62 protein-coding genes (2 of these 62 only partly in view) are annotated in these 54979 nt (G+C 59.2%); 41 read left to right on the top strand and 21 right to left on the bottom strand.

The window, feature by feature from the left end:
- From TM5383_RS14170 to TM5383_RS14030, 30 genes are all read left to right on the top strand, one after another.
- Window positions 1–799, top strand: partial view of an acetyl/propionyl/methylcrotonyl-CoA carboxylase subunit alpha gene (locus TM5383_RS14170; protein WP_058319701.1) — the 3' end only. 1136 nt of this gene lie to the left of the window's left edge; 799 of the gene's 1935 nt are visible here — the last part of the coding sequence; its start codon lies off the left edge, out of view; its stop codon occupies window positions 797–799.
- A 129-nt stretch (window positions 800–928) separates the two neighbouring features.
- The gene (locus TM5383_RS14165; protein WP_058319700.1) at window positions 929–1603 is read left to right on the top strand and encodes a glutathione S-transferase family protein; all 675 of its coding nucleotides are present in this window, start codon (window positions 929–931) and stop codon (window positions 1601–1603) included.
- Window positions 1604–1609: 6 nt separating this feature from the next.
- Entirely contained in the window at window positions 1610–2275 is a 666-nt protein-coding gene (locus tag TM5383_RS14160) for a glutathione S-transferase family protein (RefSeq protein WP_058319699.1), read from the top strand.
- Window positions 2268–3152, top strand: coding sequence for a hydroxymethylglutaryl-CoA lyase (locus TM5383_RS14155; protein WP_058319698.1), 885 nt, complete (start codon window positions 2268–2270; stop codon window positions 3150–3152). Before TM5383_RS14160 ends, TM5383_RS14155 begins: the two co-directional genes overlap by 8 nt.
- A gap of 22 nt (window positions 3153–3174) precedes the next feature.
- Window positions 3175–3969 (top strand): crotonase/enoyl-CoA hydratase family protein, encoded by a 795-nt coding sequence (locus TM5383_RS14150; protein WP_058319697.1) that lies wholly within the window; start codon window positions 3175–3177, stop codon window positions 3967–3969.
- A 133-nt stretch (window positions 3970–4102) separates the two neighbouring features.
- Window positions 4103–4288, top strand: coding sequence for a hypothetical protein (locus TM5383_RS17020; protein ID WP_231725167.1), 186 nt, complete (start codon window positions 4103–4105; stop codon window positions 4286–4288).
- An 82-nt stretch (window positions 4289–4370) separates the two neighbouring features.
- The gene (locus TM5383_RS14145; protein ID WP_058319696.1) at window positions 4371–4736 is read left to right on the top strand and encodes an NADH-quinone oxidoreductase subunit A; all 366 of its coding nucleotides are present in this window, start codon (window positions 4371–4373) and stop codon (window positions 4734–4736) included.
- Window positions 4736–5260 carry a NuoB/complex I 20 kDa subunit family protein gene (locus tag TM5383_RS14140; protein WP_058319865.1) on the top strand — a complete coding sequence of 175 codons (525 nt, stop codon included), beginning with the start codon at window positions 4736–4738 and terminating at the stop codon, window positions 5258–5260. The genes TM5383_RS14145 and TM5383_RS14140 overlap by 1 nt, the downstream gene beginning before the upstream one ends.
- A gap of 21 nt (window positions 5261–5281) precedes the next feature.
- Window positions 5282–5899 carry an NADH-quinone oxidoreductase subunit C gene (locus tag TM5383_RS14135; protein WP_058319695.1) on the top strand — a complete coding sequence of 206 codons (618 nt, stop codon included), beginning with the start codon at window positions 5282–5284 and terminating at the stop codon, window positions 5897–5899.
- The gene (locus tag TM5383_RS14130; protein WP_058319694.1) at window positions 5899–7113 is read left to right on the top strand and encodes an NADH-quinone oxidoreductase subunit D; all 1215 of its coding nucleotides are present in this window, start codon (window positions 5899–5901) and stop codon (window positions 7111–7113) included. Before TM5383_RS14135 ends, TM5383_RS14130 begins: the two co-directional genes overlap by 1 nt.
- Entirely contained in the window at window positions 7113–7391 is a 279-nt protein-coding gene (locus tag TM5383_RS14125) for a hypothetical protein (protein WP_058319693.1), read from the top strand. Before TM5383_RS14130 ends, TM5383_RS14125 begins: the two co-directional genes overlap by 1 nt.
- Entirely contained in the window at window positions 7391–8476 is a 1086-nt protein-coding gene (gene nuoE / locus TM5383_RS14120; protein ID WP_058319692.1) for an NADH-quinone oxidoreductase subunit NuoE, read from the top strand. Before TM5383_RS14125 ends, nuoE begins: the two co-directional genes overlap by 1 nt.
- Window positions 8477–8486: 10 nt before the next feature.
- Window positions 8487–8723, top strand: a complete 237-nt coding sequence (locus tag TM5383_RS14115; protein WP_058319691.1) for a DUF5337 domain-containing protein — start codon at window positions 8487–8489, stop codon at window positions 8721–8723.
- A gap of 4 nt (window positions 8724–8727) precedes the next feature.
- Complete coding sequence (nuoF, locus tag TM5383_RS14110; protein ID WP_058319690.1) at window positions 8728–10026, top strand: NADH-quinone oxidoreductase subunit NuoF; 1299 nt, start codon at window positions 8728–8730, stop codon at window positions 10024–10026.
- A gap of 6 nt (window positions 10027–10032) precedes the next feature.
- On the top strand, window positions 10033–10377 hold the full coding sequence (locus TM5383_RS14105; protein WP_058319689.1) for a hypothetical protein: 345 nt from the start codon (window positions 10033–10035) through the stop codon (window positions 10375–10377).
- A 130-nt stretch (window positions 10378–10507) separates the two neighbouring features.
- On the top strand, window positions 10508–10918 hold the full coding sequence (locus tag TM5383_RS14100) for a DUF5333 domain-containing protein (RefSeq protein ID WP_058319688.1): 411 nt from the start codon (window positions 10508–10510) through the stop codon (window positions 10916–10918).
- Window positions 10919–10924: 6 nt separating this feature from the next.
- Complete coding sequence (gene nuoG / locus TM5383_RS14095; protein WP_058319687.1) at window positions 10925–12943, top strand: NADH-quinone oxidoreductase subunit NuoG; 2019 nt, start codon at window positions 10925–10927, stop codon at window positions 12941–12943.
- Complete coding sequence (locus TM5383_RS14090) at window positions 12943–13344, top strand: YNQ4 family lipoprotein (RefSeq protein ID WP_143570231.1); 402 nt, start codon at window positions 12943–12945, stop codon at window positions 13342–13344. The genes nuoG and TM5383_RS14090 overlap by 1 nt, the downstream gene beginning before the upstream one ends.
- 7 nt (window positions 13345–13351) lie before the next feature.
- Window positions 13352–14389 carry an NADH-quinone oxidoreductase subunit NuoH gene (gene nuoH / locus TM5383_RS14085; RefSeq protein ID WP_058319686.1) on the top strand — a complete coding sequence of 346 codons (1038 nt, stop codon included), beginning with the start codon at window positions 13352–13354 and terminating at the stop codon, window positions 14387–14389.
- A 3-nt stretch (window positions 14390–14392) separates the two neighbouring features.
- Entirely contained in the window at window positions 14393–14887 is a 495-nt protein-coding gene (nuoI, locus tag TM5383_RS14080; protein ID WP_058319685.1) for an NADH-quinone oxidoreductase subunit NuoI, read from the top strand.
- 26 nt (window positions 14888–14913) lie between these two features.
- Window positions 14914–15330: a DUF4259 domain-containing protein gene (locus TM5383_RS14075; protein ID WP_058319684.1), complete on the top strand. Its 417-nt coding sequence runs from the start codon at window positions 14914–14916 to the stop codon at window positions 15328–15330.
- Window positions 15327–15749: a carboxymuconolactone decarboxylase family protein gene (locus TM5383_RS14070; RefSeq protein ID WP_058319683.1), complete on the top strand. Its 423-nt coding sequence runs from the start codon at window positions 15327–15329 to the stop codon at window positions 15747–15749. Before TM5383_RS14075 ends, TM5383_RS14070 begins: the two co-directional genes overlap by 4 nt.
- Window positions 15746–16354: an NADH-quinone oxidoreductase subunit J gene (locus TM5383_RS14065; protein WP_058319682.1), complete on the top strand. Its 609-nt coding sequence runs from the start codon at window positions 15746–15748 to the stop codon at window positions 16352–16354. Before TM5383_RS14070 ends, TM5383_RS14065 begins: the two co-directional genes overlap by 4 nt.
- A 154-nt stretch (window positions 16355–16508) precedes the next feature.
- Window positions 16509–16814, top strand: a complete 306-nt coding sequence (gene nuoK, locus TM5383_RS14060) for an NADH-quinone oxidoreductase subunit NuoK (RefSeq protein WP_058319681.1) — start codon at window positions 16509–16511, stop codon at window positions 16812–16814.
- Between the two features lie 5 nt (window positions 16815–16819).
- A complete protein-coding gene (nuoL, locus tag TM5383_RS14055; protein ID WP_058319680.1) occupies window positions 16820–19012 on the top strand; it encodes an NADH-quinone oxidoreductase subunit L in 2193 nt (730 codons plus the stop codon).
- Window positions 19012–20580 (top strand): NADH-quinone oxidoreductase subunit M, encoded by a 1569-nt coding sequence (locus tag TM5383_RS14050; protein WP_058319679.1) that lies wholly within the window; start codon window positions 19012–19014, stop codon window positions 20578–20580. The genes nuoL and TM5383_RS14050 overlap by 1 nt, the downstream gene beginning before the upstream one ends.
- A gap of 17 nt (window positions 20581–20597) precedes the next feature.
- On the top strand, window positions 20598–22046 hold the full coding sequence (gene nuoN / locus TM5383_RS14045; protein WP_058319678.1) for an NADH-quinone oxidoreductase subunit NuoN: 1449 nt from the start codon (window positions 20598–20600) through the stop codon (window positions 22044–22046).
- 131 nt (window positions 22047–22177) lie between these two features.
- Window positions 22178–22963, top strand: coding sequence for a biotin--[acetyl-CoA-carboxylase] ligase (locus TM5383_RS14040; protein WP_058319677.1), 786 nt, complete (start codon window positions 22178–22180; stop codon window positions 22961–22963).
- Between the two features lie 19 nt (window positions 22964–22982).
- On the top strand, window positions 22983–23762 hold the full coding sequence (locus TM5383_RS14035; RefSeq protein ID WP_058319676.1) for a type III pantothenate kinase: 780 nt from the start codon (window positions 22983–22985) through the stop codon (window positions 23760–23762).
- Window positions 23759–25429, top strand: coding sequence for a ribonuclease J (locus TM5383_RS14030; protein ID WP_058319675.1), 1671 nt, complete (start codon window positions 23759–23761; stop codon window positions 25427–25429). Before TM5383_RS14035 ends, TM5383_RS14030 begins: the two co-directional genes overlap by 4 nt.
- A 56-nt stretch (window positions 25430–25485) precedes the next feature.
- Here the strand turns inward: TM5383_RS14030 and TM5383_RS14025 are convergent, their stop codons facing one another.
- The 9 genes from TM5383_RS14025 to TM5383_RS13985 all read right to left on the bottom strand — a co-directional run bounded on the left by TM5383_RS14025 (window position 25486) and on the right by TM5383_RS13985 (window position 32736).
- A complete protein-coding gene (locus tag TM5383_RS14025; protein WP_058319674.1) occupies window positions 25486–25701 on the bottom strand; it encodes a hypothetical protein in 216 nt (71 codons plus the stop codon).
- 85 nt (window positions 25702–25786) lie between these two features.
- On the bottom strand, window positions 25787–26584 hold the full coding sequence (locus tag TM5383_RS14020; RefSeq protein WP_058319863.1) for an ATP-binding protein: 798 nt from the start codon (window positions 26582–26584) through the stop codon (window positions 25787–25789).
- Between the two features lie 60 nt (window positions 26585–26644).
- Window positions 26645–27562 (bottom strand): twin-arginine translocase subunit TatC, encoded by a 918-nt coding sequence (gene tatC / locus TM5383_RS14015; RefSeq protein ID WP_058319673.1) that lies wholly within the window; start codon window positions 27560–27562, stop codon window positions 26645–26647.
- A gap of 9 nt (window positions 27563–27571) precedes the next feature.
- A complete protein-coding gene (tatB, locus tag TM5383_RS14010) occupies window positions 27572–28018 on the bottom strand; it encodes a Sec-independent protein translocase protein TatB (protein WP_058319672.1) in 447 nt (148 codons plus the stop codon).
- Window positions 28019–28021: 3 nt separating this feature from the next.
- Window positions 28022–28234 carry a twin-arginine translocase TatA/TatE family subunit gene (locus TM5383_RS14005; protein ID WP_058319671.1) on the bottom strand — a complete coding sequence of 71 codons (213 nt, stop codon included), beginning with the start codon at window positions 28232–28234 and terminating at the stop codon, window positions 28022–28024.
- Window positions 28235–28420: 186 nt separating this feature from the next.
- Window positions 28421–29473 carry an ABC transporter ATP-binding protein gene (locus TM5383_RS14000; RefSeq protein WP_082645504.1) on the bottom strand — a complete coding sequence of 351 codons (1053 nt, stop codon included), beginning with the start codon at window positions 29471–29473 and terminating at the stop codon, window positions 28421–28423.
- Between the two features lie 185 nt (window positions 29474–29658).
- On the bottom strand, window positions 29659–30699 hold the full coding sequence (locus TM5383_RS13995; RefSeq protein WP_058319862.1) for a methyltransferase domain-containing protein: 1041 nt from the start codon (window positions 30697–30699) through the stop codon (window positions 29659–29661).
- A 134-nt stretch (window positions 30700–30833) separates the two neighbouring features.
- Window positions 30834–31952, bottom strand: coding sequence for a YhaZ family DNA alkylation repair protein (locus tag TM5383_RS13990; RefSeq protein ID WP_058319669.1), 1119 nt, complete (start codon window positions 31950–31952; stop codon window positions 30834–30836).
- Between the two features lie 4 nt (window positions 31953–31956).
- Entirely contained in the window at window positions 31957–32736 is a 780-nt protein-coding gene (locus TM5383_RS13985; protein WP_058319668.1) for an SDR family oxidoreductase, read from the bottom strand.
- A gap of 301 nt (window positions 32737–33037) precedes the next feature.
- On the opposite strand from TM5383_RS13985, the gene TM5383_RS13980 reads away from it, so the two are divergent.
- The 9 genes from TM5383_RS13980 (at window position 33038) to TM5383_RS17105 (ending at window position 43880) form a co-directional block, all read left to right on the top strand.
- Window positions 33038–34051 (top strand): Hint domain-containing protein, encoded by a 1014-nt coding sequence (locus TM5383_RS13980; protein ID WP_058319861.1) that lies wholly within the window; start codon window positions 33038–33040, stop codon window positions 34049–34051.
- Between the two features lie 57 nt (window positions 34052–34108).
- Window positions 34109–35716, top strand: coding sequence for a peptide chain release factor 3 (locus TM5383_RS13975; RefSeq protein WP_058319860.1), 1608 nt, complete (start codon window positions 34109–34111; stop codon window positions 35714–35716).
- Window positions 35717–35850: 134 nt separating this feature from the next.
- Window positions 35851–36303, top strand: coding sequence for a hypothetical protein (locus TM5383_RS13970; protein ID WP_076400047.1), 453 nt, complete (start codon window positions 35851–35853; stop codon window positions 36301–36303).
- A 111-nt stretch (window positions 36304–36414) separates the two neighbouring features.
- The gene (locus TM5383_RS13965; protein ID WP_058319667.1) at window positions 36415–37380 is read left to right on the top strand and encodes a glycosyltransferase family 8 protein; all 966 of its coding nucleotides are present in this window, start codon (window positions 36415–36417) and stop codon (window positions 37378–37380) included.
- Window positions 37381–37495: 115 nt separating this feature from the next.
- The gene (locus tag TM5383_RS13960; RefSeq protein ID WP_058319666.1) at window positions 37496–37972 is read left to right on the top strand and encodes a hypothetical protein; all 477 of its coding nucleotides are present in this window, start codon (window positions 37496–37498) and stop codon (window positions 37970–37972) included.
- Between the two features lie 39 nt (window positions 37973–38011).
- Window positions 38012–39802, top strand: coding sequence for a glycosyltransferase family 2 protein (locus TM5383_RS13955; protein WP_058319665.1), 1791 nt, complete (start codon window positions 38012–38014; stop codon window positions 39800–39802).
- Window positions 39799–40776, top strand: a complete 978-nt coding sequence (locus tag TM5383_RS13950) for a glycosyltransferase family 2 protein (protein ID WP_058319664.1) — start codon at window positions 39799–39801, stop codon at window positions 40774–40776. Before TM5383_RS13955 ends, TM5383_RS13950 begins: the two co-directional genes overlap by 4 nt.
- Before the next feature lie 213 nt (window positions 40777–40989).
- The gene (locus TM5383_RS13945) at window positions 40990–42498 is read left to right on the top strand and encodes a DEAD/DEAH box helicase (protein WP_058319663.1); all 1509 of its coding nucleotides are present in this window, start codon (window positions 40990–40992) and stop codon (window positions 42496–42498) included.
- Between the two features lie 140 nt (window positions 42499–42638).
- Entirely contained in the window at window positions 42639–43880 is a 1242-nt protein-coding gene (locus TM5383_RS17105) for a flavin monoamine oxidase family protein (protein ID WP_082645496.1), read from the top strand.
- A 9-nt stretch (window positions 43881–43889) separates the two neighbouring features.
- Here TM5383_RS17105 and TM5383_RS13935 read toward each other — a convergent pair whose 3' ends face one another.
- Entirely contained in the window at window positions 43890–44618 is a 729-nt protein-coding gene (locus TM5383_RS13935; RefSeq protein ID WP_058319661.1) for a helix-turn-helix transcriptional regulator, read from the bottom strand.
- Between the two features lie 97 nt (window positions 44619–44715).
- Here TM5383_RS13935 and TM5383_RS13930 point away from each other — a divergent pair, with 97 nt between their 5' ends.
- A complete protein-coding gene (locus TM5383_RS13930; RefSeq protein ID WP_058319660.1) occupies window positions 44716–45048 on the top strand; it encodes an antibiotic biosynthesis monooxygenase in 333 nt (110 codons plus the stop codon).
- 61 nt (window positions 45049–45109) lie between these two features.
- On the opposite strand, the gene TM5383_RS13925 is transcribed toward TM5383_RS13930, so the two are convergent.
- The 7 genes from TM5383_RS13925 to purF all read right to left on the bottom strand — a co-directional run bounded on the left by TM5383_RS13925 (window position 45110) and on the right by purF (window position 51396).
- Window positions 45110–46417: a LysM peptidoglycan-binding domain-containing protein gene (locus tag TM5383_RS13925; protein WP_306345461.1), complete on the bottom strand. Its 1308-nt coding sequence runs from the start codon at window positions 46415–46417 to the stop codon at window positions 45110–45112.
- A 136-nt stretch (window positions 46418–46553) separates the two neighbouring features.
- Window positions 46554–47210, bottom strand: a complete 657-nt coding sequence (locus TM5383_RS13920) for a protein-L-isoaspartate(D-aspartate) O-methyltransferase (protein WP_058319659.1) — start codon at window positions 47208–47210, stop codon at window positions 46554–46556.
- Window positions 47207–47998, bottom strand: a complete 792-nt coding sequence (gene surE / locus TM5383_RS13915; protein WP_058319857.1) for a 5'/3'-nucleotidase SurE — start codon at window positions 47996–47998, stop codon at window positions 47207–47209. The genes TM5383_RS13920 and surE overlap by 4 nt, the downstream gene beginning before the upstream one ends.
- 150 nt (window positions 47999–48148) lie before the next feature.
- Entirely contained in the window at window positions 48149–48796 is a 648-nt protein-coding gene (locus TM5383_RS13910; protein WP_058319658.1) for an SDR family NAD(P)-dependent oxidoreductase, read from the bottom strand.
- 46 nt (window positions 48797–48842) lie between these two features.
- Window positions 48843–49418 carry a DUF2199 domain-containing protein gene (locus tag TM5383_RS13905; RefSeq protein ID WP_058319657.1) on the bottom strand — a complete coding sequence of 192 codons (576 nt, stop codon included), beginning with the start codon at window positions 49416–49418 and terminating at the stop codon, window positions 48843–48845.
- Window positions 49419–49500: 82 nt separating this feature from the next.
- On the bottom strand, window positions 49501–49785 hold the full coding sequence (locus tag TM5383_RS13900) for a hypothetical protein (RefSeq protein WP_058319656.1): 285 nt from the start codon (window positions 49783–49785) through the stop codon (window positions 49501–49503).
- Window positions 49786–49941: 156 nt separating this feature from the next.
- On the bottom strand, window positions 49942–51396 hold the full coding sequence (gene purF, locus TM5383_RS13895) for an amidophosphoribosyltransferase (protein ID WP_058319655.1): 1455 nt from the start codon (window positions 51394–51396) through the stop codon (window positions 49942–49944).
- Between the two features lie 225 nt (window positions 51397–51621).
- On the opposite strand from purF, the gene TM5383_RS13890 reads away from it, so the two are divergent.
- Entirely contained in the window at window positions 51622–52233 is a 612-nt protein-coding gene (locus TM5383_RS13890) for a hypothetical protein (protein WP_058319654.1), read from the top strand.
- Window positions 52234–52305: 72 nt separating this feature from the next.
- On the opposite strand, the gene TM5383_RS13885 is transcribed toward TM5383_RS13890, so the two are convergent.
- The 4 genes in view from TM5383_RS13885 to TM5383_RS13870 are tightly spaced (at most 44 nt apart) and all read right to left on the bottom strand, a layout consistent with a single transcriptional unit that may run on beyond the window.
- Window positions 52306–52860 carry a CvpA family protein gene (locus tag TM5383_RS13885; protein ID WP_058319653.1) on the bottom strand — a complete coding sequence of 185 codons (555 nt, stop codon included), beginning with the start codon at window positions 52858–52860 and terminating at the stop codon, window positions 52306–52308.
- A gap of 39 nt (window positions 52861–52899) precedes the next feature.
- A complete protein-coding gene (gene radA, locus TM5383_RS13880; RefSeq protein WP_058319652.1) occupies window positions 52900–54267 on the bottom strand; it encodes a DNA repair protein RadA in 1368 nt (455 codons plus the stop codon).
- Window positions 54268–54311: 44 nt separating this feature from the next.
- Complete coding sequence (locus TM5383_RS13875) at window positions 54312–54758, bottom strand: paraquat-inducible protein A (protein WP_058319651.1); 447 nt, start codon at window positions 54756–54758, stop codon at window positions 54312–54314.
- A protein-coding gene (locus tag TM5383_RS13870) for a hypothetical protein (RefSeq protein WP_058319650.1) crosses the window boundary here: on the bottom strand, window positions 54758–54979 show its 3' portion. It continues 165 nt past the right edge of the window; only the last 222 of its 387 coding nucleotides appear in the window; its start codon lies off the right edge, out of view; its stop codon occupies window positions 54758–54760. The genes TM5383_RS13875 and TM5383_RS13870 overlap by 1 nt, the downstream gene beginning before the upstream one ends.

Here is a 54979-nt window from a genome sequence, read left to right as displayed (position 1 = left end):
CACCATCAGCCCGTGGTATGACCCGATGATTGCCAAGGTGATCGTGCATGGTCCCAGCCGCGCGGCGGCGCTGTCGCGTCTGTCGGCGGCACTGGATCAGACGCAGGTGGCAGGGACGGTGACGAACCTTGCCTTCCTTGGTGCGTTGGCTGCCGATCCGGCCTTTGCTGCGGGGGATGTGGACACCGGCCTGATCGCGCGGGAAATTGATGCGCTGGTCGCAGCCCCCGAGGCGACGCCCGTGCACAAGGCCGCCGCCGCGCAGGCCGCACTTGGGCTAGAGCAGGCGGCGTGGGACAGCGGCTTCACCCTCTGGGCGCCGCTGCATCAGTCGGTCACGTTGGGCGAGGGTGAGGCAACATTTACCGCAACGGTGGAAGTGCGCGGTCCTGATCTGCAACACTGGGATATCGAGGGCGCGCAGGTCATCTGCACCCGCGTGAACGGCCAATGGCTGGCCGCAGGCAAACGCCTGCCTGATGTGGCGCTGTCGGGGGACGCGATCACGGTCTTTGCAGGCTATGGCCTCAGCTTCACCCGAATTGATCCTTTGGATCAGGCCAGCGGTGCGGCAGGGGATGGCAATGTGATTGAAGCCCCGATGCCTGGTCTGGTCAAAGCGGTCTTTGCCCGCCAAGGCCAAGAGGTGAAAGAAGGCGACCGTCTGGCCATTCTGGAGGCGATGAAGATGGAACATTCCCTGCTGGCCGCCCGTGATGGCATCGTCGCCGAAGTGCTGGCCGCAGACGGTGATCAGGTCGAGGCAGGGGCCGCGCTGATCCGGTTGGAAGAAGCGTGAGAGCGCTGTGCAATGCGTAAGTGTTGTTAGAAATATGGTGCAGAGCGCCGTTCCGAGGGGCGGCGCAATCGCGCCGCGATTAGCGAAGTTACATTGCCGATTAGAAAACGCAGTAGAAGGACGGCTGATATGACCACATCCAAACCTACCCTGCACTCCATCGCTGGCAGTCGGTCGTTCCGTGTCCTGTGGTTGCTGTGTGAACTTGGCGTCGATGTGGATCTGGTGGACTATCAGATCACCGATGGATCGCTGCAACAGGACGGTTTCAAGGCACTGTCACCTGCGCGGCGGGTGCCTGCGCTGGAAATTGACGGCATCACATTGGTCGAAAGTGGCGCAATGGTGCAGTACCTGTGCGAAACCCGTGCAGACCATAGCCTTATGCCTGCAGTCGGGAATGAAGAGCGGGCGGAGTGGCTGCAATGGCTGCACTATGCAGAAACGCTGGGCACGGGCATTCAAAACCTCAACATGCAGCACCTGTTCCTACCTGATCCCGCCATGCGCTCCATCCCGGTGATGGGCATTGAAACCAAACGCCTCGCCATCGCGCTCAAGGCGTTGGAGGCGCGGCTGGCGGATGGGCGCGCGTATTTGCTGGCATCTGGGTTTTCGGCGGCGGATGTGATGATGGGCTTTACCGTCTGGGCGGCGGCGCATTACGTGGATTTCGCAGCCTTCCCCAACCTGACGGCCTATCAGGATCGTCTGGCGGCACGCGCGGCCTATCAGCAAGCACAGGCGCTAGAGGGGGTGCAGCAATTCTACACCCGCGATTTCTACGCGCTGCCTGAGGTTTAAACACAGATGAAAATCACCCTGCATCACGCCCATGAGGCCCGTTCAATGCGGGTGCTGTGGTTGCTGGAGGAATTAGGCCTGCCATATGAGCTGCAGGTCTATGACTTCTTTGACAAATCGCTGCGCTCTGACAGCTATCTGGCGCTGCACCCTGCGGGGCGGGTGCCGGCGGTGGAAATTGACGGGCAGGTGATGCTGGAAAGCGGGGCCATCGTCGAATATCTGGCTGAACGCTGCGCTGACATGGGCTTGGGCCGCGCGCCGCAAAGTGATGAGCGGATGGCCTACCTGGATCTGCTGCATTACGGCGAAACGCTGGGACAGCATCTGGCGAACCTGACCCAGGCGCATATCGTGCTTTATGAACCCTGGATGCGTTCACCGACGCAGATGGGGCTGGAAACCAAGCGTCTGGCCAAGGTGCTGGGCCGATTGGAACAGCTGCTCTCGGATGGGCGGGATTATCTGCTGGCATCTGGGTTTTCAGCGGCGGATGTGGCTGTGGGCTATGGGATCTGGCTGGCGCCGCGGTTTGTGCATTTGGATGCCTTGCCCCATGTCGCGGCGTATCGCGCGCGCCTGATCACACGCCCCGCCTTTGCCAAGGCGCTGCCGCCAGAGGGCGCGCGCCGCATTTACACACAAGCGTTTTATGAGGTCCCGAATGTCTGAAACTGTGCCAAACGCCGACCGGAACACTGTCGAGATTTTCGAAGTGGGCCCCCGCGACGGTTTGCAGAACGAAAAACGTCAGATCCCGACCGCAGAAAAGGTTGCTTTGGTGGATTGCCTTAGCCGCGCTGGGTTTCGTCGCATCGAAATCGCCAGTTTTGTCAGCCCCAAATGGGTGCCGCAGATGGCCGACAGTGCAGATGTGCTGGCCGGTATCACCCGCGCGCCCGGGGTGTCATATGCAGCCCTGACCCCAAACATGCGCGGTTTTGAGGGCGCGGTCGCGGCTGGTGCGGATGAGGTGGCGATTTTTGGATCTGCGTCTGAGGGGTTTTCGCGCGCCAATATCAACGCCTCTATTGCAGAGAGTATTGAGCGGTTTGTCCCCGTGGCCGAAGCGGCGCGCGCAGCCGGTATTCCGATGCGCGGCTACGTCAGCTGCGTGACTGATTGCCCCTACGATGGGGCCGTTGATCCGTCAGAGGTTGCCCGCGTCGCCGAAGCGCTGCTGGCATTGGGGTGCTATGAGATCTCTCTTGGCGATACAATTGGGCAGGCCACACCGGAGAAGATCACAGCCATGCTCAACGCTGTTTTGCAGGTTGTCCCCGCCAGTAAGCTGGCAGGCCATTATCACGATACATCAGGCCGTGCGTTGAGCAACATCGAGGCATCACTGGATCTGGGTGTACGTGTATTCGATGCAGCCGTCGGCGGTCTTGGCGGGTGTCCTTACGCGCCGGGGGCTGCAGGTAATGTCGCGACCGAGGCGGTGGCGCGGCGGCTGGCCGATCTTGGCTATAGTACAGGTCTTGATCTGGATGTGGTCGAACAAGCCGCTGAAATGGCGCGCCAGATGCGGATTGAAGCGGATTGAATAAGCGGGGAGGGGAAACAGTATGAGCGATTTTGAAACCATTGAGATTGAGCGCGACGCGCGCGGGGTGGCGACACTTTGGCTGGCGCGTGAAGCGAAACACAACGCGATGTCGGCGCAGATGATTGCCGAATTGCACGCGGCAGCCGATCAATTGGGCAGCGATGATAGCGTGCGGGTGGTGGTGCTGGCGGCGCGTGGGCCGTCGTTCTGTGCAGGCGGTGATCTGGGTTGGATGCGCCAGCAGTTTGAAGCTACGCCAGAGGTGCGCAAGGCCGAGGCGGGCACGCTGGCCCATATGCTGCAGGCGCTCAACACCCTGCCGAAACCGCTCATCGGGCGGGTGCAGGGCAATGCCTTTGGCGGTGGCGTTGGTCTGGCGTCTGTGTGCGATGTGGCGATTGGCGCCGATAGAGTGCTGATGGGGCTCACGGAAACGCGGCTGGGTTTGATCCCCGCAACGATCGGCCCCTATGTTTGCGCCCGTATGGGCGAGGCACGGGCGCGCCGTGTCTTTATGTCTGCCCGCCGTTTTGATGCGGCAGAGGCGGTGGATCTTGGTCTTTTGGCGCGGGCGGTTCCTGCGGAAGAGCTGGACGCCGCGATTGAGGCCGAGGTGGCACCCTACCTCGACTGCGCCCCCGGCGCGGTGGCGCGGGCCAAGGCATTGCTGCGCACGCTGGGGCCACAGATTGATGATGCGGTGATCAGCCACACCATCGACCAACTGGCCGAATGCTGGCAGGGAACAGAGGCGCCCGAAGGTATCGGTGCTTTCTTTGACAAGCGTAAACCCCGCTGGCAGTCGCAGGGGTAAAAACACGGCCAAGGTCAACGTAAAATAACGGTGAACAGCGGTGTTATAGCAGCCGGAATTGAGGTGATTTCGGCTGATTCCCATTTCTTAGGATTCGCGTCGGGAAACAGCATTGTTGCCTGTTAGCGCCACAATGAAACATTTCTGCGAAATACATGTTCCTCAAAAACTTGGCTTGTTGGAATTGATTTCGGGTGCCGTCGGTGCAGTTTGGGAAACTGACCCCTTTAAAACAAGGGTTGTGTGCATTGGTATACTGAATATCTGGCATGAAAAAACGACATTATTAACTGGGCTGAAAAAAACGGCACTCGGTTGACCCTGAGGGCCTCGCGGGAGTAAACCGTGCCAAAGATATAGCAGCCTACTGACTGCGCGGATCGCGCATGAAAGGAGCCACAGTGGAAGACATGCTGAGGGAATACCTTCCCATCCTCGTCTTTTTGGCCATCGCAATTGCTCTTGGCCTCGTTCTTATTCTTGCCGCCGTTGTTCTGGCCGTCCGCAATCCGGACCCGGAAAAGGTCTCTGCCTACGAGTGTGGTTTTAACGCCTTTGATGACGCGCGCATGAAATTCGACGTGCGTTTTTATCTGGTGTCGATCCTGTTCATCATCTTCGATCTGGAAATCGCCTTCCTGTTCCCCTGGGCCGTCGCGTTCAAGGACATCTCGATGGTCGGCTTCTGGTCGATGATGGTGTTCCTCGCTGTGCTGACCGCAGGCTTTGCGTATGAGTGGAAGAAAGGGGCCCTGGAATGGGAGTGATGACCGGACAGAACACCGCCGGGTTCGACCGTGAGGTTGCCACCCAGGAGCTGAACCGCGAGCTGCAGGACAAAGGGTTTCTGCTGACCACGGCTGAGGATCTGATCAACTGGGGCCGTACTGGTTCGCTGCACTGGATGACCTTTGGTCTGGCCTGCTGCGCGGTTGAGATGATGCACACCTCCATGCCGCGTTATGACGCTGAGCGTTTCGGGATCGCGCCGCGTGCCTCCCCGCGTCAGTCGGACGTGATGATCGTTGCGGGTACGCTGACCAACAAAATGGCACCCGCGCTGCGCAAGGTTTATGATCAGATGCCGGAACCGCGCTACGTGATCTCGATGGGGTCCTGCGCCAACGGCGGCGGCTATTACCACTACAGCTATTCGGTTGTGCGCGGCTGTGACCGCGTGGTGCCCGTGGACATCTACGTGCCCGGCTGCCCGCCCACCGCTGAGGCGCTGCTGTATGGTCTGATGCAGCTGCAACGCAAAATCCGCCGCACCGGCACCATCGCACGCTAAGGCGAGGGGAAGGATAAGAACATGAGTGACGCTCTGAAAGATCTGGCCGGCCACCTTGAGCTGAAGCGCCCCGATTGCGTGCTGAGCTGGGATATTGCTTACGGCGAACTGACCGTTGATGTGGCGCCAGCCAACATCGCGGGCTTTGTCGATTTCCTGAAGGCAGACCCGACCTGCAAGTTCTCCACCCTCGTGGATATCACCGCCGTGGACTACCCCGAGCGGGCGAAGCGTTTTGACGTCGTCTACCACTTCCTGTCGATGTATCAGAACCACCGCATCCGTCTGCGCGTGTCGATCCGCGAAGAAGATGTGGTGCCTTCGATCGTGTCGATCCACTCCTCGGCCAACTGGTTCGAGCGTGAGGTGTTTGACATGTTCGGCATCATCTTCTCCGGTCACCCGGACCTGCGCCGGATCCTGACCGACTACGGCTTCCGTGGCTACCCGCTGCGCAAGGACTTCCCGACCACCGGTTACACCGAAGTGCGCTACGACGAAGAGCTGAAGCGTGTGGTTTATGAACCGGTGAAGCTGGTTCAGGAATACCGCCAGTTTGACTTCATGAGCCCGTGGGAAGGTGCAAACTACATCCTGCCCGGTGACGAAAAAGGTTCCGAGAAAGGGGAGGCGAAATAATGGACGGCTCCAAAGGTTTCGACGACGCCCTGACCGGCGAACAGAAAATCCGTAACTTCAACATCAACTTCGGCCCGCAGCACCCTGCGGCGCACGGCGTGCTGCGTCTGGTTCTGGAACTGGACGGCGAAATTGTTGAGCGTTGCGACCCGCACATCGGCCTGTTGCACCGTGGCACCGAAAAGCTGATGGAAAGCCGCACCTACCTGCAGAACCTGCCGTATCTCGACCGTCTCGATTACGTGGCGCCGATGAACCAGGAACACGCATGGTGTCTGGCGATCGAAAAACTGACCGGTGTTGAGGTGCCCCGCCGCGCCCAGCTGATCCGCGTTTTGTTCTGCGAAATTGGCCGCGTGCTGAACCACCTGCTGAACGTGACCACGCAGGCGATGGACGTTGGCGCGCTGACCCCGCCGCTGTGGGGTTTTGAGGAGCGTGAGAAGCTGATGGTGTTCTATGAACGTGCCTGTGGCGCACGTCTGCACGCCAACTACTTCCGCCCCGGTGGTGTGCATCAGGATCTGACCGACAGCCTGATCGACGACATCGAAGAGTGGTGCATCGAATTTCCCGCCGTGCTGGACGACATCGACGGGCTGCTGACCGAAAACCGCATCTTTAAACAGCGTAACGCTGACATCGGTGTGGTGAACGAACAGGAAATCCTTGATTGGGGTTTCTCTGGCGTGATGGTGCGCGGATCTGGTCTGGCATGGGATCTGCGTCGTTCGCAGCCCTATGAATGCTATGACGAATTTGACTTCCAGATCCCCGTTGGCAAAAACGGCGACTGCTATGACCGTTACCTCTGCCGTATGGAGGAAATGCGGCAGTCCGTGTCGATCATCCGTCAGGCCATCGTGAAACTGCGCGAAACCCCGGGTGACGTGCTGGCCCGTGGCAAGCTGACCCCGCCGAAACGTGGGGATATGAAAACCTCGATGGAGGCGTTGATCCACCACTTCAAACTCTACACCGAAGGCTTCCATGTGCCCGAGGGTGAGGTTTACGCAGCGGTTGAGGCGCCCAAAGGTGAATTTGGCGTCTACATCAAATCTGATGGCAGCAACAAACCCTACCGCGCCAAACTGCGCGCGCCGGGTTTCCTGCACCTGCAGGCGATGGATCACGTCGCAACCGGCCACCAACTGGCCGACGTTGCCGCGATCATCGGCACCATGGACGTGGTGTTCGGGGAGATTGACCGCTGATGTTGAGGAAGGGCGTCACTCTCACCGCATTGATCCCGCTGCTGGCCGCCTGCGGCCTGCCGCAGGGGCTGAGCCAACAGGACGTCCTTGCTTATGAAACCGCTGTGGCCTCTGTGGGCTGCGTGATGCGGGTTGAATCCGACTATCTGCCGGTGGAGCTGCAAACAGGCTTCAGTCGCGAACAGGTGGTTGGGCTAACAGAATATGAACTCGCCAAGGGCAATGCTGTAAAGCTTGACGATGGCGGGGTGAAACTTACGACCGGAGCCTGTGCCTGATGCTACGCCGTCTCTATCATGACCAGCCAGAAAGCTTTGCTTTCACGCCTGAGAACCAGAAATGGGCTGAGGCACAGATCACCAAATACCCCGCAGGTCGGGCGCAGTCGGCGGTTATTCCGCTGTTGTGGCGTGCGCAGGAACAGGAAGGCTGGCTGTCGCGTCCGGCGATTGAATATGTCGCTGACATGCTGGGCATGGCCCACATCCGCGCGTTTGAGGTGGCATCCTTCTACTTCATGTTCCAGCTGACCCCGACCGGCTCCATCGCGCACGTACAGATCTGCGGCACTCTGTCGTGCATGATCTGCGGCGCAGAGGATCTCATCAAGGTCTGTCAGGACCAGATTGCAGAGAAGCCGTTCACCGTTTCTGAGGATGGCGCGTTCACCTGGGAAGAGGTGGAATGCCTCGGTGCCTGTTCGAACGCTCCGATGGTGCAGATCGGCAAAGACTACTACGAAGATCTGACCGCTGAGCGTTTTGCCGAAATTCTGGCAGAACTGCGTGCAGGCAAGGTGCCGGTTCCCGGTCCGCAGAACGGCCGCTTCTCCTCTGAACCGCTGTCCGGTCTGACCTCGCTGAAGGAATTTGACAGCGGCAAGACGAAATACAACGCATCCGCACAGCTGGCTGTGGATCTGGGCGAAACCGTCAAGCGTATCGACGGCACCGAAGTGCCGATCCTGACCCCGTGGATGAAGGGCAAGGATGCGTCGACCGTGGCCGCACCTGCAGGGGCCAAGGTTGCGGAGCCTGCACCGGTTGCCAAACCGGCTCACGCACAGGCGGCAGAGGCGAAAGCCGCGAACCCCAAAGCTGAAGCCGCTGCCGAGGTAGATGAGGCAGAGCCCGAGGTTCTGACCGCCGCCCGCGCCGAGGGTGCGGATGATCTGAAAAAGATCAGCGGTGTTGGCCCCAAGCTGGAGCAGACGCTGAACGAATTGGGCTTTTACCACTTCGACCAGATCGCCAAATGGACTGATGCCGAAATCCAATGGGTTGATAACCGCCTGAAATTCAAAGGCCGGATCACCCGCGACGATTGGATCGGTCAGGCGGCAGAGCTGGCCAAGAAGGACTGAGGGTAACACGTTGAGCGAACAAAAAGATGCAGAACTGGCACGTAAGGGTCGCGTCACCTCACTGGTGATCGCGGGTACGGCCGTGTTCTGGATCGTCGCGTCGTTTGTCGGCGGGCAATTGGAATTGCCGAACCGCACACGCGCTTTGTTCGATCTGATCGCCTTGGCGGGATTTATCTATGCCATCGTGATGATTTTCCAAATCTGGCGCTTGCGTCAAAGCAACGACCAGAACAGCAAAGGGTAACGGGATGCTGAAGGATCAAGACCGTATCTTTACAAACCTCTACGGGATGCACGAACGCACCCTGGCCGGCGCCAAGGCGCGTGGCCATTGGGATGGCACCGCAGGCATCATCCAGAAGGGGCGCGATTGGATCGTGGATCAGATGAAAGCATCGGGTCTGCGCGGTCGTGGCGGCGCGGGTTTCCCGACTGGTCTGAAATGGTCCTTCATGCCGAAGGAAAGCGATGGTCGTCCGGCTTATCTGGTGATCAACGCTGATGAATCCGAACCCGGCACCTGTAAAGACCGCGAGATCATGCGCCATGATCCTCATACGCTGATCGAAGGGGCGCTGATTGCGTCCTTCGCGATGAACGCAAATGCGGCCTACATCTACATTCGCGGTGAATACATCCGTGAACGTGAGGCGCTGCAGGTCGCGATTGATGAGGCATACGACGCGGGTCTGCTCGGTAAAAACGCGGCGGGTTCCGGCTGGGATTTCGACCTCTATCTGCACCACGGGGCAGGGGCCTATATCTGCGGCGAAGAAACCGCATTGATCGAAAGCCTTGAGGGCAAAAAAGGTATGCCGCGCATGAAGCCGCCGTTTCCGGCGGGCGCGGGCCTTTATGGGTGCCCGACCACAGTGAACAACGTGGAATCAATCGCCGTTGTGCCGACGATCCTGCGTCGCGGTCCTGAATGGTTCGCGGGCTTTGGCCGTCCGAACAACGCGGGCACTAAGCTGTTCGCGATCTCGGGCCACGTCAACAACCCCTGTGTGGTTGAAGAGGCGATGTCGATCAGCTTTGAAGAGCTGATTGAAAAACACTGCGGTGGCATCCGTGGCGGCTGGGACAACCTCTTGGCCGTGATCCCCGGCGGTTCGTCCGTTCCTTGTGTGCGCGGTGAAAACATGCGCGATGCGATCATGGATTTCGATTACCTGCGCAATGACCTTGGCTCTGGCCTTGGGACTGCGGCGGTGATCGTGATGGACAAACAGACCGACATCATCAAAGCGATCTGGCGTCTGGCCAAATTCTATAAACACGAAAGCTGCGGTCAGTGTACCCCGTGCCGTGAAGGCACCGGTTGGATGATGCGTGTGATGGATCGTCTGGTGAAAGGCGAAGCAGAGATCGAAGAGATCGACATGCTGTGGGATGTGACCAAACAGGTCGAAGGCCACACCATCTGTGCACTAGGTGATGCGGCCGCGTGGCCGATCCAGGGTCTGATCCGCAACTTCCGCGATGAGATCGAAGATCGTATCAAGGCGCAGAAAACCGGTCGTCGTTCGGCCATTGCAGCGGAGTGATCTGAGATGCGTATCGCAATGATCTGTTTGATGGGCGCTATGGCGCTGTCGGGATGTGACTGGGCACGGAACGTGACCAGCACCAAGAACCGTACGCTGTTTGACGGTCAGTATTTTCCGACGCGTTTGTCCTCGGATCGTGGCGATCGTACCTCTTTTAGCATCACTGTAGATCGCGTTGCGCAGGGGCTGGGCCCGGCGCGGGATGCGGGACGTTACAGCGCCACTAAGCACTGTGTCGAATTCTTCGGCAATTCCGATGTCGTCTGGACCCATGGCCCCGATGTTCCGGATGCAGAACTGGTTCTGGAAAACGGCAAAATGATCCTGACAGGACGTTGCGACGTATGATTAAAAGTGTCGTCATATCAGCGGCTTGGGCAGCGTGTTATTGCATAACACAGCCCTGCGCCCGCATCTCTGCCGCGACGGGGGCCGTTTTCGGCGCCCCGATGTCGCGTGCGATCAAAGGAGATGTTTCATGCGTATGACGAACTTGGCTGCCACTGTTGTTGTCACCACTGTCTTGCTGGCCACGTCGGCCACGCCGAAACCGCATCTGCGTGAGGTGGCAGAAATTGACGATAACATGCTGTGGGTCGCCTTGGCGGTCGAGATTTCGGATGAATGTGACGAAATCAGACCCCGCACCCTAAAAGGTTTGGCTTTCTTGAATTCGTTGCGTTCGCGCGCCAAGGCGCTCGGCTACAGCCGCGACGAGATCAAAGCCTATGTAGACAGCAGCGCCGAAAAGGACCGTATGCGCGGTCGTGGCGAGGCTTATGTAAAATCCAAGGGGCTTGACCCCGCTCAATCTGATGACCTGTGCAGCCTCGGCCATGCCGAGATCGCAGCGCGCAGTCAGATTGGAGTCCTGTTGAAAGCTAAGTGAGGCAAGATGACCGACCTACGCAAAATCGTCATTGACGATCAGGAGATCGAAGCAGAGGGCGCGATGACCCTTATTCAGGCCTGTGAACAGGCTGGGGTAGAGATCCCGCGTTTCTGCTACCATGAGCGTCTGTCGATTGCTGGCAACTGCCGCATGTGTCTGGTCGAAGTTGTAGGCGGCCCGCCGAAACCGGCGGCCTCCTGCGCGATGCAGGTGCGTGATCTGCGCCCGGGTCCCGAAGGCCAGCCGCCGGTGGTGAAAACCAATTCGCCCATGGTCAAAAAGGCCCGCGAAGGCGTGATGGAATTCATGCTGATCAACCACCCGCTGGATTGTCCGATCTGCGACCAAGGTGGCGAATGCGATCTGCAGGATCAGGCGATGGCCTACGGCATGTCCGGCACCCGCTTCACCGAAGGCAAGCGTGCGGTGGATGACCTGAACCTCGGCCCGCTGGTGTCTACCGCGATGACCCGTTGCATCAGCTGCACCCGCTGCGTGCGCTTCACCACCGAAGTGGCGGGCATCACCCAGATGGGCCAAACCGGTCGCGGTGAGGATGCCGAGATCACCAGCTATCTGAACGAAACGCTGGACAGCAACCTGCAGGGCAACATCATCGATCTGTGCCCGGTTGGCGCGCTGACCTCGAAACCCTATGCTTTCACCGCCCGCCCGTGGGAACTGACCAAGACCGAAACCATCGACGTGATGGACGCGCTGGGGTCGAACATCCGTGTGGACACCAAAGGCCGCGAAGTGAAACGCATCCTGCCGCGCAACCATGATGGCGTGAACGAGGAATGGATTTCCGACAAAACCCGCTTTGTCTGGGACGGTCTGCGCCGTCAGCGTCTGGATACGCCTTACATCCGTGAAAACGGCAAGCTGCGCAAAGCAGGCTGGGGCGAGGCGCTGGCCGCTGTCGCCACCGCGATGAAGGGCAAGAAGGTTGCCGGTCTGATCGGTGATCTGGTGCCGGTAGAGGCGGCGTTCGCGCTGAAAAACCTGATCGAAGGTCTGGGGGGCAATGTTGAATGCCGCACCGACAAGGCGCGCCTGCCGATCGACAGCCGTTTTGGCTATGTTGGCAACGCGTCGATCGAAGATATTGATGAGGCTAAGTTCATCCAGTTGATCGGCACCAACCCGCGCGATGAGGCGCCGGTGTTGAACGCCCGTATCCGCAAGGCATGGCTGAACGGTGCCAATGTTGGTCTGGTCGGTCCCGCTGCGGATCTGACCTATGACTATGCGCATGTGGGTACGGATCGTGCTTCGCTGGAAAGTCTGTTGGGCAAAGAGCATGGCGCCGTGAAAGACGCACCGTCTGTTGTGATCGTCGGGCAGGGCGCCCTGCGCGAGGCCGACGGTCTGGCCGTGATGGCAGCCGCACAGAAACTGGCCGAAGAAACCGGTTCCAAGCTGATGGTTCTGCACACCGCCGCGTCCCGCGTGGGTGCGATGGATGTGGGTGCCGTGACCGAAGGTGGCGTAGATGCTGCCACTGACGGGGCCGAAGTGGTGTTCAACCTCGGCGCAGATGAGATCGAAATCGCGCCGGGCGCCTTTGTGATCTATCAGGGCAGCCATGGTGATCGCGGTGCGATGCGTGCCGACGTGATCCTGCCCGCAGCGGCCTACACCGAAGAAAACGGTCTGTTTGTGAACACCGAAGGCCGCCCGCAGCTGGCGCTGCGCGCTGGCTTCGCCCCTGGTGAGGCCAAGGAAAACTGGGCCATCCTGCGGGCATTGTCGGCAGAACTGGACGCAACCCAGCCATGGGACAGCCTTGCGCAACTGCGTCAGGCGTTGGTGGCTGCAGTGCCGCATCTGGCGAAGGTGGATCAGGTTGCTGACAACGAATGGGTTGCACTGCCGCTCGACAAGCTGGGCAAGGCTGATTTCCTGCCTGCAGTGAACGATTTCTACCTGACCAACCCGATTGCCCGCGCCTCGTCTCTGATGGCAGAGCTGTCGGCAGGGGCCAAGGCGCGCAAAACAAACGCGATGGCGGCCGAATAATGATCCGCACCGCGCTCATATCCCTGATCACGGTTTCGACCGTGGCCGCCTGTCAGGCGCAGCCTGACGCGCGGGTTGAGGCAGAGGCCCCGCGCCCTGTCTACAAAGGGGTTGAGACGCGGTTGCTGGACGGGGATCTGGTCAGCTTCGTTGTCGCTATGCAAGGCGGCGAAGGGCCACGACATGTAGAGGATTATGCGAAATGCGCCGCTGCGCAGTATACGCTGATCCGTGGATATAGTTTCGCGCGGCACGTCCGCACGAATGTAGAGCAACAAGGCGGCCTGTGGCGGGCGGATGCGGTTTACACCATTTCCCCCGACCTGCCGCGCGGCGCACGCACCATCGACGCAGAAACCGTCGTCGAGGCCTGTGCCGAAAACGCAATACCGACGGTGTGAGGACCTAATGGCAGAGTTTTTTACCACCCCCCTCGGAATAGCAGTCATCATCGTGGCGCAATGTCTTGCCGTTGTGGCCTTTGTGATGATCTCCCTGCTGTTTCTGGTTTACGGCGACCGTAAGATCTGGGCCGCTGTGCAGATGCGCCGTGGCCCCAACGTGGTGGGCGCCTTTGGCCTGCTGCAATCGGTGGCGGATGCGCTGAAATACGTGATGAAAGAGGTGGTTGTGCCCGCTGGTGCGGACAAGCCGGTCTTCTTCCTCGCGCCGCTGATGAGCTTTGTTCTGGCGATCCTCGCCTGGGCGGTGATCCCGTTCAACGACGGCTGGGTGCTGAGCGACATCAACGTCGCGATCCTGTTTGTTTTCGCCATCTCCTCGCTAGAGGTTTACGGCGTGATCATGGGCGGCTGGGCGTCAAACTCCAAATACCCGTTCCTCGGCTCGCTGCGGTCGGCAGCACAGATGATTTCCTACGAGGTATCGCTGGGGCTGATCATCATCGGCATCATCATCTCGACCGGGTCGATGAACTTCGGTGACATCGTACGTGCGCAGGACGGCGATTACGGCTTCTTCAGCTGGTACTGGCTGCCGCACTTCCCGATGGTGTTCCTGTTTTTCATCAGTTGTCTGGCGGAAACCAACCGCCCGCCGTTCGACCTGCCCGAAGCGGAATCCGAACTGGTGGCCGGTTATCAGGTGGAATACTCCTCCACCCCGTTCCTGCTGTTCATGGCCGGTGAATACATCGCCATCTTCCTGATGTGTGCGCTGACTTCGCTGTTGTTCTTTGGTGGTTGGCTGTCGCCGATCCCCGGCCTGCCGGATGGTGTGCTGTGGATGGTGGCGAAAATGGCCTTCTTCTTCTTTATCTTCGCAATGGTGAAGGCGATCACGCCGCGTTACCGCTACGACCAGCTGATGCGCATTGGTTGGAAAGTGTTCCTGCCGCTGTCGCTGGGCTGGGTGGTTTTGGTCGCGTTCCTTGCAAAATTCGAAGCTTTCGGCGGCGCCTATGCCCGCTGGGCGATTGGAGGTTAACCCATGGCTAACGTTGATTACAAACGGGCCGCAGGCTACTTTCTGCTGAGCGATTTCGTCAAAGGGTTCAAACTGGGGCTGAAGTATTTCTTTGCTCCCAAATCCACCCTGAACTACCCACACGAAAAGGGCCCGCTTAGCCCACGTTTTCGTGGTGAACACGCGCTGCGTCGGTATCCCAACGGCGAAGAGCGCTGCATCGCCTGTAAACTGTGCGAAGCGATCTGTCCGGCACAGGCGATCACCATCGACGCGGAACCCCGCGACGACGGTTCGCGCCGCACCACCCGCTATGACATCGACATGACCAAATGTATCTACTGCGGTTTCTGCCAAGAAGCCTGTCCGGTAGACGCAATTGTCGAAGGCCCGAACTTCGAGTTTGCGACCGAAACCCGCGAAGAACTGTTCTATGACAAGGCAAAACTGCTGGAAAACGGTGAACGCTGGGAAGCAGAGATCGCGCGCAATCTGGAACTGGACGCGCCGTATCGCTAACGCGACGGCAGAGAGAGGAAACGACCATGGGCGCTATGGGTGTTGGCACATTTGAAGACGATACTGCTCTCGACTGGCTCGAAGAGGAGTATGCAGGCGCGGGCGTAGAAGCTGTACGCGCTGCCCTTCAGGATGTGGCAGATCTGGAGCCTGGGGATTACCTCGACCTCGACATGGGATCGGCGGCCCGCGCTGCGGCAGAGATTGTTGCGCTGGCCTTTGATGCCGGTGGTGATCTGGGATCCGACGTTGCAGAAACAGTTGGCGAACACGCCGATCAGGTGGCCGAACATGACGACCTGCCCGCGATGGCACTGGTTGCACTGGCGCGGATCAGCGGGGATGCGTCCGAAATGGCCGTACTGTGGGCCGATAGCGGCGATAGTGCCGCATGGGATGACGCGATGGCCGATCTGGTGGCGCGTTTGGAGGGCGTTAAATGAACGACACCCCCAACAATCCTTTTGAAATGATGATGAAGCAGGCGCAGCAGATGGCCAAAGCCATGAACCCTGCGCTGGAAAACTTCAGCCCGCAGGATGCGTTCAAAGGATATGAGGCGCTGTGGCCCACCATGCCCAAAGACTTCATGGAGATGATCTTTGGCCGTGGCCTCAGCCAATCAGGGCTGGACGCCAAGACACGCCTGCTTTTGACCCTTGCCGGTCTGACCATGCAGGGCGCACAGAATGAAACGGGTCTCAGGATGACAGTGCGCCACGCACTGGAAGCCGGGGCCAGCAAAGACGAAATCGCCGAAACCATCGCCCAGATGTCGATGTTTGCCGGCATACCCGCCATGACCAAGGCAATGGAATGTGCCCGCGAAGTCATGGCTGACAAAGAGGACAAAGAAACATGACGATTGCTGCGCTGGCTTTCTACCTGTTCGCCATCTGCGCCGTGACCGGCGGGCTGTTCACCGTGATCAGCCGTAACCCGGTGCATTCGGTGCTGTGGCTGATCCTGGCTTTCCTCAGCTCTGCAGGGCTGTTCGTGCTGCTGGGTGCCGAATTCGTCGCGATGTTGCTGATCATCGTTTACGTCGGCGCCGTGGCGGTTCTGTTCCTGTTTGTGGTGATGATGCTGGATGTCGATTTCGCCGAGCTGAAGGCAGAGATGGCGAAATACATGCCCATCGCACTGCTGATCGGTGTGGTCCTGCTGATGCAATTCGGTCTGGCCTACGGCGCATGGGATTACGCAGAACACGCGCTGGAAAACCGTGCGGCTGTGGCGCCTGCGGATATGCAGAACACCGCTGCGCTGGGTTTGCTGCTGTATGACCAATACTTCCTGCTGTTCCAGCTGTCGGGTCTGGTTCTGCTGGTTGCGATGATCGGTGCGATCGTCCTGACCCTGCGCCACCGCACCCACGTCAAACGCCAGAACGTTCTGGCCCAGATGTGGCGCGATCCGACTGAGGCGATGGAGCTGAAGGACGTGAAACCGGGGCAGGGGTTGTAACCCACGCCCGCGCGTGCCGGAGGTGATCCGGCACCTTGCCCGCAGGGGCAGAAGATACGGGCGCGTATAGAGACGCGCTAAAAATAAGAGGCCCCGAGCCAAGATCGGGGCGCGATGAAATAAACGACGATGGGGCAAACCCCGAGGGACTGACATGATTGGACTAGAACATTACCTGACGGTGGCCTCCGCGCTGTTCGTCATCGGCATCTTCGGTCTCTTCCTGAACCGGAAGAACGTCATCATTCTGCTGATGAGCATCGAATTGATGCTTCTGTCGGTGAACATCAACCTTGTGGCTTTCTCCAGCTTCCTGGGCGATCTGGTTGGTCAGGTCTTTACGCTGTTTGTGCTGACCGTTGCGGCAGCTGAAGCAGCGATTGGTCTGGCGATCCTGGTCTGCTTCTTCCGCAACAGCGGCACGATCGCTGTGGAAGACGTCAACGTGATGAAAGGCTGATCCAGATGGAAAAGATTATCCTCTTTGCGCCCCTCGTCGGGGCGCTCATTGGCGGGTTCGGCTGGCGCTATATCGGTGAAAAGGGCGCGCAAGTCCTGACCACTGGCCTGCTGTTCCTTGCTGCACTTCTCAGCTGGATTGTGTTCCTGACCCACGACCCGTCGATGGCGAAACACATCCATATTCTGGATTTCATCAACTCCGGCGACCTGCAGACCGCTTGGTCGATCCGTCTGGATCGCCTGACCTCGATCATGCTGGTTGTTGTAACCTCGGTCTCGGCGCTGGTGCACCTTTATAGCTTTGGCTACATGGCGCATGACCACGCGTGGAAAGAGGGCGAACATTACAAGGCACGTTTCTTTGCCTACCTGTCGTTCTTTACCTTTGCGATGCTGATGCTGGTCACCTCTGACAACCTTGTTCAGATGTTCTTTGGCTGGGAAGGTGTGGGCGTTGCGTCCTACCTGCTGATTGGTTTTTACTACAAGAAACCCTCGGCCAACGCTGCAGCGATCAAAGCGTTTGTTGTGAACCGCGTGGGGGATTTCGGCTTTGCGCTGGGGATCTTTGGCCTGTTCATGCTGACCGGCAGCATTGAATTCGAAGCGATCTTCGACAAGGCGCCCGAGCTGGCGGAAACCAACCTGCACTTCCTGTGGCGCGATTGGAACGCGGCGAACCTTCTGGCGTTCCTGCTGTTCATCGGTGCGATGGGTAAATCAGCTCAGCTGCTGCTGCACACCTGGCTGCCTGACGCGATGGAAGGCCCGACACCTGTGTCGGCACTGATCCACGCGGCCACCATGGTGACCGCTGGTGTGTTCCTTGTCTGCCGCATGTCGCCGCTGATGGAATTAGCGCCTGAGGCCACGGCCTTCATCACCTTCCTTGGCGCGACCACCGCGTTCTTTGCCGCCACTGTTGGTCTGGTGCAGAACGACATCAAACGTGTGATCGCCTATTCGACCTGTTCGCAGCTGGGCTACATGTTTGTGGCTGCGGGTGTTGGCGTTTACTCGGTCGCGATGTTCCACCTGTTCACTCACGCCTTCTTCAAGGCTATGCTGTTCCTTGGCGCGGGCTCCGTGATCCACGGCATGCACCACGAACAGGACATGCGCAACTACGGCGCCCTGCGCAAGAAGATGCCGCTGACCTTCTGGGCGATGATGATCGGTACGCTGGCCATTACTGGCGTTGGCGTTCCGCTGACCACCATTGGTTTCGCAGGCTTCCTGTCCAAGGATGCAGTGATCGAGGCCGCTTATGCTGGCACCAATGGCGGCTACGCCTTCTGGATGCTGGTGATCGCAGCGCTGTTCACCTCTTTCTATAGCTGGCGTCTGATGTTCCTGACCTTCTACGGTGAACAGCGTGGGGACAAACACACCCACGAACACGCCCATGAAAGCCCGACCGTCATGCTGATCCCGCTGGGTGTTCTGGCCATTGGTGCGGTTCTGGCCGGTATGGTCTGGTATAACGTCTTCTTCGGCAAGACTGAGAAGGTCGCACAATGGTTCGGCGTTCCCTACCACGCCGAAGAACATCACGCCGAAGGCCACGACGATCATGGTAAAGATGGGCACGGCAAAGATGGTCACGCAATGGCCAAAGACGGTCATGATGATCATGCGAAGGACGATCACACCAAAGACGATCACGCCATGGCGAAGGACGATCATAGCAAGGACGGGCACAGCAAAGACGCCAAGCCGCATTACGTACTGGCCGGCAAACCCGGTGAGGGCGCGATCTATGCAGGCGTCAACAACGACGTGTTGAACGAGGCGCACTATGTCCCCAAATGGGTCAAGATCAGCCCGTTCATCGCCATGCTGACCGGCTTTATCGTCGCACTGTGGTTCTACATCTGGAACCCGTCGATGCCTGCACGTGTGGCGGCGGCGAACCGTCCGCTGTACCTGTTCCTGCTGAACAAGTGGTACTTTGACGAAATCTACGACGCCATTTTCGTGAAACCCGCCCAGGCACTGGGCCGGTTCCTGTGGAAACGCGGCGACGGCACCGTGATTGACGGCTTCCTCAATGGTGTGGCGATGGGCATCGTGCCCTTCTTCACCCGCCTCGCAGGTAAGGCGCAGTCCGGCTACATCTTCACTTATGCCTTTGCGATGGTGGTTGGCATCGTCGTACTGATTACCTGGATGACGCTCAGCGGAGGGGCGCACTAATGACTGACAGTTTGCTCTCTCTGGTCACATTCATTCCGACGCTGGGGGCGGTCATTCTGGCCATCTTCCTGCGCGGTTCGAATGCCGCAGCACAGCGCAACGCCAAATGGGTGGCGCTGGTGACCACGGTTGTCACCTTTCTGGTGTCGCTGTTCATTCTGGCCGAATTTGACCCACAGAACACCGGTTTCCAGTTCGTCGAAGAACGCGACTGGGTGCTGGGCCTGAAATACCGTCTGGGTGTTGATGGCATCTCGGTTCTGTTTGTGATGCTGACCACGTTCATGATGCCACTGGTGATCTGGGCCAGCTGGGATGTGTCCAAACGGGTGAAGGAATACATGATCGCCTTCCTCCTGTTGGAAACGCTGATGCTGGGCGTCTTCATGGCGCTGGATCTGGTGCTGTTCTACCTGTTCTTTGAGGCAGGCCTGATCCCGATGTTCCTGATCATCGGTATCTGGGGCGGTGCGAACCGGATTTATGCCTCGTTCAAGTTCTTCCTCTACACCTTCCTCGGTTCGGTTCTGATGCTGGTGGCGATGGTCGGCATGTATGTAGATGCAGGCACCACCTGTATCGCGGCCTGTGGTGAAGCAACCTCGTTGATGACGCACAGCTTTGCTTCTGAAAGCTTCGACATTCTGGGCATTCACGTTGTCGGTGGTATGCAGACGCTGCTGTTCCTGGCCTTCTTTGCATCGTTCGCGGTGAAAATGCCGATGTGGCCAGTGCACACCTGGCTGCCGGATGCCCACGTTCAGGCGCCGACTGCGGGGTCCGTGGTTCTGGCGGCAATCCTGCTGAAAATGGGCGGCTACGGTTTCCTGCGTTTCAGCCTGCCGATGTTCCCCATCGGGTCGGACGTTCTGACCCCGCTGATCCTGTGGATGTCGGCGATTGCGATTGTCTACACCTCGCTTGTGGCACTGGTGCAGGAAGACATGAAAAAGCTGATCGCCTATTCGTCGGTGGCACACATGGGCTATGTGACCATGGGTATCTTTGCCGCCAACCAGCAGGGCATTGACGGTGCGATTTTCCAGATGATCAGCCACGGCTTCATCTCGGGTGCGCTGTTCCTGTGTGTGGGCGTGATCTACGACCGCATGCACACCCGCGAGATCGACGCCTACGGTGGTCTGGTCAACCGGATGCCGGCCTATGCGTTGATCTTCATGTTCTTCACCATGGCCAACGTCGGCCTGCCGGGCACCTCTGGCTTCGTCGGTGAATTCCTGACGCTGATGGGCATTTTCCAGGTCAACACCTGGGTGGCGGCGATCGCGACCTCTGGCGTGATCTTCTCGGCGGCCTATGCGCTGTGGCTCTACCGCCGCGTGGTGATGGGCGACCTGATCAAGGAGAGCCTCAAGACCATCAGCGACATGTCGGGCCGTGAGCGCGCGATCTTTGCGCCGCTGGTCGTGATGACCCTGCTCTTGGGCGTTTACCCATCGCTGGTCCTCGACATCATCGGTCCCTCGGTAGAGGCGCTGATCCAAAACTATGAACTGGCCCTTGCGGAGGCACCGAGTGCTGCCACCGCTGCGGTCCAGTCGCACTAACGGGAGCCCTGAGAGAGATGATCCAGGCTGATCTGAACATTATCCTGCCGGAAATCCTGCTGGCGGTTTACGCGATGGGCGCACTGTTGTTTGCGGTCTACACCGGCAAGGACCGGCTGGCGCCGCTGCTGACGTGGGTGACTGCCGCTGTCTTCGTTGTGCTGGGCCTGTGGGTTGCCACCGGATCCGGTGACCACATCGCCTTTAACGGCATGTTCAACGACGACGGTTATTCCCGTTTCGCCAAGGTTGCGATCCTGTTCTCCAGCGCGGCTGTGCTGGTGATGGGGCAGGACTACATGTCGCGTCGCGATATGCTGCGGTTTGAATACCCAATGCTGATGGCGCTGGCCGCTGTTGGTATGATGGTGATGGTCTCCGCCGGTGACCTGATGGCGCTGTACCTTGGCCTGGAACTGCAGTCGCTGGCGCTCTACGTGATCGCGTCGCTGCGTCGTGACAGCGTGAAATCGACCGAGGCGGGCCTGAAATACTTCGTCCTCGGCTCGCTCAGCTCGGGTCTGTTGCTGTTCGGTTCGTCGCTGGTTTACGGCTTCTCCGGCACCACGCAGTTTGCCGGTATTATCGAGGCAGCAGGCCACGGCCACACCTCTCTGGGTCTGCTGTTCGGTCTGGTGCTGGTGATCTCTGGCCTTGCCTTCAAAATCTCCGCCGTGCCGTTCCACATGTGGACCCCGGATGTGTACGAGGGCGCGCCGACCCCCGTGACCGCCTTCTTCGCCACCGCACCGAAAGTGGCGGCGACCGTACTGTTCGCCCGTGTGCTGCATGATGCCTTTGGTGGTGTGGTGGCCGACTGGCAGCAGGTGGTTGCGGTTCTGTCGCTCTTGTCGATGTTCCTTGGCGCAGTTGCTGCAATTGGTCAGCGCGACATCAAACGTCTGATGGCCTATTCGTCGATCGCCCACATGGGGTATGCGATGATGGGTCTGGCCGCTGGCACCGCCTTTGGCGTGCAGGCGCTGCTGATTTACATGGTGATCTATGTGACCATGAACATCGGTACCTTCTCTTTCATCCTGATGATGGAAAAAGACGGCCAACCGGTGACCGACATCAATGCGCTGAACATGTATGCGAAACGCGAACCGGGCAAGGCGCTGGCGATGCTGGTTCTGCTGTTCTCCCTCGCAGGTGTGCCGCCGATGGTGGGTTTCTTCGGCAAGTTCTACGTGCTGCAAGCCGCCTATGAGGCAGGCCTGATCTGGCTGGCGGCGCTGGGTGTTGTGGCCTCGGTCATTGGTGCCTTCTACTACCTGCGCATCGTTTACTACATGTATTTCGGTGATGAGGCAGAAGAGGGTCTGGACAAGGCCGGCACGCCTGTTCTGTGGGTCTTGCTGATGGCATCGGCTGCGATCATCGGTCTGGCATGGCTGCCTGGCATCAACCTGCTGGGTGTTGAAGCCTGGGCCGAAGCGGCGGCTGCCGCGCTGGTTAACTGATCCGCGCCTTTGACGCGCTAACATCATAAGGACGCGCATCGGGTAGCCCTGATGCGCGTTTTTCGTTAGAGGGATGAGGGTTTCCGCCTCCGGCGGGAGTATTTGGGGAACATTGAAAGGCAGTGCCTGACATGCAGGACAGTTTGGATCACACAGCAAGCGCGCTGCCGGATGGGTGGCCTACAGGCTACGGTCGCCGTGTGCTGGCAGAAATTGACAGCACCAACGCCGAAGCGGCGCGCGTGGCGCCGCAGCTGGCGGGGCCGGAATGGATCATGGCGCTGAAGCAAACCGCGGGCCGGGGGCGGCGCGGGCGTGCCTGGGTGAACCCTGTGGGCAACTTCGCCGCCACTTTGGTGCTGCAGCCCAAGGAAAGCCCAGAGGTTGTTGCGCTGCGCTCCTTCGTGGCGTCGCTGGCGCTGTACGATGCGTTTGCGGCGGTCACAGGCCGTCCGCAGGGGTTGAGCCTGAAGTGGCCCAATGACGTGCTGCTGAATGGTGGCAAGGTGGCGGGCATCCTGCTGGAAAGCGTCGGCACCGGTGGGCAGGTCATGCACATCGGCATCGGCATTGGGGTGAACCTGAAGGCAGCGCCCGGCGCTGATCAGGTGGAAGAGGGCGCTCTGCGGCCTGTATCACTACTGTCTGAAACCGGCGCTGCGGTCACACCGGATGAGTTTCTGACCGAGCTGGCCCGTGCCTATGCCCATTACGAGGCGCAGTTTACCACCTACGGGTTTGAGCCGATCCGCACCCTGTGGTTGGCCCGCGCCGCCCGTCTGGGTGAGGTGATCACCGCACGAACGCTGCGTGACGAACAGGTCGGCACGTTTGAGACGGTGGACGTGGCAGGCAATCTTGTCCTATCCACCGCCAAGGGCCGCGTGACCATCGCAGCGGCCGAGATTTTTTTCTAAAGGGGTAGGGAGAGGCCTCATGCTTCTGACCATTGATTGCGGCAATACCAACACCGTGTTTTCGATCTGGGACGGGACAGAGTTCCTGTGCACCCTGCGCACGTCGACCCACCATGCACGGACTGCTGATGCCTATTTCACCTGGTATTCGACGCTGATCAATCACTATGGGATCAAGGCAGATATCACCGATGTGATCATCTCCTCCACCGTGCCACGCGTGGTGTGGAACCTGCGCGTGTTTACTGACCGTTTCTTCAACTGTCGCCCGCTGGTGGTGGGCAAGCCCGACTGCCTGTTGCCGGTGGCACCACGCGTTGATCAAGGCACCCAGCCGGGGCCAGATCGTCTGGCCAATGCGGTTGCGGCCTATGATCGCCATGGCGGCAATACCGTGGTTGTCGATTTCGGCACCGCCACCAACTTTGACGTGGTGGCAGAGGATGGCGCCTATGTGGGTGGCGTGATCGCCCCCGGTGTGAACCTCAGCCTTGAGGCGCTGCACTCCGGCGCGGCGGCATTGCCGCACGTTGATGTCAGCCAGCCTGAGCGCGTTATTGGCACCAATACGGTGGGCTGCATTCAATCTGGCGTCTTCTGGGGCTATACTGGTCTGATCGAAGGCATCATCAGCCGAATCAAGGCAGAATACGGTCGTCCGATGAAGGTTGTGGGCACTGGTGGCCTTGCGCCCTTGTTTGAAAAGGGCGATCACCTATTTGACACCATCGAAGATGACCTGACCATGCACGGCCTGACCGTGATCCACAAATACAACAAGGACCAAGGCAACATATGAGCAGCCAGCGCCTTATCTATCTCCCCCTCGGTGGCGCGGGTGAGATCGGAATGAACTGTTACGTCTACGGCTACGGCCCCGAGGATCAGGAGCGCTTGATCCTTGTGGATCTGGGCGTGACCTTCCCGGATATGGACGGCACCCCGGGTGTGGACCTGATCCTGCCCGATATCGCGTGGCTGGAGGAGCGTAAGGATCGCCTTGACGCTATCTTCATCACCCACGCACATGAGGACCACGTTGGCGCGGTTGGCCACCTGTACGAACGTCTGGGCGCGCCGATCTACGCCCGTGCGTTCACCGCCAATATCGCCCGCCACAAGCTGCGCGAATATGGCTATTCCGACGACGTGGTACGTACCGTGTCGCCACTGCCCGAAAGCATCAAGGCAGGTGAGATGGAAGTGGCGTTCCTGCCAATGTCGCATTCGATCCCCGAAAGCTCGGCGTTGATCATCGACACGCCAAAGGGCCGCTTGATCCACACCGGTGACTTCAAACTGGATAAAACGCCGGTTGTGGGCGAAGCCTACGATCCCGATCTGTGGGCCACTGTGTCCAAGAACGGCGTCAAAGCGCTGATCTGTGACAGTACCAACGTGTTCAGCCCCGTCGCTGGCCGCTCTGAGGCATCGATCGGGGATGAGATCACATCGCTGGTGGCAGAGGCGCCTGGCATGGTGGTGGCAACCACCTTTGCCTCGAACGTCGCACGGGTGAAAACACTGGCTGAGGCCGGCGTGCGGGCAGGGCGGTCGATCTGCCTGATGGGCCGCGCCATGCGCCGCATGATTGAGGCGGCGATCACCACTGGTGTGCTGGCTGATTTCCCCAAAGTGGTCAGCGTCGAAGAGGCGCGTGAGATCCCGCGCGAAAACTTGATGCTGCTGGTGACCGGATCGCAGGGCGAACGCCGCGCGGCCTCGGCCCAGCTGGCGAACGGCAAATACCACGGTATCAGCCTGAAAGAGGGCGATCTGTTCCTCTTCTCCTCCAAGACCATTCCGGGCAATGAACGCGGTGTGATCCGCATCATGAACCAGTTTTCGGAAATGGGTGTGGATGTGGTTGACGATCACGGGGGCCGCTACCACGTGTCGGGCCACGCCAACCGCCCCGATCTGATTGAGATGCACAAGCTGGTGCATCCCGAAATGGTCATCCCTATGCACGGCGAACACCGTCATCTGCGCGAACACAGCAAGCTGGCGGAAACCAACGGCTATGCCTCCACCATCGCGGTGAACGGCACCATGCTGGAACTGTCCGGCGATGCGCCGCGTGTCTGTGGTTTTGTTGATACGGGCCGCACCTATTTGGATGGCTCGGTGCAATATGGCGCGCTGGACGGCATTGTGCGCGACCGGATCCGTATGGCGCTGAACGGTCATGTGCTGGTCACCGTCATTCTGGATGAGGACAACGAACCGCTGGGCGATCCGTGGTGCGAGCTGAAAGGTCTGGCCGAAACCGGCAAGTCGAACGCGCCGCTGGTCGATGTGCTGGAGGCGGACCTGAGCCAGTTCATGGGCCGTGCCTCGCAGCGCACCTTGGATGATGACGACAAGCTGGAAGATGAGCTGCGCAAAATCACCCGCCGCAGTGCTCAGATCGAGATTGGCAAAAAGCCTGAGGTCACCGTGGTGATTTCCCGCCTGTCGGCGTGATGTGATCTAGTGGTTTTGAAAGAATGAGAAAGGCGCCCCTTTGGGGCGCCTTTTTGTTAGCGGAGCTGCCGCCAGCCATCACTAGGCTTGATTTCAAAGAACAGCCACAAGATTGCTATGGATCCAAAGGGTGACCAAAGAACAGAAATAATCCACCAAGGCCAAGGACTATGACCGCGTCTGCGTGCCATGTCACCGATGTGCGCGAACAGTGCATAGACCGCGTAGAAAAATATCAAAATAAATAAAAAAGCGACAATTGTATCGAGCATAGATGTGTTCTCTGAGATGCGCCTTTTCTGTTGCCAGAAAAGGCGAAGGCCAAATCTGTGTCAGATTTGGCCCCCGGTTCCTTAATTAGCTGATCGCCACACCACGCCGCCCGGCGAGGTCGGTGAAATACTGCCAGGCCACGCGACCCGACCGCGCGCCACGGGTGGCCTGCCATTCGATGGCCTCTGCCCAAAGCGTGTCTTCGTCAATCTCGACCCCGTAGGCCTTGCAGTAGCCACGGATCATGTCGAGGTAGTCGTCCTGCGAACAGGGGTGGAAGCCCAGCCACAGACCAAAACGATCCGACAGCGACACCTTTTCCTCCACCGCCTCGGCGGGGTTGATGGCGCTGGAGCGTTCGTTTTCAATCATATCGCGTGGCATCAGGTGACGACGGTTGGAAGTGGCATAGAACACCACATTCTCAGGCCGCCCTTCGATACCGCCGTCCAGAACAGCCTTCAGCGATTTATAGTGCTGATCATCATGACCAAAGCTCAGGTCATCACAGAACAACAGAAACCGCGCATCAGAGGTGCGTAGCAGGTTCATTAGCCGCGACACGCTTGGCAGATCCTCACGCTGCAGCTCCACGATTTTCAGGTCATGCCCCTGACGCAGAACCTCGGCATGGATCGCCTTCACGATGGAGGATTTGCCCATCCCACGCGACCCCCAGAGGAGGGCGTTGTTCGCAGGCAACCCTTTGGCAAATTGCAGCGTGTTGGCCAGCAGCGTTTCGCGGGTGCGGTCAACACCCACCAGCAGCGACAGGTCCACACGGTTTACCTTGGCCACCGGTTCCAGACGGTCCGGCTCCACATGCCACACAAAAGCATCGGCAGAGCCAAAGTCAGGTGCAGAAAGAGGCGCCGGAGCCATACGCTCCAACGCCTCTGCAATACGTTTAACGGTCTTTTTCACGGGGTATTCCCTAACGACTTACTTATTTTCAGTGTCCTGTTCAGACGCTTCCAGTTCCGCATCATCATAGGCTTCTTCTTCGTCATCGTAGTAACCTTCGGCGCGCAGCTGAGCTTCGCGTTTGGTTTCCACGCGGGCCACAAGGAAGATCGAAATCTCATAGAGGCCGTAAACCACAGTGAAGAGGATCAACTGCGTGGTCACATCCGGCGGGGTCACCAGTGCGGCGACAGTCAAGATGCCAACAACCGCGTATTTCCGCGTGTTGCGCAGACCAGCGGCGGAAGCCAGACCGGCCTTGCCCATCAGGGTCAGCAGCACAGGCAACTGGAAACACAGACCAAAGGCCACGATCATCTTCAACGTGATGTCGAGGCTTTCGTTCACCTTGCCGTTAAAGACGATGTCGATGCCCTGACGCGCGGTTTCCAATGACCCCTCAATCTCTTCACCCACCAGAATGGCAGACACGAAGGACGGGAAATCCGCAAAGCCCAGGAAAAACGCCATCGCCAGTGGGATCACCACATAATGCGAAAACGCCGCACCCAGCAGGAACAGGGCAGGCGATGCGATCAGGAAGGGCAGGAAGGCGGATTTTTCGTTCTTATACAGACCCGGCGCCACAAAGCGCCACAGCTGGTAGGCGATGACCGGAAAGGACAGCACCAGACCACCCACCATCGAGATGCGGATCAGGGTAAAGAAGTATTCCTGCGGCGCGGTGTATTGCATCACCGGATTGGGGTTCCCCAGCGCGCGCATCGTCTTTTCGATCGGTTGCAGCAGGAAATCCAGCAGCTGACCGCCAAAGGTAAAGCAGATCACCATACCGACAACAAAGGCCAGCACAGACCGGATCAGACGGGTGCGCAGTTCGGCCAGATGCTCAATCAGCGGGGCGCTGGAATCTTCCAGCTCTTTCGTGTCGCTCATGGCGGTTCCTTAGCCCTTTTCTTTAGGCTCTTCAGCGGCTGGTGCTTCCGACGCTGCGGCTTCTGCAGCGGCGGCGGCAGCTTCGGCGTCGCGACGGGCCTGTTCCTTGGCGGCGGTTGCCTCTTGGATCTTGCGGGCCGCTTCGGCGCGGTCTTCGGATAGGGGCTCACTGCCTTCGGATGGGGACCAGTCGGTCAGGCTGTCAGTTGCCTCTTTGACCTTGTCCATGCCGAATTGCGCAGGATTGCTGGCCGCTTTCAGGGTTTGGCTCACGTCCTTGACGCCTGCCTCATCCGCAGCCTGTTCCATTGCGCGGCTGAACTCTCGTGCCATACCGCGTGCTTTGCCCACAAATTGCCCGACCGAGCGGAACAGCCCGGGCAGGTCTTTGGGGCCTACGACAATCAACGCCACAACGCCGATGATCAGCAGTTCGCTCATGCCCAGATCGAACATGGCTTAGACCTTGTCTTTGTCGGACTCCGGGGTCACGTCTTTGGCTGCGGCTGCCTGATCTTCCAGTTCTGCCTTGCCTTCGTTGACGCCTTTTTTGAACGAGGTGATGCCTTTGCCCACTTCGCCCATCAGCGAGCTGATCTTGCCACGGCCGAAAAGTACCAGAACGACAACGGCGATCAGAAGAAGGCCGGGAAGGCCGATATTGTTCAGCATGAGTGTTCTCCCTTAATACGGCGCGTCGCTGAACGGCGCCGTCGAAATTCACCTACTGTATCTAATAGCTGCGATGTGTTCTTGGAAGGACCAATGCGCGCATAGGGGCGATTTTTAGACGTTACGGCACCTGAGGACGCAATTCTTGGGGGGTGTCTACCCAATAATGCGGAGGTATTTGCCCTCTCAGGCAGATTCGCGCGGGAATACGAAACAGCGATCGCGGCGGAACATCAGCCACAGCGGGCGGCCCACCTGCGGCAAGAAGACGTTGGGCACCGTCGCCTTCAGCACCGATCCGTCATAATCCATGCGGATTTCCACCAGACTTTCCGATCCCATAAAGCGCGCGCGCACAACTTCGCCACGGGCGGCAACGCCGTTTTGTGGGGTGGGTTCGGGGCCTTTGCCGTTGCGGTCAAATTCGATTTTCAGGTGCTGGGGGCGGATTACGATGTCCACCTCACCACCATCTGCAACACCCGGCGCCAGAAACTGACCAAAGGGTGTTTCACACAGCGCGCCCTGAACTTTACCGCAGATCACGTTGATATCGCTGAAAAATGCGACGGCCTGACGGTCCTTGGGGGCGTTGTAGATGTTATAGGGCGCGCCTTGCTGCACGATCTTGCCGCGCCGCATCAGGGCAATTTCGTCGGCCATGCGCATCGCCTCTTCGGGTTCGTGCGTGACCAGCAGAACGGCGGCATCCTCGGCCTTTAGCAGTTCCAGTGTTTGATCGCGGATATCGTCGCGCAGCCGGTTGTCTAGGCCCGAGAAGGGTTCATCCATCAGCATGATCTTGGGGCGCGGCGCAAGGGCGCGGGCCAGTGCCACACGTTGCTGTTCGCCGCCCGACAACAGGTAAGGGTAGCCGTCGATGAAGCGGCGCAGGCCGACTTTGTCCAGCAGTTCCTCTACCCGCGCACGCTTTTCCGCCTTGGAACCAGACAGGCCGAAGGCCACATTGTCCCCCACGGTCAGATGCGGAAACAGGGCGAAATCCTGAAACATCAGCCCGATATGGCGGCGTTCTGGCGGAATGCGGAACACCGTGTCGCAGATCAGCTGGCCATCGACGTAAATTTCGCCACTGTCCTGCATTTCCACGCCGGCGATCATGCGCAGGGTGGTGGATTTGCCACAGCCGGATGGCCCTAGCAGGCAGGTTACCTGACCCGGCATCACCTTCAGCGACACGTCATCCACCACACGGGTGCCCCCAAAGGCGCGCACCATGTTGCGGATTTCCAGACGCGGGGCAGTAACTGGGGGAATGGTGGTCGCGGACACGGGATTTCCTCGTGGCGGCGCGGGTGCGCCGGTGTTATGGGGTCGGCTTCCCGATTAAAAGCATCGGGTTTTGCCGACCCTTAACAACTGTGCGTCTTTCAGACAAGGGACCTTGCAGGCCCCCGCGACGCTTAGCAGCAGGGGACCGCGTCGCTGCCGTTGTCGGCATTAAAGGGGCTTTCGCCGCCGCAACCTTCAAAAATCCCGTAGTGGGTGGAGAAATCCCCAATGAAGGTGAAGTGTTCGGCAAAGCGCGTATCGGCCAGCATCATCCATGTGTTGCCACAGACAGGGAAAACCTTGCCCGCCTCGATGATGTGGTGATCATCCAGTTTGAACGCATGGGGTGCGGTGGGCAGGGTGCCCTTGTAGATCACCGCTTGACCGTAATCCTCACAGGCGGGTTCCAACCCCTCCAGCTTGAACAGACGGTAGGTGGAGGAGGTGAAGGACAGCGGTGCAACGCGTTGTTCCAGCACCGGGTTTTCGATGGTCAACGGGCGGTGGGTGACCAGACGCGGATCCTCAAAGCCAGCGTTCTTGGCAATGGTCAGGAAGTCATTCCAGTAGAGCGCACCAGACAGGCATTCGCCATACAGCACCTCATCTTCTGCCATCGCCTTTGGCACGCGGCGATCAGCATAAACGTCAGAGAAATACATTTCCCCACCCGGTTTCAGCAGGTGATAGGCGCCATCCAGAACCGCCTGTTTGTCGGTGGATAGGTTCACCACGCAGTTCGACACGATGATGTCAAAACTGCCCGGTTCCAGACCCAGCTCATCCAGTTTCTCAATGTAGCCTTCGTGAAACTCGACGTTTGCATAGCCGAATTTTTCGGCGTGCCAGTCCTGATGTTCGCGCGCCACGGCTAGCTGTTCGGCTGTCATGTCCACACCCACAACGTAGCCGGTCGGACCAACCAATTGCGCCAGCGCGTAAACGTCACGGCCCGCGCCACAGCCCAGATCAAGGATGCGAGCGCCCTCTAGGCCGTCAGGCATCACCAGCCCGCAGCCGTAGTAGCGCATCAGCACCTCATCATGCACGTTGCGCAGCACGTCTTTCAGGTATTCCGGCATCTCATCGGGGGTGCAGCAGGCGTTTGTTTGCAGGTCGTCGCTGCCTTGCAGAACTTTGCCGTAATAGTCCTGGACGTTTTCATGTTTCATCTTGGTCTTCCCCGGAAATACGTTGTCGTCAAAATGGATAAGCACATGCACGATGCTGGGCAATCGCTGCGTTGCGTCGTTCACGCGATTGTGGGTTGGCGGTGAACATTCCGCCGAAGGTTTCGGCGTTTGCGTTATGCGATCAGTTCGAACGGCGCCTCTGCCAGGATGCGGCCGTTTACCTGTAGTTCCACCCGATGCGGCCCGGGATGCAGGGTAAAGGTGCTGGCATTGCCTTTCAGTTTGTGCGCTTTGCTCAATTGTAGCGGCGCACCCGCGCGGATCGCTGTTTGTTTCAGTTTGTGCACCTTGCGCCCTGTTTTGCCGTTCGGGCGATCAAAGTGCATTACGTAGTCAACCAGCACCGGCAGTGCGCTGTCAGCGGTCAGTGTAATGTCCAGCGTGACCGCGTCGCCAATACGCACGGGATCAGGAGAGGCGGTGAGAGTGGCCGCAATTGGCACATCCTGACGGTAGCCAAGCTGCGCCAGAGCCCGCGTGTCGCCATCCTTCACCAGTGTGCGCAGCGCGTGTTTGGTCAGCCAGAACAGTTCTTTCTCATGCTGCGCGGCTTGTGTTTTCCATGTTTCCAGCCGGTTCATCATGTCCTGCGGATGGATGCGTGACAGGTCGTTTAGGTGGTTGGCCACAGATCGGGTGACAAACCGTGTTGGATCACTGTGTAGTTGATCCAGCAACGGCAGCGGGCGCAGCGGGTCGATTGCCACCTTTTCGCCCCACGGCAGACGCGGGCGGGTGCCTTCGCTGACCAGACGGCGCAGGTGATAGTGGTCGGCGGTGACCCAAGTGTCGAGGGCGGCAAACACCTCCTCCGGCCAGTGGTTGAGGAAGGGGCGCAGGGCAAATTCCATCGAAAAGCGCGTTGTCACCTCGGCCAGCAGGGGCAGGGCGGCGGCTGGGGCGTCGAGCCCGCGGCTGACAATCAAATCGCCCAAGGGTGCGAAGATGAAATCGCCAAAATCATCATCCGAAAGGTCCGGATCACAGGGCGCAGGTAGGGCGGTTTGTATGATGTCGAAACAGCGCTGCAGATCGCGCGGCAGATGATCGCCAAGCACGCGCCCGATCAATTGCTGGCGCTGTTTCAGTTCCAGCGCGGGCAGCTCTGCCATCACATCTTTCTGAAAACGTCCCGGATCAAACCCGTCCCAAGCAGAGGCAAAAAGGCCGCCCAGATAGGCGACCTTTTCGGCGTTGAACAACTGATCTTTCAGGGAGAACGCCTCTGCCATCGGGTTACATCACCTGATTGGAGGCGCCGCCGTCCAGCAGCACGTTTTGCCCAACCATAAAGCCCGCGTGCTGCGAACACATAAATGCGCAGGTCTGGCCAAATTCCATCGCGGTGCCGTAGCGGCCAGCGGGGATAGTGGCGGCGCGCTGGGCTTTGGCGTCGTCCATCGAAATGCCTTGCTGTTGGCTAACGCCTGTGTCCAGTGCAACGGCACGATCGGTGGCGTGAATGCCGGGCAGTAGGTTGTTGATGGTCACACCTTTGCCAGCCACCTGACGGGCGGTGCCTGCAACATAGCCGGTCAGGCCTGCGCGCGCGGCGTTTGATAGGCCCAGAACCGGAATCGGTGCCTTGACCGAAACCGAGGTGATGTTGACCACACGGCCCCAGCCGCGATCCATCATGCCGGGCACCAGCGCCTTGATCAGCGCAATCGGGGCCAGCATGTTGGCATCCAGCGCATTGATGAAATCATCACGATCCCAATCGGTCCACATGCCCGGGGGCGGGCCACCTGCGTTGGTGACCAAAATGTCAACCTGACCTGCGGCCTCCAGCACTTTTGCTTGCCCTTCGGCGGTCGTCACGTCGGCGGCAACGGTGGTTACTTCGACGCCATAGGTGGCCCGAATGTCTGCGGCTGTTGCTTCCAGCGCATCGCTGCCGCGGGCGTTCATCACCAGATTGACACCAGCCTGTGCCAGTGCTTCGGCGCATCCCCGACCCAGCCCTTTGGACGAAGCGCAGACCAGCGCACGTTTACCAGAAATCCCGAGATCCATATCCAATTCTCCCTTGCGCCAATAAAATGGCGCCGCTGTTGACCGTTACGGACTATGACGGGATCGGCCTTCAATCGCCAGCACGAATTCAGCGCATCGGAAATCGCCAGAGGATCGCCACCAAAACATCTCGTGATTGGACGATTTCTGCCGCATTCTGTATTTAGGCTTAGGACGATCCGGTTAACGCCTGCAGCAGTTGCGCGTTTTTGCTGCACAGTGACCGTGGCGTGTGAGGTATCGGCGCATCAGCGCCAATTAACCGTCCTAGACGGTGAGTGAAGGTAATAAAGTGACGATCATGAACGATTTCGCCCCCGATTCCACATTCAGCCTGCCAGCCTACCGTTCCACGGCGTTGAAGGTCAGTCATGGGGCAAATCTGGGGGATCCGCTGTCCTTTGCTGATGAACTGGTGCTGGATGATACCTATCTGGTTAGCGTTGCCGCACGGTCTGCGCGTCTGGCTGTTGTACCGGGGCGCAGCGGTGCGTTTCGTATTGCTGGAAACACGGATATGGGCACACCTGGCGGGGCACTGCATCTGGATTGTTGCCTGACATTCATGTCGCCGGACGGACGTACCACAGAAATTCTCGTCCTTGTCGAAGTGGACCCCAAAGGCCACGTTGTCGAAGTGTATGCGCTGCCTCTGTCGCCGTTGGTGCCCAAGGCCGAGCTGACGCTGGTCGGTGTCGATAAAGAAAGCGCGCATACCAAACTGGCCGAAGTGGCCTGTGTCAGCTTTACCGCAGGCACCCGCATCACGATGGCCACCGGCGAACAACGCCGGGTGGAGGAGTTGCGCGTGGGCGACCGCGTGCTAACCCGTGATGATGGCCCACAAGTGTTGCGTTGGGTGGGGCAATCCACCGTGCGGGCGCTGGGCGAATTCGCCCCCGTTTTGATCCGCGCTGGCACAATGCACAACGCGGATGATCTGATCGTCAGCCCCGAACACCGTCTGTTTGTGTATCAGCGCACCGATGAGCTGGGCGCTGGTCGCGCCGAGGTGCTGATCAAGGCACGGGATCTGATCAATGGTAGCACTGTGGTGCAGTTGGATGGTGGCTTCGTGGAATATTACCAACTGCTGTTTGATGATCACCAAATCATCTACGCAGAAGGCATCGCTGCAGAAACCCTGTTGGCAGACCTGCGCACCTCGCCTGCGCTGCCGGATGATCTGGCCAAGCGTCTGGAAACGGGCACCCTGCGTCACTGCGACCGCAGCTATCTGGACTTCTCTCTGGCGAAGATCGATCTGCCCGACGGCGATGTGACCCAACTGCTGCGTCGGGCCTCGACCGGCTAAGCGTCACAGGCCCTAAGTCTTATTGCCACAGCCTCCGTGCCCCGCTATATCGCGCCCATGTTGGATAACGCTACAAACCGCCCCGAACTGCCGCCCGAGATTGCGCGTCGTCGCACCTTTGCGATCATCTCGCACCCGGATGCCGGTAAAACCACCCTGACGGAGAAGTTCCTGCTCTATGGCGGTGCGATCCAGATGGCGGGGCAGGTGCGTGCCAAGGGTGAGGCGCGCCGTACCCGTTCCGACTTCATGCAGATGGAAAAGGATCGCGGCATTTCTGTCAGCGCCTCGGCCATGTCGTTCGATTTTGGCCAGTTCCGCTTCAACCTTGTGGATACGCCCGGCCACTCGGACTTTTCCGAGGATACGTACCGCACGCTGACTGCCGTGGATGCGGCGGTGATGGTGATTGACGGCGCAAAGGGTGTGGAAAGCCAGACGCAGAAACTGTTTGAGGTCTGCCGTCTGCGTGACCTGCCGATCCTGACGTTTTGTAACAAGATGGACCGCGAAAGCCGCGACACGTTCGAAATCATTGATGAGATTCAGGAAAACCTGGCCATTGATGTGACCCCGGCCTCTTGGCCCATCGGGGTGGGGCGTGATTTCATCGGCTGTTACGATCTGCTGAACGACCGTCTGGAACTGATGGACCGCGCCGATCGTAACAAAGTGGCCGAGTCGATTTCGATCAATGGCCTCGACGATCCGGCGATTGAACAGCATGTGCCGGCTGAACTGGTCGACCAACTGCGCGAAGAGGTGGAGATGGCGCGCGAACTGCTGCCCGCCCTAGACCCGCAAGCGGTGCTAGAGGGGCACATGACCCCGATTTGGTTCGGTTCTGCGATCAACTCTTTCGGGGTGCAGGAACTGATGAACGGCATCGGGCAGTACGGTCCCGAGCCGCAGCCACAGTCCGCGCAGCCCCGTCAGGTGGCACCGGACGAAAAAAAGGTTGCAGGCTTTGTATTCAAAGTGCAGGCCAACATGGACCCGAAACACCGTGACCGCGTGGCCTTTGTGCGCATGGCCTCGGGCCATTTCAAACGTGGCATGAAACTGACCCATGTGCGTACCAAAAAGCCGATGGCGATCTCGAACCCTGTGCTGTTCCTTGCTTCTGACCGCGAACTGGCAGAGGAGGCTTGGGCCGGTGACATCATCGGTATCCCCAACCACGGCCAGCTGCGCATTGGCGATACCCTGACCGAAGGTGAGGCGCTGCGCGTCACCGGCATTCCGTCGTTTGCGCCGGAATTGCTGCAAGGTGTGCGCGCGGGCGATCCGATGAAGGCAAAGCACCTTGAAAAGGCGCTGATGCAGTTTGCCGAAGAGGGCGCTGCGAAGGTGTTCAAGCCCAGTTTTGGCTCTGGCTTCGTCGTGGGCGTTGTGGGTGCGCTGCAGTTTGAGGTTCTGGCCAGCCGGATTGAACTGGAATACGGGCTGCCGGTCCGCTTTGATCAGTCGCAGTTCACATCTGCCCGCTGGGTGCATGGTAACAAGGACGCGGTTGATAAATTCGTCAACGCCAACAAACAGCACATCGCGCATGACCATGACGGCGATGTGGTCTACCTGACCCGCCTGCAATGGGACATTGATCGGGTGGAACGGGATTATCCCGATGTCACGCTGTCGGCGACGAAAGAGATGATGGTTTAAGCCATCGTTGCAAAACTCATAAGGTCGGGCGGGAAATCGCCTGACCTTTTTCTTCTGCCACAAACCCCTTGGCGAAGCTGGGGTGCTGTGGCTAAAGTCCGTCCAAGACATGAGTGAGGGCATAGGGGGCCATCATGAAAACCAATTCCGTCGCGATGATGAGCGCGCTTGGCGCCACCACAATGACCTTCACTGCACCGCAGGCCTTGGCGCAGGTGGATGTTTGGGAACTGCTCGATCAGATTGAGATCGAAGAGGTGATTACCGAAACCACCTATGAGGTGAAAAAATCCCTTCCCGCCGAAATTGATCAGGGTCTGAGCGATGTTCAGATCACCGGTTATGCGGTGCCGATGATCCCCGGTGAAATGGTGCAGGAACTGCTCTTGGTCTCGGACATGGGCCTGTGCCCGCTGTGCGGCAGCGGCGATCATGGCGCGACCTTGCAGGTTACGCTGGCCGATCCGATCCCCGGTTTTGACGCCAGCCGCAAGATCACCCTGCGCGGTGATGTGCAGGCAGTGCGTGATCCGGAAACGTGGCAGGCGGCGGTCATGACCCGCGCAACCGCAGTGTCTTTTGACTGAGTATTGAGCGGAATTGCCAATATGTGTCCCAGTTAAGGCCTAGTTAATCACCGCTTTGTTGATCGCAGGGCGGTGTTTTTTGTAGTTTCACGAGTGTTTAAGAAGATTTCCATGACGATCCCAGATTTTTCTATAGACCATATGACAGTCGCCTTTGCCATTGACGGCGGGCTAGTGGAACAACTGTGTGTCACCCTGCATTCGCTGTTGCGTCACAGGGGCGGGACGACGGATGTGCTGCTATTGGCGGTGGATCTGAAACCTGACGAGATTGCCTTGATCGAAAAAACCGCCTCGCTTTTTGCGCGGGCGACGTTGCGGGTGCAGCCCTTTAGCCTGGGTAGTGACGACCTGATGGCGATTTCGTCGGGGCATTTGACTGCAACATCTTTGGCACGGATTTTCCTGCCGGACTATATCGAAGAACGCGTTCTCTATCTGGATGCCGATATTCTGGTGTTGGAGGATCTGGGCCCGCTGTTTCGGATGGAAATGTTCGGGCATGTGATCGCCGCAGCGCGCGATTTGCCCCAGCTAGTGAACAGCGATGTGTTGGATCGTGCTGCCTTGGGCGAAGTGATCAGGCCACGCGATCTGCGTCGCGCTCAGAAAGACATTACAGGATTTCACAACGCGCTGCCCTGGGGGGATCCCGCACATTACGTCAACACCGGGGTTCTGTTGATTGATTGCGCCGCAATGCGCGCGGACAAAGAGCGGTATGCCCAGTTGCGCAATGTGGCAGAGGCCGCGCAATATCCGCTGCTGGATCAGGATCACATAAACCGTACCTATGGTGCTGAAAAAACGCTTTTGCCGCTGCGCTGGAACCGTTTGACCGGCAATATTCCCGAAGGCATGTATCAGCGCTATCTGGCGGCCCAGGGCGCAGCGGATGACGCGGCGATCTATCATTATGCGGGGATGCGTAAACCCTGGTGGCCGTGGTGGAAATGGCGCGCTAGCCGGGCACCTGCCAAGATGTTACGCTGGCGTTTGGAACGGTGGCTGATGCGCCGCAAGTTGAAAAGGACGTCCTCCTTTGCCATTGCAAAACAGAGTTCTGCCCACGGGTGATATTGTTGCAACCAGCGAACGCGGGATGTTTACCGGCAATCGCGGAATTCTAAGGTTCGATGGTGCATCTCTTGGAACCTCGCGCTGGACGCATCCCCATTGGATCATCTGTACGTTGACCCATCCGCGCGGCAAATACCAAAGCCCGCAGCCCAAACGTGGTTGGGTGCCGTTGTTTTTTCTGGATGAAGCCGTGGGATTGGCCGCTGGGCATCGACCGTGCCACTATTGCCGCCGTGCGGATGCGGCGCGGTTTATGGAGGCGTGGCACGATGGGCATCAATGTCTCGCAGGCAGCGTTCTGACGCCGGAGGTGGACAAGTGCCTGCATGCGGCGCGTGTGACCCGCGATCGCGAACAGGTCCGCCATAAGGCCGAGGCATCATCGCTGCCGGATGGTGCGTTCATACAGCTGGCGGGCGGGCAACCTGCGCTGATCCATGGCGATCGCGCTTTGCCTTATCGTCCCGGCGGCTACGCCCCGCCAGTGACGCGTCCGATGGGGGTGGTGAACGTGCTGACCCCAAAACCGATCCTGCCCGTTCTTTCAGCGGGTTATCTGCCACAGTTGCATCCCAGCGCTGCGCAATGATGCTTGCGGTATCGACCGGCGCACGGCATTCTGCCACCCATGAGCGAGCAGCGTAAAACAACCTATCCCGGCGGCTTTCCAGCCATTCTGGCACAGATGGAGGGGCGGCGTGATCCCTTCACCTATCATGAGGGGGAGGCGCTGGCGCCGCTCGAAACGGATTTTGCTGCATTGAAACAGCAGTACATGCTGGCGGAGGCACCGGAAATGGGTGACAGCCGCAGCGGATACGCCCGTAAATATCGTGCGCTCGCAGAGGAGTTTGCAGGTCGTTCTGCGCTACTGCATTTACACGGTTTGCTAATCGCCCACCTGCGTCGCCGCGCGCAGCCATCTCATACTGCCGCCTTGTTCCAACGGCTTTGGGTCGAAGAGGCTGATTACCTGATGGATTACCTCGACGCGCGCTGGCTGGTGTCGGCGGCGACCACCTTTGGTGATCATGGCGCGAATGAGGTGCAGCGGTCTGTTGGCCATGCGCTGTCGGTGCTGTTTGGCATGATGAAGCTTTATGAGACAGAACGCCTATTCGCCGCTGTCACGCCCGATCAGCCACATCCGTGGCGCAAACGCTCTAGCCCGACCTTGGCAATGGAAATGGATGCCTTTGCTGTTGGCGGGGCCGGTGGGCTCGACGTGAATATGTTGGGCCGTTTGTGGCAGCAGGGCAGCGAGGATCCGGTGATCGCGCCCTTGGTGCAGCGGTTGCTGACGCTGTTGGTGGATGACGATAAAACCGTGTTTCGTCGATTGCACATCATGCGCGCCCGTAAGGCCAAGCAGCGGCAGGAGGCAGGCAAAGAGGCCAAGCCGCAACGCGCCGTGCCAGCGGATAGGCGCAAGGTCATCGCCCCAGTGCCCGAAGGTCGATCTGGTCAGAACGACACCCGCCGCTGGGGTATCGTTTCCCTGATCAAAGCTGCACCGCGTGATGTTTTGGCCTTTGCGGCCTATCACCTCGACCTTGGGGCGCATCATCTGCATATCTATCTGGATGATCCAAACCCTGAGGCGGCAGAAATTCTGCAACGCCACCCCAAGGTGACGGTCGTGACCTGCGATGACAGCTATTGGAACGCGCAGAAAAAACCGCGGATGAAAACCCACCGAATGCGGCAGGTCTGGGTGGCAACACAGGCCTATAACAGCACCGACTGCGATTGGTTGGGCCATGTTGACGTGGATGAGTTTTTGCTGCCCGAGGGCGGCAAACCCATCGAAGAGATGCTGGCCGAGGTGCCAGAGGATCATCTGGGCCTGATGCTGCAATCGGCTGACCAACTGGAAGCCCCCGGGCCAGATGGTGGGGAGGCGTTTAAGCTGACCCATCTGGCCGCCGGCCATAAACGCGAGGTTCTGGGGCGTATCTATTCAACGCTGGGCAGCCATCTGCCCGGGGGCTTTATCGGCCACATTTCGGGCAAGCTGTTTTTGCGAACTGGTCTGGATGGGTTGCGCTTTGGCATTCACGCCTGTCACTGGCAGGCGGCGCAGGTGGAAAACATCACCAATATGACCGGCAGTTATATCGGTCACGCCCATGCTGCCAGCTGGCCCCAGTTCCGCAAAATGCTAGAGTTTCGCCTGACCCGTGGGTCTTATCAGCGGGCTGAGGACAATGATCGGTTGCAGCTGGGAGATGTGATTGATCTGGTGCTGGAAGAGGGCGGCGAAGATGGGTTGCGCGATTTCTACAACGAAGTGAACGGCGGCGGGCCAGAACAGCGCGCAGCGTTGGCGCGCTATAATATGCTGATCGACTACCCGCTGCATTTGCCAGAGCGCATGGTGCGCATTTTCGGCAATGAGGCAAAGGTGTATCTGGGATGAGCGGGCGCAAGACTTGGGGTCTCGTTTCCACGATTAAGGCCCCTGTCGAGGAGGTGCTGAACTTCTGCGCCCATCATCTGGATCTTGGGGCGCATCGGCTGTTTATTTATTTGGATGACGACAGCGTCGATCACCGCGCCGCGTTTGATCTGCTGTCCGCTCATCCCAAGGTGCGGCCGCTGATCACGGATGATGCCTATTGGCAAAAGCGTGGGTTCAAACGGCGCGCAAAACACCAGTCGCGCCAGTTTGAAAACGCCAAACACGTCTATCGCCGCGCCACGGGGCAGGTGGATTGGCTGACCCACATTGATGTCGACGAATTCCTCTGGCCCACGGTTGCGCAGGATAAACATACGGTCGCGGATGTTCTGACTGGCCTGTCCGATGATTGCCAATGCGCCCGCATACGCCCGTGGGAGGCGCTGGCGCCCTTGGATGGCGGTCCTCAGCACGATTTCAAGGGGATGTCGATCCCCGCTGCCCAGCGTCGTGCCGAGACAGAAGAGATCTATCCAGATTACGGCACCCACCTAAACGGTGGGTTCCTCAGCCATGTGGCGGGAAAAATGTTCTATCGCACCGGCGTTGAGGGGATGAAGGTGCAGATCCATAACGTCTGGATCGGTGAGGATATGAACCCGCAGCAACAGGAACTGCCTGACCTTAGGTTGCTACATTGTCATGCGGGCAGTTGGGATCACTTTTACACCGCCTTTCACTTCCGCTTGGACAAGGGCAGTTACCGCAGTGAATTGCGCCCTAACAAACCGGTGGAAGAGGGGGGCGTTAGCCTGCACGATCTTCTCTCAGGCATCTATGCCGACGGGGGCGAGGCAGCGCTGCGGCGGTTCTATGATACGGTCTGCGCGGCCGATCCGGATTTGATTGCGCGGCTCAGCGCGAAGGGGCTGCATATGACCGCCGATCTGGATCTGGACGCCAAACGCAGACGCCATTTCCCCGACTACTGATCCTAGCTAATTCCTAACGTGACTGGCCAAACGGGCAGGCGGGACACAGCCCGACCCGTAACATCAGGTAAAAACGCGCTTTCATTGACCCAAGGCGGGCTTTGCGCTAAACCCCGCCACACAACGGATCAAGCGACGCATTGTCGCTGTGCCATAAGGGCCGATCCACTGACGCTGCTGCGGGCCCGTTGTGTCCGTAAAAAACGGATACGTATGACAAAATTTAGTGATCTGAAGCTCGCTCCGAAGGTTTTGAAGGCTGTAGAAGAGGCCGGCTATGAAAGCCCGACCCCTATTCAGGCTGGGGCGATTCCCCCCGCCTTGGAAGGGCGCGATGTTCTGGGGATTGCCCAGACCGGCACCGGCAAAACCGCCAGCTTCACCCTGCCGATGATCTCGCTTCTGGCGCGTGGCCGTGCCCGCGCACGCATGCCACGCTCGCTGGTTCTGTGCCCGACGCGCGAACTGGCCGCGCAGGTTGCCGAAAACTTCGACACCTACACCAAACACCTGAAGCTGACCAAAGCGCTGCTGATCGGTGGCGTTTCCTTCAAGGAGCAAGAGGCGCTGATCGACCGTGGTGTTGACGTTCTGATCGCCACCCCCGGCCGTCTGCTGGACCATTTTGAGCGCGGCAAGCTGCTACTGACAGGTGTGCAGATCATGGTTGTGGACGAAGCGGACCGGATGCTCGATATGGGGTTCATCCCCGACATCGAACGCATCTTCTCGCTGACGCCGTTTACACGCCAGACGCTGTTCTTCTCCGCCACCATGGCGCCCGAGATTGAGCGGATCACCAACACGTTCCTCTCCGCGCCCGAACGGATTGAGATTGCCCGTCAGGCCACCACCTCGGAAACCATCACCCAGAGCGTGGTGATGTTCAAAGCCAGCCGCAAGGACCGCGAAGGCAGCGAAAAACGCCGTCTGCTGCGCGCGCTGATCGACGCCGAAGGTGAGAAGCTGACCAACGCCATCATCTTCTGTAACCGCAAGACGGACGTGGACATCACCGCCAAGTCGATGCGCAAATATGGTTATGACGCCGCAGCGATCCACGGCGATCTGGACCAGAGCCAACGGATGAAAACGCTGGAAGCCTACCGCGATGGCAAGTTGAAATTCCTCGTCGCCTCCGACGTGGCCGCCCGTGGTCTGGATATTCCCAGCGTAAGCCACGTGTTCAACTTTGACGTTCCCGGCCATGCCGAGGATTACGTGCACCGCATCGGCCGGACCGGTCGTGCAGGTCGCGAAGGCACTGCAATCACCCTGTGTGTGCCGCGTGATGAAAAGAACCTCGCCGATGTTGAGGCGCTGGTGAAACAGGAAATCCCGCGTCTGGACAACCCGATCAAGGATGTGAAACCGACCCGCCGCCGTAAGGACAAGGTCGAAGAGGCCGCGCCCGAGGCGCAGGCCGAAGCCCCCGTTGAAGCGGTGTCTGAAGAGAAGCCCAAGGGCCGTGGCCGTCGCCGCAATGAGGACCGTCAGGACCGCCGTGATGATCGTCGCGAAGATCGCAACGAAGCCCGCGCCGAGGGTCGTCAAGAGAACCGCAACGAAGGCCGTAATGACAACCGCAATGACGGGCGCAACGAGCGTGGCAACCGTGGTGGTAAGCATCATCACAAAGGTGGCCGCAACACTGTTGTTGGCATGGGCGATCATCTGCCCAGCTTTATCGCGCTCAGCTTCGACGAACGCCGCGCGGGCTAAGCTTTATCGCGATAGAAACGATGGAAAGCCTCCGATTTTCGGGGGCTTTTTTCTTGCCCGAAACCTCGCCGATAGTGACACTTGGCCGGATGCACGAAAGCGGGTTAAGTTGTTGAAAGAGTTCTTTTTGCATTGCTGAGGTGAAGAAGTTGGATCGCAGACGGTTTTTGGCATCTTCCCTCGCAGCGCTGGCTGCCGGCTTCACTCCATTGGCTGCTACCGGACAGCAAGGACGGACCGCCACCGGCTATCTGCGCACCAATTGGTCACGCGATCCATATAGCTATGGGTCCTATTCTTTTCTGGCTCAGGGCGCGTGGCGGCGCGATCACAAGCAGTTGGCGGAAACGGTTGATGGGCGGCTTTTCTTTGCTGGCGAGGCGACGCACCCGAATTATAACAGCACTGTACATGCGGCCTATGAAAGCGGTGTCTTTGCCGCGCGCGCGGTTGCCGCTCAGTCCGGGGCCACATCGCGCAGACGGGCGGTCGGCATTATCGGGGCAGGGATCAGCGGCTTGGCAGCGGCTGAGCTGCTGACGCGCGAAGGTGATGATGTCACGGTGCTTGAGGCGCGCGATCGCATTGGTGGCCGGATTTGGACCGAACAGCGGTTGGGCCTGCCGTTGGATCTAGGGGCCAGCTGGGTGCATGGGCGTGATGGCAACCCGCTGATGGAACTGGCGGCGGAGGTTGGGGCAGAAACCGTTGTCACAACGGACAGCTATATCACCCGCGGCGCCGGTGGGCGTGCGATCCCAGATGACGAAGTACCACTTTGGTTGCAAAATGTTCTATCAATCCAACATGATGCAGGCGCGGATCTGAGTGAGATCAACGCCTTGGCCTATTGGCGGGATCTGGATTATGACGGCGATGATGTGGTGTTTCCAAAGGGTTATGCGCAGCTGTTTGACGTGTTAACCCCAGACATGAACCTGCAGCTGAGCCGCGTTGTGAGTGCGATTGATTATGGTGGCGACGTGGTGCAGGTCACGAATACGCAAGGCAGGCAGCAGAGCTTCGACGCCGTGGTCGTCACCGTGCCGCTGGGCGTATTGAAAAAGGGGCGGATTGCCTTCACCCCACCGCTGCCGCGTGCGAAGCAACACGCGATTGAGGTGTTGGGTATGGGCGTGCTGGACAAGGTCTATCTGCGCTATGACCATGTGTTCTGGGACCGTGATGTCACCTGGATTGCCACACCTGAAAACGGCCTGCCGCAGGGGCAGTTTAACCAGTGGCTCAACCTCTACCCTTATCTGGGGGAGCCAGTGATCATGGCCTTCAACGGGGCGCAGCCCGCGCGTGATCTGGCGGGATTATCCGACGCCGAGGTGATCGCCCGCGCCGAGCAGACATTGGCCCGCGCCTACCCTTGAGGGTAGAACTTACGCCTCGCGGGTTGGATTGCCGTCTTGGGTGGCCGCGAAGTCATCCCATGGGCGGGGGGTAAAACTGTCGTCGGTCACGCGCGCGTCCTGCATCCGGTCTGTGCGCAGGGTACGTGGCGCATCGCGCAGATGGTCCCAACCGACCGCGTACCAAACAGGTTGATTAAGCACGAGGAAATGCGGCTCAAACAGTCGTGCGGTCTGTGCCCCTTCGCGATCGCGATAGGTGAGGGACAGCACCTTCCCCAGCGCAAATCCCTCTTTGATCGCATCGCCCACCTGATCAGACGCATCCTGTAGCGATTGCTCCATCTCGGCCGAAGCGCGCCCGCCGATCCGAATGCGTTGGCGCATTTCGCGGATCCGCTGCTGATCCTGCGCTGAGAAGCTAGAGAGGATCTTGCGCTGGATCGTCCTGCTACGCCCCATGCGCAGGTGCGGTGCAGCAATATCATTGAGTGCAATTCCAACCAGCAGATCCAGCGCCTCCATCCGGGTGAGGGAAATGCGCCCAATTCCCCAGCCGCGTGATACACGCACGCCACCCCCACGTCCGCGATCGCTTTCTATCGGCACACCGCGATCGCGCAGCAGGTCCAGATCACGGTGAATGGTGCGCAGGGACACGCCCAGTTCCTCCGCCGCATCGCTGAGCAGCAGGGTGTCATCTGATTTCAGCCAGCTTTCCAGTCGGTCAAGCCGGTCCAGTCGGGATCGAATTTTCATGCACTAAGCCTAGGATCAAATATGCCATATTCTGACACCTTTGCTGATTTAGTGGCCCCTGTCACTTGGACATTGTTACTGAAAGAAGGAAAGACACATGACACATTCTGTATTGGAGCTGGCTTCGATCACCTTGGCAGAAGGCAGCACAGAAGCGGATCTGCTGGCGGCCTCAACACATTTTCAAACCGCTTTTCTGGATCACCAGCCGGGGTTTTTGCGCCGTGATCTGGTGCGCAAGGGGGACGGTAGTTTCTTAGACGTCGTGCTGTGGGAAAGCCGCGCCCATGCGGATGCGGTGATGGAGCAGGCCGAAGGTTCAGAGGCGGTGGGGCAGTATTTCAGCCACATGGTGTTTGATCCAGAGGCGATGGAAGAGGGGGTTGAGCATTGCACGCTGTTGGGCAGTTATGCAGCCAAAGCCGCCTGATCAGATAACAGAAAAGCCGCCCAGTTCGGGGCGGCTTTTCGAGCATTGGGTTGGCGGTTGATCAGTTCAGGTAGGGCATCGGGTCGACACTGTTGAACCCCTTACGCACCTCAAAATGTACGTAGTTGCTTTCACCTGACCGGATCTTGGCAATGGTTTGGCCGCGTTTGACGCTGTCGCCTTTGCTAACGGTGATGCCAGAAACATTGGCGTAGACGCTCAGCAGATTGTCGGGGTGCTTCACCACAACAATCGGCACCTTGTCGGCGCTGGCGGTGATGGCGGCGACGGTGCCATTTGCGGCCGCCTTGATCGCCGTGCCGGGCGCGGCAGAGATGTCGATGCCTTCGTTTTTGCCCTTGCTGTATTCACGAATGATCGAACCGTTTACCGGAAAACCCATCCGCGAAGAGGATGCCGATTGCGTTTTCCCAAGATCGGGTGCGCGTTTCTGAGCGGCCTGCGTTTGCTGCGATTGGGCCTGTGCAGCGGTTGCAGTTTTTTCCCGTGGCAATGGCTTTGACGCAGACGGTGGTGTCGGTGTTGGTGTGCCCTGACCTGGAACGCTGCCCGAAGCCGCGGCGTTGCGCGGTTTGATTTCGCTGGTTGAGGCGGTGGGGACCAGCAGGAACTGGCCTTCGCGGATTGCAAAATCAGGGCCCAGACCGTTCCATTCGGCCAGCGACTTCACGCTGACACCGTAGAGGCGGGAAATGGTATATACTGTTTCGCCGCGCGCCACGCGGTGTTGCAAAGGTTCGACGCCGGTTTGCGGCGCATCCGCGCCGGGCAGAACGGCCTTGGCATCTTTGTTGTCGGCAGGTTGCACCGGATCAAGGGTAGAGGTCTGCACGCCCTGAGGCGACGCATTATCGATCGCGCTACCTGCAAGGGCGGCGATGTCTACACCCGAAGGCGGCTGGATCGGACCGCCTGCGGTTTCTGATACGCGACGGGGCAGGGCCAGCACCTCGTCCGGACGCAGCAGCGAGGAAGTTTCCAATCCGTTGTGACGGGCCAGATCCTGCGCATTCACGCCAATGCGCTGGGCCACATCGCTGACCGTGTCGCCACGGCGCGCCACAGCCACCTGATAGTTGGGATAAGAGATGATGCCGCGTTGATCGGGGCGCGGGCGATCGGCGGTGATGTTCTGGGCGGCATCGGCGGTGTTGAACGCTTCGTTGAAGTTGCCACGCAGGTCAAAATCCAGCGGTTGCGAACAGGCTGCCAGCAGGAATGCACCGCCAAGGAGGGTCAGCTGGGGCCGTGTGAACGGGCGAAGTGTGGGCATCTCTGGTTCCTCTGCCTTCTCGGGTGCCATGTCTGGCGCTGCCTCTGGCTGCCCCTGTTGGTCGGGGTTGGCCATTGTCACTTTGGTGTCTTCATCATAGCACGCGCGGGCTGGGCCGTTTCGCTGTGTCGGACGTTGCCTTAGGCGGTTTTATGACCTTTGGGCAGTTTTTTACCGTCTTGCCCCGCTGGTTGCGCATGTTTTCGCTTATTTAGGCCTCTCGGCCCAGACCTTCAACCAGTGGAACAAAACGCACTGGCATCAATTCTTCATAATCAAATCCCGTTTCGAGGCGGGTGACACGGATCAGGCTCTGGACATGATCCGATTGGCCGACGGGTAACACCATGATACCGCCAACTTTGAGTTGCGCCAAGAGCGGCGGCGGCGGATCTTCGGCGGCGGCGGTCAACAGAATGCGATCAAACGGTGCCTGATCCGGCAGACCAAAGCTGCCGTCGCCCAAGATGCTGGTTACATTCGCCAGATCAAGGGTTTCAAAACGATCGCGCGCTTCGCCGACCAGTCGACGATGCCGATCCACAGTGTAGACCCGACGGGCCAATTGGCTAAGAACGGCTGCCTGATATCCAGACCCTGTGCCCACCTCCAACACCTTGTCGCGCGAAGAGAGCTGCAACGCCTGCGTCATCAGCCCAACCACCGAGGGTTGGCTGATTGTTTGGCCGCAGGCAATGGGCAGTGGCATATCCTCATAGGCGCGGCCGGAAAACAGGCCGGTGATGAACAAGCCGCGGTCGATCTTCTCCATCGCGCCCAGCACCCGCTGATCGGTCACACCTTTGGACCGCAGCGCAAAGAGGAACTGCATCTTTCGGGTGGCTGGATCGTCTGCGTCGTCGTTCATTCGCCCCGTTCCAGTGCCTTGAAATCGGCCAGTGCATCATAGGCGGTCAGATCCGCGCGCATCGGCGTAACGGAGATATATTCATCAAGGTTCACCGCCGCATCGGTGCCGGCTGCCACCGGGCGCCGCTGATCACCGCCGCGCACCCAAAGGTATTGGCGCCCAGTGGGGGAGGTGTGGGGTTCTACCGCAAACCCCGGACCGCGACGGTATCCCTGCGGCGCGACGCGCACGCCTTTGACATCGGCAGCGGGGCAGGGGGGGAAGTTCACGTTGAAAAACAGACGGTAGTCCTCTTCGCCCTCAGGCATCTGATCCAGTAGCTGACGCAGCAACGGCACCGCATGTACCGCGGCGGCTTCGAATTGATTGTCGGCGGTGTAGTTCTTTGGGCCCAGATATTGGCTCAGGGCGATGGCGGGCAGACCTTGCAGCGCCCCCTCCATCGCGCCGCCCAGCGTGCCGGAGTAGAGCGCGTTTTCAGCCGAGTTGTTGCCGCGGTTGACACCCGACAGGATCAGGTCAGGACGCGCGTCTTTCATCACATGGTGCAGCCCTGCCAGCACACAGTCGGCTGGGCTGCCCTCAGCGGCAAAGCGACGTTCGCCCAGTTGTGCGATCATCATTGGGTGGGTGTAGCTGATGCAGTGCCCAACGCCCGATTGCTCAAAGGCGGGGGCAACGGTCCAAACCTCGCCCTCGGGACCAGCCAGTTCAGCGGCAATCGCCTCCAGCACGGCTAGACCCGGTGCGTTGATGCCATCATCATTTGTTACCAGAATGCGCAATGGTCCAGCCCCTTTGCCTGTTTCGTCCAATTACGGTCCTGCCTTTACTAGGCGAGCTGCCCCGTTGGGGCAAGCACTGGCCCAAGAGGCAAAAACAAAGACGCCGCGCTGTTGTAGCGCGGCGACGATTGTGTCTCTTGTCACAGGTGTTTAGCCCAGATCCAGCGTTGCGAGCAGGCGCTTGGCCTCTTCGGCAGGGGCCGCCAGTTCATCGCGCGGTTCACCGGGGAAGAAACGGGCGCGGTTTGCTGTTGCCAGCGGTTTCGGGGCCAGCAAATGCACCTTGGGTCCGGTGTTGGCCGTTTCTGCAGCCCAAGATCGTGCCAGATCCATCTGCGCCGATTTGGTCGCACCATAAGCACCAAAGAACTTCTGCCCGCCGCGCTGATCCTCAAAGAACAGGGCTGTACCAGCCTCACCCAGCAGGGGCGCGACATAGGTGATCAGACGACCGGTTGCGGTGACGTTGATGTTGACGGATTTGTCCCAATCCTTGGCATCAATGAACTGTGCCGGTGCCAGCGGGGCGGCATGGATTGCGGTGTGGGCCCACAGATCAACACTGCCCCAGCGGTCATAGATCGACCGGCACAGCTGCGCCATTGCATCGGGATTGGTGATGTCCATTGGCGCAAGCGTCGCCTGACCGCCAGCGGCCTGAATACGGTCGTCCAGCTCTTCCAGTGCGCCAGTGGTGCGGGCCACGGCAACGATATGGTGGGTCTGCGCCAAAGCTTCTGCCAGACCTGCGCCAAGGCCGCGGGACGCGCCGGTGATAAGTGCGATTTTCTGTGTCATAACGGTGATGTGCGATCAATTAGGGGCAAGGTCAAGAGGGAAGCCGTCAGTCCTGCGCGAGATGCGGCCGGATGTCCTGCCCGAAGGCTGCATAGATATCCAACAGCTGGTCGAAACTGATCCCGTTCTCTTGGGCGGTGGCCAGATCGCAGTCCGCGCTGATGGCCATTGGGCGGGCATCTGCGCTGGGGAAATGCAGAGTGACAGGCAGCGGCGCCTCTGTTTCCGCCTCAAAGCCCGGCAGTTGGTTGGTCAGTACAGCGTCACAATCCGCGGGCGGCGTGTCTGCGGTGCCGTCAAAACTGTCTAGGTAGGCATAAAACACCTCTGGCGCGACCTCTACCCAAGGGGAGATGTGCAGGCACTCATCGTCCGATCCCTGCACGGCCAGCGAGATCACCGCGCGGATAAAGCGTTGATCACCCACACGACACAGATCTGCGGTCAGTTGGTCATCGCCCACCTTGGCAAAGGGTTCATCCCCACGCGGTGCATGGGGCCAGCTGGCCGGATGTTCAAAGCCGATGTCGAAAATGCCGGAAAAGTGCCCGTTCCAAAGGGGGCAAGGGCGCGTTGGATCGTTGAAACGGCGCCATCGCGCATCAAGGTCTAGCAGGGCCATTGTATCGGCGCTCCGGTAAATTGGATTTGGTCGGGCGCAGGGTAGGATGTGGGGGGGAGGTCTGCAAGGGCAGACGGTGCGATCATCCGCTGGGCAAGGTCATCCGGCGGCTGTCGCTGCCGCGGCTCAGGATGATGGCGCCGTTTTGGATGGCACTGACGGTTGCCCCTTCCAGCAGGTCGCCGGGGCGGACACGGTGAATGCGTCCCTGTCCGAGGTGGACATAAGCGCGTGGACCGCGCGGTGTCAGCACCGTACCGACCAGCGACGCATGACCAAAGGGCAGCGCATCAGGCTGCGTCGCAGCCGCACTGACTTTCGATCTGGTGTGACCCTTACTAGGGTTGGCACGACCGGACAGGGACATCAAACAACACTCCACTCGCTACATTCACACATCGGCAAGAACCGTGCCGGGTGAGGTCAGTATGGGAATGAAGTCTTGCGAATTGGTGACTGCAAAACAAAAACGAGGGCCGCAAAGCCCCCGTTTTGTGTAAAACTCTAGCTATCTATCGCGGGCTTACTCGGCCGCTTTCAGCTTGAACCCTTTTTGCAGCATGTCGGTGGGTGCCACCGGATATTCACCGCTGAAGCAGGCATCGCAATACTGCGGGCATGCACTGTTGCGTCCGTCACCTTCGCCAACCGCGCGGTAAAGCCCGTTGAGCGAGATGAACTTCAGGCTGTCTACTGCCAGATGCTGACACATTTCTTCTTCGCTCATGGTGGCAGCCAGCAGCTTTTCGCGCTGGGGGGTATCCACGCCGTAGAAACAGGGCCAGGCGGTGGGCGGCGATGCGATGCGGAAATGCACCTCTTTGGCGCCTGCATCCAAGATCATTTCTTTGATCTTGCGCGAGGTGGTGCCACGCACAACCGAGTCGTCCACCAGAATGACCCGCTTGTCCTTGATCAGCGCACGGTTCACGTTCAGTTTCAGGCGCACACCCATGTTGCGGATCTGTTCGGTCGGTTCGATGAAGGTCCGGCCCATGTATTGGTTACGGGTGATGCCCAAACCAAAGGGAATACCGCTTTCGGCGGCAAATCCGATCGCTGCAGGGGTGCCGCTGTCGGGCACGGGGCAGACCAGATCGGCCTCGACAGGGGCTTCGCGCGCCAGTTCCACACCGATCTGACGGCGGGTTTCATAAACGGAACGGCCACCGATGATGCTGTCAGGGCGCGAGAAATAGACATGTTCAAAGATACAGAACTTGCTGTCCTGTTTGCGGAAAGGGAACAGGCTTTCGACGCCACCTTCTGCGGTGATGACAACCATTTCACCCGGCTCAATTTCACGGACGAACTCGGCACCGATGATATCCAGCGCACAGGTTTCCGAGCTAAGCGCCCAGCCATCACCAACCTTACCCAGAACCAGTGGGCGGACGCCCAGCGGGTCACGCACACCGATCAGTTTGGTGCGGGTCATGGCCACGACCGAGAACGCGCCTTCGACACGGCGCAGCGCATCTTCCATTCGTTCGGGGATGTTGCGCTGCAGGGAACGCGCCATCAGGTGGATGATACATTCACTGTCGCTGGAGGATTGGAAAATCGAACCACGCTCGATCAGCTCTTTGCGCAGGGCTTCGGCGTTGGTGATGTTGCCGTTGTGGGCAATGGCTGCGCCGCCCATGGAAAATTCGCCAAAAAAAGGCTGCACATCACGGATGGCAGCCCCTTTGGAACCGGCGGTGGAGTAGCGGACGTGACCAATGGCCAGCGGTCCAGGCAGGGTTTTCATCAACGACTGGCTGGTGAAGTTGTCACGCACATAGCCAAAACGGCGGGCGTTGTTGAAACCGTCTTCGGGGCAGTGAGACACGATGCCACCGGCTTCTTGGCCACGGTGCTGCAGCGCGTGCAGGCCAAGGGCAACGAAGTTGGCCGCGTCAGCGACGCCGACAACGCCGAACACACCGCACTCCTCCTTCAGTTTGTCGTCATCGAAAGGGTGTGCGGGGGGCATGGGCTTGGACAAGGGGATACTCCGAATCCGATTGCTGGCGTTACGCCTCCGTATAGGCATTGTGGGCGTCTGTGTCATTACGCTTGTGTCATGAAAGGATCACAAAAGAGCGTAGGGGCCGTTGTGCGGATCGGGATACATCGCACCAGCGGCCAGAGTTGACGTCAACCCAACCGTTGTTATGGTCAGGACGATAGAGTTCTCCGCCAATATTAAAGGTATTTGATGTCGATTTTTACAAAGAGCCGCTGGGTGCGCTCCGCCGTTTTTGTTGCCGCCACGTTATCGGCGAGCAGTGTGTCAGCGGCCTGCGTTGATTTAAGCAAGGGCAACCGGTTCACCCTGACGCGCAACACGCCGCATTTCCAGGTTGAGAATGTGATTTCTGCGGACGGATCCGTGTCCGAAGATCGCGTCATGGAAAAGGGTGGCGCGACAGAGACGGTGCAAACGGCCTATTGGAACGGGATCATGGCAGTGGATCGCAAATCCGCCAGCAGCCGCATTCAAATGAAGGTACCGGCGAAGGCGAAATCGCTGGATCTGAGTGTGAAGGGCAAAGAATACACATTGCCGATGACACTTCTCATCAACGGCAAAGAGTTTGGGCGCGGCACCTATATTGTACGCCCGATCAAAAAGACCAAGGTAAAGATTGGCAAATGCCGCTATCCTGTGATGGTCGTGCGCACGACGATGCGATTGGAAAACAGGGCGGACATCAACGAAGAGGCGCTGTTGAGCCTAGAGTCTGGGATGTTGATCGGCAATGTTGCGATGGATCCTGATTGGAACCCCAAGTCAGGGGTTTTCTTTGACACGGTGCAGGCACGCTAGGCAGCTGATCCGATCGATCGAAACAAAAACGGCGCCCCATGGGACGCCGTTTTTTGTTTGCCAAGACCTGATTTACAGTTCGCAGCTGCTGACCAGCGCTTCGTATTTCGAGGTGATCCAGCCCAGCGATGCGGAGGGGTCGCGCTCTTCGATCTTGCCGGTCATCGAAGCTAAGACTTTGGCCGAGCGGCTGTTGTCTACCATCGCGACCTCTTGGCCGACGGCGACGGTTTCATAGACAAAGAAGGTGATCGCCACCAACAGCACACCGCGCACCACGCCGAACAGAAAGCCGAGGCCTTGGTCGAGCCCGCCGAGGATGGATTTCTGCACCATCGACGAAAACAGCGGTGCAAACAGCGACGCCAGCACCAGTACCAGTGCCGCGACGACAAAGGCTGCGCCCAGCATCGACAACTCGCAGCTGTCAGCGATGAATTCACCCACGACGGGGATTTCTTTCACCAGCGGCTGCACCTGCGGGGCAAACATAAAGGCCAGCACTGCGGCCAGAATCCAGCCCGCGATTGCCAGACCTTCGCGCACGACGCCGCGCGAATAGGCCAGCAGCGCCGACAGAATGATAACCAGCGCCACAACGCCGTCGATGATGGTAAAGCCGTCCATTATGCGTTCCCGATCCCTGTTCTTCTTGCGTGTGGCACCTTATCCGGCACCGAAAATATCACCAACAAATGCGGTCAGATCTGCGTAGGATCGCAGGGTCAGACCGTCGCCGCCGGTGATTTTCCCACCGGATGGCACGATGGCTGAGGTGAAACCAAGTTTTTGCGCTTCTTTCAACCTGTTTTCGCCCTGACCGACGGGACGTAGGGCGCCTGACAGCGAAATCTCACCGAAAACCACGGTATCAGCGGGCAAGGCCGCATCTTCGCGCGCCGACAACAGTGCAGCGGCCACCGCCAGATCAGCCGCAGGCTCGCGCACTTTCAGCCCGCCCGCGACATTCAGGTAGACGTCGAGGCCCGCAAAAGGAATCCCACACCGCGCCTCTAGCACCGCAAGGATCATCGCTAGACGCGAGGCGTCCCAGCCCACAACAGATCGCCGCGCCTGCGCATGCGGCGAGGGGGCGATCAGCGCCTGAAACTCGACCAAGACAGGCCGTGTGCCTTCGATGCCGGAAAAGACGACCGATCCGGGGGATGGTTCGCCGCGTTCGGACAGGAACAGGGCCGATGGGTTAATGACCTCGGATAGCCCACCGCCGGTCATTTCAAACACCCCGATCTCATCTGCAGGGCCAAAACGGTTTTTCACCGCGCGCAGGATGCGGAATTGATGGCCGCGTTCGCCCTCAAAATACAGCACCGTGTCGACCATATGTTCGACCACGCGGGGGCCAGCGATCTGGCCCTCTTTGGTGACGTGGCCGACCATGACAATTGAAATGCCTTTACGCTTGGCAAAGTTGGTCAGCTCATGCGCCGCTGCGCGCACCTGAGAGACGGAGCCGGGTGCGCTGTCCACATTGTCGGCCCACATGGTCTGGATGGAATCGATGATGGCCAACTGCGGCATCTCTGCCTCCAGCGTGGTGAGGATGTTGCGCAGGTTGGTTTCTGCCGCCAGTTTCACCGGCGCATCCGATAGGCCAAGGCGCTGGGCCCGCATCCGCACCTGCGCCGATGCTTCTTCGCCGCTGACATAGATGGTTTTCAGGCCCGCCTGTGCAAAGCGTGCCGCCGCCTGCAATAACAGCGTCGATTTACCGATGCCCGGATCACCGCCCACCAGAATGGCACTGGCCGGCACCAGACCACCGCCCAGAACGCGGTCCAATTCATCTAGCCCGCTTTGGGTGCGGGGCGGCGGCGCTTCCTCGGTCGACAGGTCGGTCAGTTCCAATGCCGATCCGCGCTGCCCGCCCAGCGATTTGGACGCGGGACCTGCCGAGAGCGGCGTATCCTCGACAATGGTGTTCCATTCGCCGCAGCCGTCACAACGACCGGACCATTTGGTGAAAGAGCTGCCGCAGGCGCTGCAGCTGAAGGTTTTGTTTTGCTTGGCCATGGCGCCTTGATGCAACAGCGGGCGTCAGGCGTCAAATGAGGATTTCAGCGCCGCGTGCCACGGCGTGATTGCCAACCCTCGGCCAGCGACAGGCCGAGAGAGAGGAGGATACAGCCGGAGAAGAGGTAAAGCCCCCACGAGACCTCTACCGTGGCCAATCCGACGCCTTTCACCACCACCACATACAGCGCGATAAGGAATATATCGGCCATCGCCAGTTTGCCCAATACGGTCAACGCGGGCAGGGTGCGGTGATCCAGCAGGCCAAACTGCACCAGCGCCAAGCCCAGCGTTTTCACATAGGGTGCAAACAGCGCAAAGAAGGTGACGAGGAGAGCGAGGGCTACGTCGCTGTCCCAAAGGCTCTGCAGGCCAGAGATGACGCTGATTTCACTGAGGCCAAAGAGCGGCAGTAGCCCTGCGCGCAACAAGGGCGCAAACCACGCGATGGGAAACAGGATCAGCAGACAAAGGTTCAGCGCCCGCAGCATCAGATCAAAACGGCCCAGCCGGTCAGCGCGATCAGACAGGTGATCAAGATCATGATAAAGACGTCCATCACACTCCATCCATGGTCACGGCCCGTGCGAAACCAGTCAAACAGCAGCCAGCCGTAAAATACCAGTGCCGCAAAATCGCGGAAGGTGCGCAGGGCGGGATCGCTGATCCATGTTGGTGGAACCAGCCACGACAGGAACAACAAAACAGCTGC

It is taken from the genome of Thalassovita mediterranea, assembly GCF_001458435.1.
Taxonomy (GTDB): Bacteria; Pseudomonadota; Alphaproteobacteria; order Rhodobacterales; family Rhodobacteraceae; genus Thalassobius; species Thalassobius mediterraneus.
This window is presented reverse-complemented; position numbering and strand designations above follow the sequence as displayed.

What these genes read in the sequence shown, in the direction of transcription:
- TM5383_RS13900 (WP_058319656.1), bottom strand. Translation starts at nt 49,785, where the DNA reads ATGTCCCTGTCCGGTCGTGCCAACCCTAGTAAGGGTCACACCAGATCG.
- TM5383_RS14075 (WP_058319684.1), top strand. Translation starts at nt 14,914, where the DNA reads ATGGGCGCTATGGGTGTTGGCACATTTGAAGACGATACTGCTCTCGAC.
- TM5383_RS14165 (WP_058319700.1), top strand. Translation starts at nt 929, where the DNA reads ATGACCACATCCAAACCTACCCTGCACTCCATCGCTGGCAGTCGGTCG.
- TM5383_RS13980 (WP_058319861.1), top strand. Translation starts at nt 33,038, where the DNA reads ATGAACGATTTCGCCCCCGATTCCACATTCAGCCTGCCAGCCTACCGT.
- TM5383_RS13965 (WP_058319667.1), top strand. Translation starts at nt 36,415, where the DNA reads ATGACGATCCCAGATTTTTCTATAGACCATATGACAGTCGCCTTTGCC.
- TM5383_RS13925 (WP_306345461.1), bottom strand. Translation starts at nt 46,417, where the DNA reads ATGGCCAACCCCGACCAACAGGGGCAGCCAGAGGCAGCGCCAGACATG.
- TM5383_RS14100 (WP_058319688.1), top strand. Translation starts at nt 10,508, where the DNA reads ATGCGTATGACGAACTTGGCTGCCACTGTTGTTGTCACCACTGTCTTG.
- TM5383_RS13945 (WP_058319663.1), top strand. Translation starts at nt 40,990, where the DNA reads ATGACAAAATTTAGTGATCTGAAGCTCGCTCCGAAGGTTTTGAAGGCT.
- TM5383_RS14050 (WP_058319679.1), top strand. Translation starts at nt 19,012, where the DNA reads ATGACTGACAGTTTGCTCTCTCTGGTCACATTCATTCCGACGCTGGGG.
- tatC (WP_058319673.1), bottom strand. Translation starts at nt 27,562, where the DNA reads ATGAGCGACACGAAAGAGCTGGAAGATTCCAGCGCCCCGCTGATTGAG.
- TM5383_RS13930 (WP_058319660.1), top strand. Translation starts at nt 44,716, where the DNA reads ATGACACATTCTGTATTGGAGCTGGCTTCGATCACCTTGGCAGAAGGC.
- tatB (WP_058319672.1), bottom strand. Translation starts at nt 28,018, where the DNA reads ATGTTCGATCTGGGCATGAGCGAACTGCTGATCATCGGCGTTGTGGCG.
- nuoG (WP_058319687.1), top strand. Translation starts at nt 10,925, where the DNA reads ATGACCGACCTACGCAAAATCGTCATTGACGATCAGGAGATCGAAGCA.
- TM5383_RS14065 (WP_058319682.1), top strand. Translation starts at nt 15,746, where the DNA reads ATGACGATTGCTGCGCTGGCTTTCTACCTGTTCGCCATCTGCGCCGTG.
- nuoF (WP_058319690.1), top strand. Translation starts at nt 8,728, where the DNA reads ATGCTGAAGGATCAAGACCGTATCTTTACAAACCTCTACGGGATGCAC.
- TM5383_RS14090 (WP_143570231.1), top strand. Translation starts at nt 12,943, where the DNA reads ATGATCCGCACCGCGCTCATATCCCTGATCACGGTTTCGACCGTGGCC.
- nuoL (WP_058319680.1), top strand. Translation starts at nt 16,820, where the DNA reads ATGGAAAAGATTATCCTCTTTGCGCCCCTCGTCGGGGCGCTCATTGGC.
- TM5383_RS14035 (WP_058319676.1), top strand. Translation starts at nt 22,983, where the DNA reads ATGCTTCTGACCATTGATTGCGGCAATACCAACACCGTGTTTTCGATC.
- TM5383_RS14160 (WP_058319699.1), top strand. Translation starts at nt 1,610, where the DNA reads ATGAAAATCACCCTGCATCACGCCCATGAGGCCCGTTCAATGCGGGTG.
- TM5383_RS13905 (WP_058319657.1), bottom strand. Translation starts at nt 49,418, where the DNA reads ATGGCCCTGCTAGACCTTGATGCGCGATGGCGCCGTTTCAACGATCCA.
- nuoH (WP_058319686.1), top strand. Translation starts at nt 13,352, where the DNA reads ATGGCAGAGTTTTTTACCACCCCCCTCGGAATAGCAGTCATCATCGTG.
- TM5383_RS14150 (WP_058319697.1), top strand. Translation starts at nt 3,175, where the DNA reads ATGAGCGATTTTGAAACCATTGAGATTGAGCGCGACGCGCGCGGGGTG.
- nuoI (WP_058319685.1), top strand. Translation starts at nt 14,393, where the DNA reads ATGGCTAACGTTGATTACAAACGGGCCGCAGGCTACTTTCTGCTGAGC.
- TM5383_RS14105 (WP_058319689.1), top strand. Translation starts at nt 10,033, where the DNA reads ATGCGTATCGCAATGATCTGTTTGATGGGCGCTATGGCGCTGTCGGGA.
- TM5383_RS13990 (WP_058319669.1), bottom strand. Translation starts at nt 31,952, where the DNA reads ATGGCAGAGGCGTTCTCCCTGAAAGATCAGTTGTTCAACGCCGAAAAG.
- nuoK (WP_058319681.1), top strand. Translation starts at nt 16,509, where the DNA reads ATGATTGGACTAGAACATTACCTGACGGTGGCCTCCGCGCTGTTCGTC.
- TM5383_RS14025 (WP_058319674.1), bottom strand. Translation starts at nt 25,701, where the DNA reads ATGCTCGATACAATTGTCGCTTTTTTATTTATTTTGATATTTTTCTAC.
- TM5383_RS13995 (WP_058319862.1), bottom strand. Translation starts at nt 30,699, where the DNA reads ATGAAACATGAAAACGTCCAGGACTATTACGGCAAAGTTCTGCAAGGC.
- TM5383_RS13885 (WP_058319653.1), bottom strand. Translation starts at nt 52,860, where the DNA reads ATGGACGGCTTTACCATCATCGACGGCGTTGTGGCGCTGGTTATCATT.
- TM5383_RS14140 (WP_058319865.1), top strand. Translation starts at nt 4,736, where the DNA reads ATGACCGGACAGAACACCGCCGGGTTCGACCGTGAGGTTGCCACCCAG.
- purF (WP_058319655.1), bottom strand. Translation starts at nt 51,396, where the DNA reads ATGCCCCCCGCACACCCTTTCGATGACGACAAACTGAAGGAGGAGTGC.
- TM5383_RS14130 (WP_058319694.1), top strand. Translation starts at nt 5,899, where the DNA reads ATGGACGGCTCCAAAGGTTTCGACGACGCCCTGACCGGCGAACAGAAA.
- nuoN (WP_058319678.1), top strand. Translation starts at nt 20,598, where the DNA reads ATGATCCAGGCTGATCTGAACATTATCCTGCCGGAAATCCTGCTGGCG.
- TM5383_RS14135 (WP_058319695.1), top strand. Translation starts at nt 5,282, where the DNA reads ATGAGTGACGCTCTGAAAGATCTGGCCGGCCACCTTGAGCTGAAGCGC.
- TM5383_RS13935 (WP_058319661.1), bottom strand. Translation starts at nt 44,618, where the DNA reads ATGAAAATTCGATCCCGACTGGACCGGCTTGACCGACTGGAAAGCTGG.
- TM5383_RS14070 (WP_058319683.1), top strand. Translation starts at nt 15,327, where the DNA reads ATGAACGACACCCCCAACAATCCTTTTGAAATGATGATGAAGCAGGCG.
- TM5383_RS13975 (WP_058319860.1), top strand. Translation starts at nt 34,109, where the DNA reads ATGTTGGATAACGCTACAAACCGCCCCGAACTGCCGCCCGAGATTGCG.
- TM5383_RS14155 (WP_058319698.1), top strand. Translation starts at nt 2,268, where the DNA reads ATGTCTGAAACTGTGCCAAACGCCGACCGGAACACTGTCGAGATTTTC.
- TM5383_RS14040 (WP_058319677.1), top strand. Translation starts at nt 22,178, where the DNA reads ATGCAGGACAGTTTGGATCACACAGCAAGCGCGCTGCCGGATGGGTGG.
- TM5383_RS13985 (WP_058319668.1), bottom strand. Translation starts at nt 32,736, where the DNA reads ATGGATCTCGGGATTTCTGGTAAACGTGCGCTGGTCTGCGCTTCGTCC.
- TM5383_RS14030 (WP_058319675.1), top strand. Translation starts at nt 23,759, where the DNA reads ATGAGCAGCCAGCGCCTTATCTATCTCCCCCTCGGTGGCGCGGGTGAG.
- TM5383_RS13950 (WP_058319664.1), top strand. Translation starts at nt 39,799, where the DNA reads ATGAGCGGGCGCAAGACTTGGGGTCTCGTTTCCACGATTAAGGCCCCT.
- TM5383_RS13955 (WP_058319665.1), top strand. Translation starts at nt 38,012, where the DNA reads ATGAGCGAGCAGCGTAAAACAACCTATCCCGGCGGCTTTCCAGCCATT.
- TM5383_RS13970 (WP_076400047.1), top strand. Translation starts at nt 35,851, where the DNA reads ATGAAAACCAATTCCGTCGCGATGATGAGCGCGCTTGGCGCCACCACA.
- TM5383_RS17020 (WP_231725167.1), top strand. Translation starts at nt 4,103, where the DNA reads ATGAAACATTTCTGCGAAATACATGTTCCTCAAAAACTTGGCTTGTTG.
- TM5383_RS14125 (WP_058319693.1), top strand. Translation starts at nt 7,113, where the DNA reads ATGTTGAGGAAGGGCGTCACTCTCACCGCATTGATCCCGCTGCTGGCC.
- TM5383_RS14000 (WP_082645504.1), bottom strand. Translation starts at nt 29,473, where the DNA reads ATGGTGCGCGCCTTTGGGGGCACCCGTGTGGTGGATGACGTGTCGCTG.
- TM5383_RS13910 (WP_058319658.1), bottom strand. Translation starts at nt 48,796, where the DNA reads ATGACACAGAAAATCGCACTTATCACCGGCGCGTCCCGCGGCCTTGGC.
- TM5383_RS14020 (WP_058319863.1), bottom strand. Translation starts at nt 26,584, where the DNA reads ATGGCTCCGGCGCCTCTTTCTGCACCTGACTTTGGCTCTGCCGATGCT.
- TM5383_RS14005 (WP_058319671.1), bottom strand. Translation starts at nt 28,234, where the DNA reads ATGCTGAACAATATCGGCCTTCCCGGCCTTCTTCTGATCGCCGTTGTC.
- radA (WP_058319652.1), bottom strand. Translation starts at nt 54,267, where the DNA reads ATGGCCAAGCAAAACAAAACCTTCAGCTGCAGCGCCTGCGGCAGCTCT.
- nuoE (WP_058319692.1), top strand. Translation starts at nt 7,391, where the DNA reads ATGCTACGCCGTCTCTATCATGACCAGCCAGAAAGCTTTGCTTTCACG.
- TM5383_RS13890 (WP_058319654.1), top strand. Translation starts at nt 51,622, where the DNA reads ATGTCGATTTTTACAAAGAGCCGCTGGGTGCGCTCCGCCGTTTTTGTT.
- TM5383_RS13920 (WP_058319659.1), bottom strand. Translation starts at nt 47,210, where the DNA reads ATGAACGACGACGCAGACGATCCAGCCACCCGAAAGATGCAGTTCCTC.
- TM5383_RS13875 (WP_058319651.1), bottom strand. Translation starts at nt 54,758, where the DNA reads ATGCTGCGGGCGCTGAACCTTTGTCTGCTGATCCTGTTTCCCATCGCG.